The sequence below is a fragment of the Nonomuraea sp. NPDC049480 genome, assembly GCF_044465905.1.
In the GTDB taxonomy this organism is placed as follows: domain Bacteria; phylum Actinomycetota; class Actinomycetes; order Streptosporangiales; family Streptosporangiaceae; genus Nonomuraea.
In genome coordinates, this window is the sequence record NZ_JBITMD010000006.1 from 169184 (window position 1) to 226192 (window position 57009).

Below are 57009 nucleotides of genomic sequence, written 5' to 3' on the forward strand. Positions count from 1 at the left end.
GCCTCCAGCACCTGCTCCGCGTCCTGCCTGCGGCGCGTCACGCGGTAGTGGCGCAAGCACTCGCGCTGCGCGACCATCGCGATCCAGCCGGGGAGCGCCGCGGGCTCCCGGAGCTCGGCCAAGTGCTCCACCATGCGCAGCCACACGGTCTGGGCCACGTCGAGCGCGTCGGCGTTGCTCAGGCGGTAACGCAGGCAGATGGACCACAGCAGGGGGGAGTACCGTTCGACGATGTCGTCCCACGCGTCCTGCTCGCCCTTGCGTGCCTTGACGACCAGTGCCACGACCTGCGGATCGTCTCGCATGCCGCCTCCAGGGGCGCCGTCACCCATCGTGTTGTCCGCCTGACACGGCATCGTATCCGCGCGACCGTCAGCGGAGCGGCATCGTTCGTGGAACGCAGCCCGGTCCGGCCGTGTCGGGTCGCGCCCGCGGGGCCGGGTACGACATGGTGGCATCCGGGGAGGGAGACCATCGATGTCCACGGAACTCGACCTCGTGCCCGCCGGATTCGTCCGGGCCATCGAGGAACTGCCGCTGGTGGACCACCACGTCCACGGAGCCACGGCCCACGACCTGTCGCGCAAGGCGTTCGAGGAGATGATCACCGAGTCGGACCGTCCCACGCCGGAGTGGATGACCCCGTTCGACTCGCAACTCGGGTTCGCCATCCTGCGCCACTGCGCGCCCGTGCTTGGGCTCGAACCGCACTGCGCGCCCGAGGAGTACCTCGCGCGCCGCGCCAGGCTCGGCGCGGACGAGGTCAACCGGAGGCTGCTCACCGCCGCCGGCGCGGGCCACTTCCTCGTCGAGACGGGTTACCGGGGCGAGGACCTGCTCGGCCCCTCCGGCATGGCCGAGGTCAGCGGCGTGCCGGCCGACGAGGTGGTGCGCCTGGAGACGGTGGCCGAGCACGTGGCGGCGGGCGGGTACGCGGCGGGCGCGTTCGCCGGCCGGTTCGCCGAGGCGCTGTGGGAGCGCACCCGTACGGCCCGCGGGCTCAAGACCATCGCCGCCTACCGGCACGGCCTCGACTTCGACCCCGAGCCACCCGACAGGGCGGAGGTCGCGGAGGCCGCGGGGCGCTGGCTGGCCGCGGGCGGGCGGCTGACCGATCCCGTGCTGCTGCGGCACCTGATCTGGACGGGGATCGAACGCGGGCTGCCCCTGCAGTTCCACATCGGCTACGGCGACCCCGACGTGGACCTGCGCCGCTCCGACCCGCTGCTGCTGCGCGGGCTGATCGAGCGGGCCGAGCCCACCGGGACGCCGCTGGTGCTGCTGCACTGCTACCCCTACCAGCGGCACGCGGGGTTCCTCGCGCACGCGTACCCGACCGTGTTCTTCGACGTGGGGCTGGCCGTGAACCACACCGGGGCGCGCAGCGCGGCCGTGGTGGCCGAGAGCCTGGAGGTGGCGCCGTTCGCCAAGATCCTCTACTCCTCCGACGCGTGGGGGCCCGCCGAGCTGCACCACCTGGGGTCGGTGTTGTGGCGGCGGGCGATGGCGCGGGTGCTGGGCGGGTTCGTGGTGGAGGGGGAGTGGTCGCCCGAGCAGGCGATGAAGGTGGCGGCGATGATCGGCGCGGAGAACGCCCGCCGCCTCTACGGCCTGGGCGCCCGCCCGTGACCGCGCGGCGGGGCCGACCAGGTACGGACAGAAAACTCATCGGTGCACAAAATGCTCGCGAAGCTCTAGGCTCGGCGACGATGGATCTCGAAACTTTCACCCCCGGTTCGGGGCTACTCGAACCCAGGGCCGCACTCCGCTCCGACGCGCCGTCCCTCGACCTCAACGGGACGTGGCGCTTCCGACTCTCACCCACCGCGAACGTCCCCGACGACTTCGCCCAGCCCGGCTACGACGATTCGGGCTGGGACGAGCTGCCGGTGCCGTCCCACTGGCCGCTGCACGGCCACGGCGCGCCCGCGTACACGAACGTCGTCTACCCGTTCCCCGTCGACCCGCCGCACGTCCCTGACGAGAACCCGACCGGCGACTACCTCCGCGCGTTCGACCTGCCCGAGGGCTGGACCGGCGGCCGGCTGCGGTTCGAGGGCGCCGACTCCTTCGCCCGCGTCTGGCTCAACGGGCACGAGCTGGGCTTCTGGACGGGCAGCAGGCTGCCGGCCGAGTTCGACGCGGGGCCGTGGCTGCGTCCCGGGCGCAACGTGCTGGCCGTGCGCGTGCACCAGTGGTCGGCCGCCAGCTACCTCGAAGACCAGGACATGTGGTGGCTGCCCGGCATCTTCCGCGACGTCACGCTCACCCGCTCGGCGGCCGACGTCTTCGTGCACGCCTCCCACGACGGCAGGCTGAGCTTCGAGGCGGCGGGCGGCCGGCTCAGCATCCCGGAGCTCGGCGTCGCCGATCTCGAGCCGGGCGTCGAGGTCGCCCTCGACGCCGAGCCGTGGACGGCGGAGACCCCGCGCCTGTACGACGCCGTGGTGACGTTCGCCGAGGAGACCGTACGGCTGCGCGTCGGCTTCCGCACGGTCTCCATCGAGGACGGCGTGCTGCTCGCCAACGGCCGCCCCCTGCTGCTCAAGGGCGTGAACCGGCACGAGTTCCACCCCGAGCGCGGCCGCGCGGTCCCGTACGAGACCATGCGCGCCGACATCCTGCTGATGAAGCGGCACAACGTCAACGCCGTCAGGACCAGCCACTACCCGCCCCACCCCGACTTCCTCGACCTGTGCGACGAGCTCGGCCTGTGGGTGATCGACGAGTGCGACCTGGAGACGCACGGTTTCGGCGAGGTCGACTGGCGCGGCAACCCCACCGACGACCCCCGCTGGGCCGACGCGCTGCTCGACCGCATGCGCCGCATGGTCGAAAGGGACAAGAACCACCCGAGCATCATCATGTGGTCGCTCGGCAACGAGGCCGGCGTCGGCCGCAACCTGGCCGTCATGGCCGGCTGGGCCCGCGAGCGCGACCCGTCCCGACCCCTCCACTACGAGGGCGACCGGACGTGCGCGAACACCGACGTGTACTCCCGCATGTACGCCTCCCACGCCGAGGTCGAGGCCATCGGCCGCCGCGCCGAGGACCCCCTCGACGACCCGGAGCTGGACGCGCGGCGGCGGGCCATGCCGTTCCTGCAGTGCGAGTACGCCCACGCGATGGGCAACGGGCCCGGCGGGCTGGCCGAGTACCAGGAGCTGTTCGAGCGCCATCCGCGGCTGGCAGGCGGGTTCATCTGGGAGTGGATCGACCACGGGATCGTGCACCCGGAGTTCGAGTACGCCTACGGCGGCGACTACGGCGAGCCGGTGCACGACTCGAACTTCGTGATCGACGGGCTCGTGTTCCCGGACCGTACGCCGTCGCCCGGACTGATCGACCTGAAGAAGGTGTTCGAGCCGGTCAGGTTCGAGTTCGGCGACGGGGTCGTGCGGGTCGTCAACGGCTACGACTTCCGCGACCTGTCCCACCTGGAGTTCGCCGCCACCGTGGAGGTGGAGGGCGAGACGGTCGCCGAGCACCGGCTGGAGGTGCCCGCGGGCGGCGGCGAGGTCAAACTGCCCGACGTGGCGGTGGGGCCGCCGGGCGAGCGCTGGCTGAGCGTGCGCGCCCTGCTCTCCGGCGACCAGCCGTGGGCCGGGGACGGACACGAGGTGGCCTGGGGGCAGATCCTGCTGTCACCGCCCGCGCCCCGGACACCCGTGTCGCCGCCGGGCGCCTTCACACGGAACGGCGGAGAGATCGTCGCCGGCGGGTCGGCCTTCGACGCGGCGACCGGGCGGCTGGTGCGGCTGTTCGGCCTGGACGTGGAGGGGCCGCGGCTCGACCTGTGGCGGGCGCCGACCGACAACGACCGCGCCGCCGGCCTCGGTGACAGGTGGCGCGCGACCGGCCTGCACCGGCTCACCCACCGGGTGGACGCTCTGGACGCCGGCGAAGGGCTCACCGTCCGCACCCGGGTCGCGCCCGCCGCGACGGACCTCGGGATGCGGGCCACGTACCGGTGGTCGCTCGCCGGGGACGGCGGGCTGCTGCTCAGCGTGGACGTCGAGCCCGAGGGCGACTGGCGGGACCCGATCGCGCGGCTCGGCCTCACCATGACGCTGCCCGCGGCCGCCGCCGACCGGGTCACCTGGTTCGGGCGCGGGCCCGGCGAGGCGTACCCGGACACCGGCATGTCCGCTCGGGTCGGCCGCTGGACGGCTTCGATCGAGGAGCTGCAGACCCCGTACGTCTACCCGCAGGAGAACGGCCACCGCGCCGACGTGCGATGGGCGGACTTCGGAGCGTTCAGGGTGTCCGGGGACCCGGTGTTCGGGATGACCGCGCGCCGCTGGAGCACCGATGAGCTGGCCGCCGCCACCCACCGGCCCGACCTGGTGCCGGGGGACCGGGTGCACCTCCACCTGGACCTCGCCCACCAGGGCATCGGCACCGCCACCTGCGGTCCCGGCGCCTTGCCGCAGTACGAGCTGCGGGCCCGCCCGGCGACGTTCACCCTCAGGTTCGACCCGGCCTGAACGACGACGAGGCCGGGTCCCGTGACACGAGCCACGGGACCCGGCCTCCTCGCACCGCGGGATCGCGGGATCGCGGGCTCAGCCGGCCCGGCCGGGGACACGGCCCCCGCCGGGACCGGCCCCGGCCAGGCACAGGCCAGGCGCAGGTCAGCCGGGCACCGTGAGGATGGTGCCCGCGCCCACCGTCAGCCCGCCCTCGCGGATCGCGAAGCCGAGCCCCGGCTCGAGCGCGACCGGCTTGCCCAGCTCGACCGCCGCCTCCACGGTGTCGCCCGGCTGGGCGGGCCCGTCGAGCAGCAGCTCACCCGGCACGTCCGTCGTCCGCACGTAAAACTGCGGCCGGTACCCGGACACGATCGCCCGGCGCCGCCCGCCCTCCTCCGGCGTCAGGAGGTAGACGCGGGCGGTGAAGGACGTGAGGGCTCGCCGGCCGCCCGGCGCGGCCAGCACCATGCCCCGCCTCAGCTGCTCGCGGCGGATCCCGCGCAGCAGCACGGCGGCGTTGTCGCCGGCCTCGCCCCGCTCCATCGTCTTGCCGAACGTCTCGACCCCGGTCACGACGGCCGAGAACCCGTCGCCGAACCCGACGGCCTCCACCGTGTCGCCGACGCGGACCGCGCCGCGCTCGATGGCGCCGGTGACGACCGTGCCGCGGCCGGTGACCGTGAGCACGTTCTCGACCGGCATGAGGAACGGCGCGTCCACGTACCGCACCGGCACGGGGATGTGCTCGTCCACCGCCTGGAGCAGCGCCTCCACCGACGCCGTCCAGACCGGGTCGCCCTCCAGCGCCCGCAGCCCGGACACCCGGACCATCGGCACGTCACGGTAGCCGTGCTCGGTCAGCAGGTCCTGAAGCTCCAGCTCGACGAGGTCCGTCAGCTCCGGGTCGGCGCCGTCGGCCTTGTTGACGGCCACGACCAGGTGCTCGACGCCGACCCGCCGGGCCAGCAGCACGTGCTCCCTGGTCTGCGGCATGATCCCGTCGTGCGCGGACACGACGAGGATCGCGCCGTCGAGCTGCGCCGCCCCCGTGATCATGTTCTTCACGTAGTCGGCGTGGCCCGGCATGTCCACGTGGGCGTAGTGGCGGGTGGCGGTCTCGTACTCGACGTGCGAGATGTTGATCGTGATGCCCCGCTGCGCCTCCTCGGGCGTGCGGTCGATCCGCTCGAACGGCGTGTACGTCGCCTGCCCGCGCTCCGCCAGGACCTTCGTGATCGCGGCGGTCAGCGTGGTCTTGCCGTGGTCGACGTGCCCCATCGTGCCGATGTTGAGATGCGGCTTGTTCCGTACATAGGCCTGCTTGGCCATGGTTCCTTCCTTGCGACCTGGTTTCCGTGTGACCCGTGATCGGGGCCGTCAACCTCCCCCCGCCGGGTCACCTCAGGACTCACGGGAAGAGGTCAGCGCTCCAGGCCGTCGCAGGCACGCTCGAACACGCCCGGCACGGCGGGCGTGTGAAGGTGAGCGCGCAGGAACATGAGGAACATAGTGCGGTCGTCAGCATCGGACGGCAACCGGTTATTCCACCGGCCACCCATTCATCGGGGTGAAGTGATCCTTTTCACCGACGGCGGCGGGGAGCCCGGTCCCGCGTACGGAGGGGCAGGGGGACGTCGCCGTGCGGTCATTCTGATTCCGGAAGGTCGATCGGCGGGCCGATCGGGGGGTCGGTGGCCAGGTTGAGCGCGGCGGCGAGGATGGTGAGGATCGGGATCACGGCCGTGGGCGCGAGCTCGTACTCGCCGCGCCGCCGCTGCACGATCAGCCTGGCGCTCTGCAGCGCGCGCAGGTGGTGGTAGAGCTGGCCGCTGGTCGTCTCCTCGCCCTCTCCGCCGAGGGCCTCCTGGAGGCCGGCGCGGGTGCACCGGCCTTGTTGTACGAGAGCACCCAGCAGCGCCAGCCGCGGCAGGCTTCCGAGGGACTCCAGGACCCCGGCCGCGGGCGCCCAGTCGGCCGGCAGCAACTCGGCGAGGGAGTACTCCCTGACCCACATGTACTCGTTGCCGGCCAGGTGCGCGGCCCCGACGTAGCCCACCGCGCCGGGCCCGTTCTCCTCCTCGGCCTGGCGGCGCATCCCGTGGAGCACGCCCATCAAGGACGTCGACACCTCAGGACGCCGCGGGGGATCGGCGCCGTCGGCCCGGCTCTCCAGACGGGCCACCCTGAGCTCCAGGTCGGCGAGTCTGTCCTCGCTCATCACAGTCTCCTTCGCTATTCCGTAATTACGAAAGAGCGTAGAGGCTCCATGCGGGTTCGGCAACACCATTGAGTGATGGTGGTGGAGGACGCATCGTCTCCACCACCATCACGATGACCCGTCCGCGTGCAGCGCCGGGTCGGCCGGTCTCGCCAGGGGTAACCAAGGGCCCTGTACGTGCTCGGCGCCTTCCGGCCGACGACCCGGGCGCCACGCAGGCCGGTGGCCCGCCCGGCGCGGTCAGAGGTGGAGCAGGCCGCCGTCCTGGTCGACGTGGTCGGCCGACTCGTCGTCGAACCACACGCCGCCGGTCGCCAGGTAGCGGAAGCGGTGGATCCCCGGCGGGAGGATCACCGACACGGTCCGCATGCCGTTGCGGCGGAGCCGGAGCTCGTGGCGGCCCGGTGACCACTCGTTGAAGTCGCCGACGACGCTGACGATGCCGTCGGGCCGGTCCATGGGCAGGGTGAAGGTGATCCGGGTCTTCTTGCCGAACAGAGGTGAACGCCTGAGCATTGCGGGTCCTCCCAGGGGGGTCGGGAACGGCCCAAGCTTGGTGGGGCCAGAGAGTTGGGAGGAACAGGACACGCGGGTCGTAACGTACCTTTCACGAAATTCACTGATTCGCTCACGGCACCGTCACGGGCGCGCTGAACGGGAACACGAACAGCGGCCCCGTCACCACCGCCCGCTCGCTGCCCGGGCCGAAGGGCAGATCGGCGATCTGCCGGCAGGTGCCACGGTCCTCGATCCCATAGATCGCGTTCTGGCCGTCGCGCCCCGAGTTGAAGCGGCCGACGAGGGAGATGCGATCCCGCACGCGCCCGCGCTCATCGATGAACAGCCCGTGGATCGGCGCCGTGGCGGAGAAGCCGTCGCCGGTCAGGACCTCCTGCACCAGATCCGAGATCAGGAAGCGCAGCGTCCGGCCGTCGGCGTCCGTCACGGTCCCTTCCAGTGTGCCGACGAACGGCGTGAAGATGCCCGGCGCGCTGCCGGCGAACCCCTCGGGGTAGGGGAGCGGCCGCCTGGCGAACTGCGAGACCCGCCAGGTGCGCTGGAAGGTCCCCGTCTGGATCGTGTACGTGCCGTTCCGGCACTCGAAGGGCCGCAGCGTGCGCCCGGCGAGGTCGATCGTCTGCCGCTCGATCGGGTTGCCGGTGGCGGGGTCGCCGAACCTCTCCTCGTCGATGCGTACGTCGAGCCCGCGCTTCGACAGCCTCAGCACGAAGCCGGGACCGATCGCCGTGACATGGAACCGGTTCTCTTTGATCTTCAGGCCGGGGGCGCCCGGCCGCTCATGCGCGGCGGTCGCGGGTAACGCCGGTAAAAGCCCGGCGGCCAGCGCCGCGAGCAGGGTGATGGCGAATCGCTTGACTGGAACACCGGGACGCATGGGTCCTCCCTCGCAGCCGACCGGGTTGTCGTACAACCCATACCGCGGGGAGGCCGGTGGGACCAGAGGGCGATCCCACCGGCGCCGTTGAACTACTTGTACGTGATGTCGCTCGCGGTGTACCGGCAGTGGGTGCTGTCAGGCCCGGTGCCGGTCTGGGTGGGTTCGCCGCTCGTGACGCCCTTGAACCTGGCGCAGATCACGACCTTCCTGCCCGGATCGTTGACGATCGTGATCCCGGAGAACGTGGCGGTGTCGCCGTAGTTGGCGTTGACGCCGGCGATCACCTTGGCCGGTGTGGTGATCGTCACGTTGGAGATCACGACGTGGCGGGCGTACTGCTTGGAGCAGTTGCCGCACGAGCGGTAGAGCTTGCCGATGTTCTGCGCCCGGAAGTTCTTGATGACCATCTTGCCGGGGCCGTTGTGCTGGAACGTCTTGTCGGAGGCGGAGCGGGCGCCGCCGCCGTCGATGGTCATGGTCTGAGTGGCCGAGGTGCCCTTGAAGGTGGCGGCGTCCTCGCCGACGTCCTCCCACCAGACGTTCTTGAGCGTGCAGGTGCCCATGCAGTGGACGCCGTCGGCGGCCGGGGCGCCGATGACGACGTTCTGCAGGGTCGCGCCGTCGGCCAGCTTGAACATCGGGGGCTGGCCTTCGCTCTGGCTGCCGGTGCCGAGCGCGCCGGAGCCGTAGAAGCGCTTCATGCCGCCGTCGCGCACGCCGGTGACGGTGATGGTCGCGGTGACCGGTTCCTTGCCGGTCGGAGTCGGCCACGCACCAGAAGGAGAGGGAGCGGTGGTCGGGGTCGGCGTCGGGGTGGCGCTCGGGGAGGGGGTGGCGCCGCCGGTGGCGCGGAGGGTCCAGCGCTTGCTGGTCACCGTGTCACAGGAGTTCTGCTGGATCGGCGCGCCGGCCGCCTTCGACGAGCTCTTGACGTTCAGGCACTTGGCGCTGCCCGCGTCGATGAGCTGCTGCGTCCCGCCGGCGGCGGCCTTGAGCCGCCACGTCTGGAACGGCCCGGCGGCGCAGGACTGCTGCTGGACCGCCTTGCCCGCCGACGTGCTCTTGTCCTTGATCCCGGCGCACTTGCCGCTGTGCGCGACGCTCAGCCGGTAGCCGCCGCTCACGGAGGCGAGCGTCCAGGTCTGGTTCGCCGCCGCCGAGCACGCCTGCTGGGTCAGCTGCACTCCGTCGGCCGTCGCGCTCGCGGGGACGCTCAGGCACAGGCCGCTGCCGGCGTTGACCAGCTGGTACGTGACCGGAACCGACGCCGCGAGGGCCGATGTGGTCACGGCCGGCGCGGAGGCGGCCAGCAGCATGCCGCCGAGCAGGACGGACGCCCTCATGGTTTTGCTGTGCAAACGTACTCCTTCGGACGGGCCGGTGATGAGAGATCACCGGTTGGCCAAGGGGCGTAGCGCCCCGACCTGTGAACGGGGCGCCCCGCCATCAGGAGGCAGCGGGCTTGAACGTGCTGTCGGCCCGGAAGGCGGCGGTGTCCTGGGCCTTGTCCAGCCACAGCTGGCGGCGACGGTGGCGGAGGAAACGGCCGGGGTAGTTCAGCGACTCCAGCCGCACCCTCCCGGTCGCCCCGCCCGGCCGGGCGTGGAAGGTGGCGTCCCGTTTGAACAGCGCGGTGCCGTCGTCGGTGTCGAACCTCAGCCGGTAGTCCTCGTGCCGCAGGTAGCGCCCGTCCCCGTCGATGAACGAGTAGCCCTTCGGGTCGGCCAGGCCGGGCACGATCCGCAGCGGCGCCGCCTCGCCGAGAACGGCGAGAGCGCCCGAGGCGGCGATGCCTTCCGACGGGAAATTGATCGCCTGGAGCGTGCGCGTCGCCCCGGTGGGGAGCAGGCCGCCGGCGCCCCCGCTGCCGGCGGCCGCGCGGGTGAACAGCAGCGTGCCGAAGCCGAGCTGGTCGAATCCGCCGCTGTTGGGTCCGTAGTTTCCGCCGCCGCCCTCGGCCCGCACCCGCTCGGCGTACGCCTTCGTGTGCGGCACCGCCAGCCCCCGCCGGTTGGCGTAGTGGTTGTAGAGCAGCTCCCACACCGGCCGGTCCTGGCCGCGGGCGATATTCGACACGACCGTCTGCTCCCGGGGGGCGCATTTCGTGCCCGTACCCCACTTGTACGTGGTGAAGGGCACGTCCTGGCCCAGGTTGTACTTGGCGATGTACTCGGCTGCCTTCATGATCCGGTTGTCGGCGTAGCCGTACAGGTCGAGCCCCTGGTTCCAGGCCATCTCGGCGATCGTGCCGAGCAGGCCGACGCCCATCATGGTGTGCCCCTGGTCGCGCCCGCTCTCCTGGAACTGGCCCAGCCCGCCCGGATGGAGGAACGGGACGGCGTTCATGATGGACCCGTTGCCCTTGCCGTTCTTGAAGTAGTCGACGGCCCGGTCGAACTTGGCCTGGTCGTCGCAGAAGAGCCCGATCGCCATGATCGCCGCCATGTTGCACAGGTCCCAGTTGGCCCAGTAGTTGGTGATGCAGGCGCCGTTGTGCCGTACCAGGAAGTCGTCGCTGAGCGGGTAGAAGACGGTCAGCAGCATCTTCTGGAAGCGCTCCACGTTGAAGCCCGGGTAACCGCGCATGAGCTCGGCGGCGTTGGCGAACTGGTAGCCGTAGATGCCCGCCGCCAGGAATCGGTCGGCGTTGCCGTTGATCGCCTTGAGCGTGCCCGACCAGGCGTTCAGGATGTCGCGGGCGGCGTCGCCGTGGGCCTTCTCTCCGGAGATCTTCCAGCGCAGTGCGTTCTGGTAGGCGGCGTGCACGTCGCTGTAGAACTGCACGTAGTTCTGCCCCGTGCCGCCGCGCACCACCGTCTCCAGCGGGCGCGCCTTCCACGTGCTCCTCGAGCGCCCGTTGGCGACCAGCTTCTCCCACCCCGCCTTGTACGGCTGCGCCCCCGCCTGCACCCCCGCCGCGATCCGGTCGAAGTCGGCCTGCGTGTGCAGCAGCCCGGGGTGCTTGAACGACGCCGAGGCCTGCGCCGCGGACGGCAGCGCGGGCAGCACGGCCACGCCCGCCGCCGCCTTCAGCAGGCTTCGCCGGCTGGTCTGGAGAACCATGTGAGTCCTTTCGCGAGACGATCTCTCGCCCCTAGGAGACGGGCCGCGGGGGGGCGCATAACACTTTTCTCAATTTCGGTCCGGCACGTCTGTCCCATTGAGGGCGCACAATATCGTCACCTGCAAGATCGCAAGAAGGATCCGCCCAGCGACGTGACGAGGGTCACACCCGGCACGCGGTGGGACGGCGTGCTCGAGGAGCGGCCCGCCGGCGGCTACGCGCGGGCCGGACCCATCGGCGGCTACGAGCCGGCCGGACCCGCCGGCGGGTTCAGAGGGTGATCCACTCGCTGGCGGTGGTCACCTCGTCCAGCACGGCCGGGATCGGCTCGACGCCGAGCCCTGGCCCGGCCGGCACCTCCAGATGCCCGTCCACCAGCTCGAACGGCTCCGTCACGTCGGTCGCGTAGTAGCGGCGCGACCCCGACGTGTCGCCCGGCAGCGTGAACCCGGGCAGCGCGGCCAGCGCCACGTTCGCCGCCCGGCCGAGCCCGGTCTCCAGCATGCCGCCGCACCACACGGCGATCCCGTTCGCCCGGCACAGGTCGTGGATGCGCCGCGCCTCCAGGTAGCCGCCGATCCGGCCCGGCTTGATGTTGACGATCGAGCACGAGCCGAGCGCGATCGCGGCGGCGGCGTGCTCGGCCGACTCGATCGACTCGTCCAGGCAGATCGGCGTCCGCAGCCGCTGCGCCAGCCTGGCGTGCTGGACCAGGTCGTCATTGGCCAGCGGCTGCTCGATCAGCAGCAGGTCGAACGCGTCCAGCTTGGCCAGGCGCGGGGCGTCGGACAGGGTGTAGGCGGCGTTCGCGTCCACCTGGAGCAGCAGGTCGTCGCCGAACCGCTCGCGCACGGCCCGCACCGGCTCCACGTCCCAGCCGGGCTCGATCTTCAGCTTGATCCGGACGTACCCCTCGTCCAGGTAGCCCCCGACGGCGTCGAGCAGCTGCGGGATCGAGTCCATGATGCCGACCGAGACGCCGCACGGCACCCGGGTGCGCGCCGCGCCGAGGAAACGGCCGAACGACTCGCCCGCCGCCCGCAGCTGCGCGTCCAGCACGGCCGTCTCCAGCGCGGCCTTGGCCATGCGATGCCCCTTGATCGGCTCCAGGGCGCGGCCGACGTCGTGCACGTCGAGGTTCCGCGGCAGGGCCGGCAGCAGGAAGCGGCGGATCACCTCGGCGGCGCCGTCGGCGTACTCGGAGGAGTAGAGCGGCTCGGCCATGGCCACGCACTCGCCCCACCCCTCCGCGTCCGGCGTCACGACCCTGACCAGCAGGACGTCGCGGGCGGTCTCGGTGCCGAACGAGGTGCGGAACGGCGCCACCAGCGGCATCGCGATCCGCCGCAGCTCAACTCCAGAGATCTTCACGCTTTCTCCACAACGTAGTAGGACTTGCCCGAGAACCCCGTCACCGTGCGGCCCCCGCCGAACGCCCTGACCGCGATCACCCTGCCGCCCTTCCTCGTGACTTCTCACTGGCGACGGTATGTCATCGCGGCGGCCGGCAGATCGTGATCCGTGCGCATGATCGGCCTCGCCGCCCGCACCTCTCCTCACATGGAAGTGCGGAGGCGGTCTACCGGCTGCCCGCGCAGGCGGCGATGAGGACTCTGCTGGGCGCCTCCTGGCTGAGGCGCACCGACTCCAGCGGGACCGTGACCTCCGGAGTGTGGTAGCGGCCTCCGGAGAAGCGGTCGGCCAGGAGGGCGAGCACAGCCGCCGCGCTCATGTGCCCGTCCAGCGAACTGCGGCCGTCCCGGCAGATCTCGACCGCGCACGGGCCCGGCTGCGCGGCCAGCGCCAGCCCGGCGACCGTCGCCCCGGCCAGCGCGCCGAGGTCGCCGAGGGTCCAGCCGTAGTGCCACATGCCCGCCGCCACGACGGGCGCGGCCGGGCAGGAGCCCGGCTCGATCAGCACCACGTCCATGCCGCGGCGGAGCTGCCCGGCGATCTCCTCGGCGCCCCTGGCGACCCTGGTGCCGGTACGCAGCCCCGGGAAGTCGGGAATCCGGCCGCCGATCGCGAAGATGAGCTTGATGCCCGTCTCCACATGCCCGGAACCATGCCCGGAACCGCTGTCGCGCCACCCGCAGGCGACGAGGTCCACCGAGTCGGCAGACCTCCATGTGCCGATGCGCAGCATGTACATTGACTACCCTTTGCCATGGACCGTCACACACCGTCAACAGGTTTACGGTTCGCGGGGGGTAAACCGGGCTAGCGGTCGAGCACGTACAGGGCGGGCGGGCCGGCGCTCAGCACCTGCGGGCCCGCCTCCGTGCACGCCACCACGTCCGCCACCCGGGCCCCGAACAGGTCGGGCACGTAAATGGCCGGCTCCAGGCAGAACGTCATGCCGGGCGCCAGCGGTGTGTCCTCGCCCAGCCGCGGCGCCTCGTCCGGGCCCAGGCCGACGCCCCTGCCGGCATGACCGGCGGCGAACCGGCCGTACCCGCTGCCGTCGATCACGTCGCCGACCGCCCGGGCGACGTCCGACGCGGGAGCCGGGGGCCGGGCCGCCGACAGGGCCGCCCGGTGGGCGGCGAGCACCACCGAGTACATCGCCTCGAAGTCCTCGGGCGGCTCGGCCACCGCGAACACGCGCGCCACCTCCGCGCAGTACCCGTCCCACCGCCCGCACAGTGACACCAGCAGCGCGTCGCCCGGATTGATCACCCGCCGGCCCGGCAGATGCCCGGGCCCGGCCGTGTGCTCGCCCGCCGCCACCCGCAGCGACAGCACCTCCTCGCAGCCCGACTCCAGCGCCAGCACCCGCAGCGCGGCCGCCATCGCCCGCTCGGTCGCGCCGAACCAGGCCAGCTCGCGCGCCCGGCGCAGCACCCCCTCGGCGCACAGGGCCGCCCGCTCGACGGCGGCGATCTCGTACGGCTCCTTGCGCAGCCGCAGCGGCGCCAGCACGGCGGACGCGGGCACGAGCTCGGCCTCGATCGTGAGCCCGAACAGCTCACGCACCCGCATCTCCGGATCCACCCCGACCCGCCGCGCCTCTTCCGGCACGAGTCCCGCCGGGTCGCCGGTCTCGGCGATCAGGTCCCGCGTCACCACGAGGAAGCCGGCCCCGAGGCCGGCACAGTCCCGGCCGCCGAGGAAGCGGAAGTCCGGTGACGGCCGCAGCACCAGTGCGTCCACCTCCGCCTCCGCCATGGCCGCCCGCACGGCCTCGAGCCGCCGAACGTCCGCCGTCACGTCGGCTCGTGCAGCCAGCAGGCCACCGGCCCGAACTCGGGCTCCTTCACCCGGCACACGTCCATCACGAACGGGCACCGCGGGTGGAACCTGCATCCCTCGGGCGGATTCGACGGATCCGGCACGTCGCCCGGCAGCTCCGCGGGCAGCACCCCCATCCCGTCCGGGCGGGGGATGGCCTTCAGCAGGGCCTGCGTGTACGGATGCCGCGGCCGCGCCCACACCTCCTCCGTGCCGCCGACCTCGGCGATCCTGCCCAGGTACATGACGGCGATCCGGTCGGCGATGAGCCGCACCACGGACAGGTCGTGGCTGATGAACAGCAGCCCCGCCCCCGACTCCACGGCCAGATCCCGCATCAGCCTGGCCACCTGCGACTGCGCCGAGGCGTCCAGCGCCGAGATCGGCTCGTCCCCGATGAGCAGCCGCGGCCGGGCCGCCAGCGCCCGCGCGATCGCGACCCGCTGCCGCTGCCCGCCGGAGAACTCGTGCGGGTGCCGGCTCGCGAAGTCCCTCGGCAACCCGACACGTTCCAGCAGGTCGGCGGGCGAGGTGACGGTGTCGCGCGCGGTACGCAGCCCGTCGGCGATCTGGTCGCCCACGCGGCGGCGCGGGTTCAGCGACGTGTACGGATCCTGGAACACCATCTGGATGCCGGTCAGCCTCCTGCGCCGCAGGCCCAGGGGCACGACCGGCTGCCCGTCGAACATGATCGACCCCTCGGCGATCGGGTTCAGCCCGCAGACCGCGCGGGCCAGCGTCGACTTGCCGCACCCGGACTCGCCCACCAGGCCGACGACCTCGCCCGGGCCGACCTCCAAGCTGGCCCCCGCCACGGCCCGCACGGCGGGACGGCCGGGGGAGCGGTGCTCGACGACCAGGTCTTCGATGCGCAGCATCAGCTCTCCACGTCAGGCAGGGATTCCAGCAGCGAACGGGTGTAGGCGTGCGACGGCGTGCGCAGCACCTCGCCGCGCGGCCCCGACTCGACGACGAGGCCGTCCTTCATCACGCTCACCTCGTCCGCGACCGCCGACATCACGCCCAGGTCGTGGGTGACCAGCAGCACCGCCAGCCCCAGCTCGTCGCAGAGCCCGCGCAGCAGCCGCAGCACACCCGCCTGCACGGTCACGTCCAGCGCCGTCGTCGGCTCGTCGGCGATCAGCACCTTCGGCGAGCAGGCCAGCGCGATGGCGATCGCGACGCGCTGCCGCATCCCGCCGGAGAACTGGTGCGGGAAGCGCCCGTACGCCTCCTCCGCGCCCGGGATGCGGACCTTGCCCAGCAGCTCCACCGCCCGCGCCCGCGCCTCGGCCTTGCCGAGCCGGAGGTGGTGGCGCATGTGCTCGGTGAGCTGCTTCCCGATCGTCAGCATCGGGTGCAGGCTGGTGGCCGGGTCCTGGAACACCATGGCCACCTCGCCGCCCCGCACCCGGTTCAGCTCCTTGGGGGGCAGGGTGAGCAGGTCGCGTGCGCCGAGCCGGATGGCGCCCGAGGTCCGCGCGCCGTGCGGCAGCAGCCCCAGGACCGCCAGCCCGGTCATCGTCTTGCCCGACCCGCTCTCGCCGGCCAGCCCGTGCACCCGTCCGGCCTCCAGCCGCAGGTCGACGCCGCGCAGGATCTCCTTGCCGCGGATCGACACCTTCAGATCGGCGATGTCCAGCGTCACAGGTCCTCCTTCGCCGGACCTGCGACCAGGTCGCTGTGCTGTTTGGTTCCCTCGCTCCGCTCGGTCACAGGTCCTCCTTCGTCGGGCCTGCGACCAGGTCGCTGTGCTGTTTGGTTCCCTCGCTCCGCTCGGTCACAGGGCACGCTCCTTGATCGCGCGGGCCGTACGGGGATCGAGCGCGTCCCGCAGCGTGTCACCGAGGAAGTTGAACGCCAGCACCACCGTCAGGATCGCCAGGCCCGGGAACGTCGCCACCCACCAGCTGTCGAACACCTCCACGCCCGAGGCCACCATCGCCCCCCACTCGGGGGACGGCGGCTTGGCCCCCAGCCCCAGGAACGACAGCCCCGACAGCAGCAGCAGGGCCGTGCCGATGTCCAGCGTGGCCAGCACCAGCACCGGGCCGATCACGTTCGGCAGCACGTCCACCCGCAGCGACCGCCACACCGAGAAGCCCAGCAGCCGCCCGCTCAGCACGAACTCCTGCTCCCGCACCCCCAGCACCAGGCCGCGGGTGACCCGCGCGTACGCGGGCCAGGCCACGACCAGCACGGCCAGCACCGCGTTCGCCAGGCTCGCGCCGAGCGCCGCGGCCACCACCATGGCCAGGATCACGGTCGGGAACGCGAACACCAGGTCCGCCACCCGCATGATCGTCTCGTCCGCCCACCGTCCGAAGTACCCGGCGACCGCGCCCAGCAGGCCGCCGATCAGCACCGACAGCGCGACCAGCAGCAACGTCAGCGGGATCGACACCCGCGCCCCGTACACGACACGGCTCAGGATGTCCCGGCCGAGCTGGTCGGTGCCGAACCAGTGCCCCGGCCCGGGCGCCGCCAGCCGCGGCAGGTCCTGGGCGAGCGGGTCGTGCGGCGCCAGCACCGGCGCGGCCAGCGCGATCACCAGCCAGGCCACCGCCATGACGGCGCCGGCCACGGCCAGCGGCCGCCGCCACGCCTCGGGCACCCGTCTCATCGCAGCCTCACTCGGGGGTCGATCACGCCGTACAGGACGTCCACGATCAGGTTGATGACCAGGTAGACGACGCCCACGACCAGGCCCACGCCCATGATGGCGGGCAGGTCGAGTGCGGTGGCGCTCTTGTACGCGTACTGGCCGACGCCCGGCCAGGCGAAGATCGCCTCGACCAGCACCGTCCCCGACAGCAGGCTGCCGAACGCCAGGCCCGCCACCGTGATGATCGGGACCAGGGCCGAGCGCAGGATGTACCGGAAGAGGATCACCCTGCCCGGCAGGCCCTTCGCGCGGGCGGCGCGCACGTAATCCTGCCCGAGCACCTCCAGCACCGCCGACCGGGTGAAGCGGGTCAGCAGGCCGATCGTGTAGAGGGCGAGAACCAGGGCCGGCGTGATCAGGTGGCCGACGGCCGAGGCGAAGATGTCCCAGCGGCCCGCCAGCAGCGCGTCCACCGTCTGCAGTCCGGTCACCGGCGGGGCCGGGCCGAGCGCCGCGTCCACCCGGCCGCTGCCCGGGGTGAGCTGCAGCCGGTAGAAGAACACGTAGAACGCCACCAGCGCCAGCCAGAACGTCGGGACGGAGATGCCGACCAGGCTCAGCAGGCGCAGCACATGATCGGACAGCCGGTCCCTGCGCAGGGCGGCGACCACGCCGAACGCCACGCCCAGCAGCAGCGACACCACGATCGCCGCCCCGGCCAGCTCCAGCGTGGCCGGCACGAACTCGGCCAGGTCCTGGCTCACCGGGCGGTGGGACTGCTGGCTCGTGCCCAGGTCGCCGTGGAGCAACCCCTGCAGGTGCAGGGCGTACTGCTGCCAGAGCGGCTTGTCCAGCCCGTGCTCCGCCCGCCACTGCGCCACGATCGCCGGATCGCCCAGGGCCCGCTGGCCCAGGTTGGCGGCCACGGGGTCGCCGGGGACGAGGTTCGTCAGGACGAACGTGACGAGCGTGATGCCCCAGGCCATGAGCACGGCCAGCAGGATGCGGCGGATCAGGAACCGCGCCAGCGGATGCCCCCGCCCGCGCCGGGCCCCGCGCCGGGCCCCGCGCCCGCCGCGACTCGCCGCCTTGTCGGACACCTGAGGGTCCTCCTACTTCGCGCCGAGGTCGGCGACGTCGACCGTCCAGACCGGGTGGTACTCGAGCCCGGTCACCGACCCCGCCGTCACGATGTTCTGGCTCGGCTGGATCAACGGGATGAACGGCCCGGAGGCGTTGAGCTCGGTCTGCACGCCGGCGTACGCGGCCTTGCGCGCGTCGTCGCCGATCGCCGTCGCGGCCTTCTCGCCGGCGGCCTCGATCTCCTTGGCCGCCCCGGCCTTCCAGCCGGCCCGCAGCCCCACCAGCTTGCCGGGCAGGAACGCCAGGTAGTCGCTCGGGTCCGGGTAGTCGGGACCCCAGTACCAGAGCCCCATCTCCTCCTTGCCGTTGCGGTAGTTGTCCAGCGCCGTCGTGACCGGCGCCGGCTGCAGGTCCACCGTGATGCCGACCTCCTTGAGGTTGGCCTGGATCCGCTCGGCCAGCGGCTGGAACGACAGCCCGTTCACGGTCAGCTCGCTCGGGTACTCCAGCTTCACCGTCGGGTTGGACAGCCCGCTTGCGGCCAGCGCCGCCTTGGCGCCCTCGACGTCCCGCTTGGCCCCCTGCTCGGGCGGCAGCGCGCCGAGGATCTGCGACGGGATGACGCCCGGCGCCTGCGCCGAGCCCTCACCGGCCAGCTCCAGCAGCCCCGCGTAGTCCACGCCCTTGCGTACGGCCTCCACGAACTTCGCGTTGGGGGTCGTCTTGCTGATCGCGGAGTCCTGGTTGGCGAGCAGGAAGATGACGTTCGCCGAGGCGGTCTTCTTCACCTGCAGGGTGGCGGGCATGCCGGAGACCTGGTCGCCGGACAGGTTGAGCGCCACCTGGCTGTCGCCGCGGCTGACGTTCAGCTTCTGCGTGGCGGCCTCGACGTTGCGCAGCACGACCTTGTCGTAGGCGGGCTTGGTGCCGTAGTACTTCGGGTTCGCCTTGAGCGTGACCTGGCTGCTCACGTTGAACGACTCGATCGTGTACGGCCCCGACCCGGCCGACGCGGAGTTCAGCCACTGCTCGGCCTTGTCCTGCGGGTCGGTGGTGGCGCCGTGCTGCTTGGCGAGCTTGCTGTTGATGATGCCGAGCGCCGGGTTCGGCAGGATGTACGGCAACGCCGGGTTCGCCGCCTTCGACGTCAGCGTGATCGTCGAGTCGTCGGTCTTGGCCACCTCGACGCCGTCCAGCAGGAACGACGGCGTGCCCTTCATGTCACGCACGCGCGTCAGCGAGAACACCACGTCGTCCGCGGTCACCGGGGAGCCGTCGGCGAACGTCGCGCCCTTCTTCAGCTTGAGGGTCAGCGTCTTGCCGTCCTCGCCCAGCTCGTACGACTCGGCCAGCGCCGGCACCGGCTTGGTCACGTCGGCCCCGTCGAAGGTGAGCAGCGTCTCGTAGACCGCCTTGCCGACGATCAGCCCCGTCGGCTCGTACGTGCGGCCCGGGTCGGCCGTCTTGAGGTCGAAGGACGTGTCGATGACGAGCGTCTTGCCGGCGCCTCCGGAGGCCGCGGGGGACTGGGACGTGCCGCCGCTTCCGCAGGCGGCCAAGGTGAGTGCACCGGCGAGCAGCACAGCCGCCGTCTGCGAGCGGGTCGCCATGGTCAGTCCTCCACGAGTTGGACGTTCGGCAGAAAGATGTCGAGGATTGTGCGGCAGAACGTCCAGGCACCGTACGGTCAGCTAGACGTATATAAAGGTCAAAGAGGTAATGATGAGTGAAATTTCCAGAAATGGTGTCAGCGGTGGCGGTCAACCTGGACGGATCGGTATCGGTCTCGAGCTGGACGACATCCACATGAAGATCCTCGAGGTCCTGCGCGAGAACGGCAGGATCTCGGTCGCCGCGCTGGCCGAACGGGTGGGCATCTCCCGGGCGAGCGCCTACACCCGCTTCGAGGCGCTGCGCGCGGACGGCGCGATCAAGGGGTTCACCGCCGAGATCGACCACGTGCGCGCCGGGCTCGGCATCACCGCGTTGATCTTCGTGACCGTCCGCCAGCAGATGTGGAAGCAGTTCAGGGCGGAGCTGGCCAGGATGCCGGAGGTGGAGTACTGCGCGATCACCACCGGCCAGCACGACGCGATGATCCAGGTGCGGGTGGCGGACGTGGCCGCGGTGCACACCATGGTCACCGACCGGCTGGCCAACATCCCGGCGGTCAAGGCGACCGAGACCGTGTTCATCCTGGACGAGGTGCTCAAGCGGCCGTACGTGCTGCCCGGCGACGGCCGCCAGGCGCGGCGCCCGGCCCAGGAGGCGCAGGGTGACGTGCCGCTCGGCAAGATGCGCTTCGTCGGCGCCGCCGAGGGCCGGGCCGCACTCAAGAAAGACGACTAGCCGAGCCGTCTAATCCGGGACCTCGGCGCACACGCTCACGTGCGGCGCGTCGTCCCCGTCGAACGTGAACTCCTCCACCAGGCGCAGCAGGCCGTCGTCCCCGGTCTCGACGCGGCTGCTGCTCCGCCCGCCCGCCGTCCCGCCGGCCTTGAGCGCGTGCGCGTACGAGATCGCGACCCGGTCGCCGTCACGGGTGCCGACGAAACGCCCGTGGGCTACGGTGTCGCCCGTGTAGCTGCCCCACACGACCCCGTCGGCCTCCCAGTACAGGAACTCCGTGGGGCTGTCCCGGTTCACCTCGCTCGCCGTCGAGCTCACCATCACGAATTTGCGGCCGTTCAGATTCACGGACCCATGGTCCACATATTTCTGGAGCATCACCGTACGGCTGGACAAAAGGTCAGAACAGCCGGTCGTGTCCGCCAATCCGTCCAGCCGCCTCCCCGTGCGGTGGCCGGCCTCAGAGGCGCCCCGGGACGCGCCGTGGCCGGGTCGCACCCCTTGCCGGAGCTTTACCTTTCCGGGCCTGACGCCATCATTGCGCAGTGTGATAGTAATGTTACGCTACGTATCCGACGTGTTTCGGGAGATATCCATGGTGGCGTACACGCTCGCGATCCTGGCGGCGGTAGGCGTGGTGATGCTCACGGCGCTGGTGTTCAGGCTGGTGAAGCGGGCCGACGAGGACCGCGATCCCGCCGGGCCGTCCGCATCCCACACCGGGTCGATGCTGTCGGCGTTGTTCCTGCTGGTGTTCGCCATCGCGATCATCGTTCCGTGGACCAAGGCCGACGCCGCCCGCCAGAACACCCACACCGAGAGCCAGGCCGCCGTCGACGCCTACTGGGCGGCCGAGGCCCTGCCGGGCGACGCGGCCCGGCAGGTGCGCGCCGCGCTGCGCGACTACGTCACCTTCGTCGTCAGGGACGAGTGGCCGCTCATGGCGCAGGGCCGCATGGACCCGGTCGGCGCCGCCCGCATGGACCAGCTCCGCGGCCGGGTCAGCGACCTGGAGGTGAGCGGCGACGGCGCGGAGGAGGCCCAGGCCGAAGTGCTGGAGCACCTCGCCGCCATCTCCACCGCACGCGCCCAGCGCAGCGCCGACGCCGCCGCCACGCCGCCCGAAGGGCTGCTCTTCCTGACCATCCTCACGGGCGTGGTGGTCATCGTCTTCCCGTTCCTGGCGGGGGCGCGGCCGCGCGGGCTGACGATCCTGCCGATGGTGGCGATGGCGGGGCTGCTGGGCTTCGGCATCTACCTGACGTGGGACATCTCCCGCGCCTTCGACGGGCCGCTGGCCGTCGGACCCGAGGCGTTCCAAGGGGCGCTGCAGGAGTTCGCGCGCGTCGGCGGGGGAATGTGAGCATGGGCATCCGGCGCGCGCCGCTGCTGCTCACGGCCGCCCTGGTCGCGATCGGGGCGGCCGGTCCCGCGGCCGCCGACCCGGAGCCATGGCCTCGGGGCGTGCCCTCCACGTGGTCCGCGGTCCCGAAGACGCCGGTCCCCGAGGTGTCCGTACGCCCCCCGGCGGCTCCCCGGAAGGTGTCCGTGGACGGATCCGTGCCGGGGGTGTCGGTGTGGCGCTCGCCGGTCCCCGGAGTGTCGATCGCGGGGCGGCCGGGGAAGCGGCGGCTGGTCCCCAAGGTGACGGTGCCCGGGATGACCATCTTCCAGGAGTCGGTGTGCGGGGACCGGGTGCGGGTGGGGGAGTGCCCGCGCGGGAGACCGCGCCCGGCGCTCCGGCCCGAGCTCCTGCGGGCGGCACCGGCACACGTGCCCGCCCCTTCCCCGACGCCCGCCCCGGCGCCGCGAGCGACTCCTCCGGTGCGGGCCAAGGAGGCGGTGCGGCCGCCGCGCCGCCCCAACCCGCTCGGCACCGTCCTGGTCATGGTGGTGCTGGTGACGACGATCGCCTCCACGACGGCCATCGCCTTCGGCTCCCGCCGCTGACCACGCGGTGGCTGCCGGACTGGAACACGCCGAGCCCCTGTGGGTGCCGCGGGACGCCGGCAAGGCGGGCGGCCGTTGATCCGGGAGTGGTGAGATCATGTCCCACGGCACACCGCCGGCGGGCGACGACCGCCCGGAGGCCGGGCGACCAGGAGGAGCCGTAGCGTGGAGGCGACACCGTCCGGGGGACCGGAGGAGGACGTGGAAGTGCTGGCCGGCGGGGGCGTCAACCACGTCATACGGGCGGGGACCACGGTGCGGCGGCTCACGGGTTCATGGACGCCGGCCGTCCACGCCCTGCTCGGCCACCTGGCGGCACGCGGCTTCACCGGCGCGCCCAGAGCCCACGGGGTCGACCGCGACGGGCGGGAGGTCCTGGACTTGGTGCCCGGCCAGGTGCCGGACCACCCGCTGCCGGGTTGGGCGCTGTCGGACGACGCGCTGGCCGGTGTCGGCAGGCTGTTGCGTGACTTCCATGACGCCACCGTCGATTTCCTGAAGTTCGCGAAAAATCAGGACATGACCTGGTATTTCCCGTCGGAGAGTCCGGCCGAGGTCATCTGCCATGGCGACGTGGCGCCGTACAACTGCGTGTTCCGCGACGGGCGGCCGGTCGCGTTCATCGACTTCGACACGGCCCACCCCGGACCGCGCGTCTGGGACGTGGCCTACGCCGCCTACCGGTTCGTGCCCCTGACCGATCCCCGCCAGATGGAGACGTTCCCGGTGGTGGAGCAGGCACGCAGGCTGGGGCTGTTCGCCGGCGCGTACGACCTCGACGCCCGCGGCCGCGAGGTGCTGACGGAGACCGCGCGGGACCGGCTGGAGCACCTGGTGCGGCACATGCACGAGCAGGCAGCGGCCGGGCACGAGGGCTTCGCGAGCCACGTGGCCAGGGGCGACGACCGCTTCTACCGCGTCGACATCGAGCACATCGCGCGGCACCGGGCAATCTTCCAGTCCGCGCTGACGGCCTGACGCGACCCGTCTCCGGGCGAAAAGCCCCTCGGGACAGTGCACAAGAGCCGCCGCGACGCCCCTGCGAAGGCCTACTCGGGGGTCAACCGCCTCCGGCGACGGTCGGGAGGCAGGTCGCGCAGTCGCCGGTCACCTTCTCGCCCCAGGCCGTGAGATGGCGCAACGCCTCCTGCTCCCTGACGGCGGCCTCGCGCGAGGCCGCCTCGTCGCCGGTCTCCCAGGCGGTGGCCAGCAGCTCGAACGCGCCGGTCTCCGCCTGCACGAGCGCGACCCAGTCCCGGTGCGCCGCCCGGGTCTCCACGCCGACCGGCCGGTACGCCTGCGCATCCGCCAGCAACGCCCGCAGCGGGACCAGGACCTCCGTACGCATCCTCGCGGCCTTGGTCCTCCCGTCGGCGTCCGGATCGGCGTCGATGCCGGCCCGCGCGGTCCGCGCATCCTGGAACCGGCTCACGAGTTCGGGGGCGAGATCGTGAATGTAGTACGACGCCTCGGCGCGAGTGGCCGTCCCGCCCGGCGGGGAGGGAACCGGCCCGCCCGAGCCGGTCAGCGGAACGCGGGCGGCGATCACCGTACCGGCTGCCACCAGGCCGAGGACCGCGGCGGCCGGCCACCATCCCAGCCGCCCGCGGCGTCGCGGCCCCGGCCCGCGGCGACGGACGAGCAGACCGGCCGGAGCGGCGAACAGGACGAGCACGAACCCGATGAGCAGCGGACGCGGGACCACCTCGGCCACGAGGATGAGAGTCGGCCTGCCGCCGAACAGGCCGTCGACCCCGATGTATCCGGCACCCGCCACGAGCCCCGCCAGCGGGCCCGCGATCAGAGCGGCGCCCAGCCCGCGCCGCGGGGAGGCCAGCGCGATCACGAGCGCCGCCGCCACGACGACCGCCGCGCACACCCACATGGAGAGGAAGAAACGCTGGAGCCGGACCGCGTCTGAGCCCGCCGGTCCCATGACGAGCCGGAACACCAGCATGGCGACGATCCCGGCCAGTGCCGCGAACACCGCGATCGGCACGATCCCGCGCGGCCCCGCCTGTCCGGGCGCCTGCCACGGCCGCGGCTCTCCGGACTCCAGCAGCCAGGCAGGCGTGACGCCGCCGCGCCGGGCGGCGAACAGCGCCCACGTGGCCGCCGCGGCCGGTGCGGCGACGGCTGCCGTGGCCGGCCACGTCAACGGCATGTTGGCCATCCACCACCGGGTGATCTCCCACCCTCCCACGTCGAGGAGGACGTTGAGCTGGCTGCCGAACCACAGGGCGACGGCGAACAGCGCCCAGTTGACGGCGAGCGCGATCATCCAGGAGGCGCGCCGGGCCATCGCGGGCGCGGCATCCGCCCACAGCTCCCCGAGCCCGGCGGCCAGCGCCGTGGCACCCAGTCCGGCCCACGCGACCAGCACGATCGTCCAGGAGGGGTTGCCATCCGTCTGCGCGAGCGAGGCGAGCTGCCCAGCCACCAGCCCGGCCGCCACACCGCCGGCGGCCGGCCACGACCGGCCCGCCCCTCCACCCGGCGCCGGCCGTGGCCGGCCCGTCTCCCCTGCCGGAACCTGCCCGTGCGCGGCGCCCTGGGCATGCGGCGGACCCGGCCCGCCTGCCCCGGCACGCTGCACGGAGGCCGTGCGGTGCAGGAGGGCCGATCGCCACAGCCCGAGGCCGACCGATCCGCCCAGCAGCAGGCCCATGAGCACCGCGGCCGCCGCCACGGCGAGGTCGGTGCGGCCCGAGGCGAAGAGAAGGCCGGTCAGTCCGCTGGTCAGCAGGGGGATGGTGAGGGCGGCCAGGAAGGCCCCGGCGAACGCGTCGAGGAAGGTGACGCCGGTCGCGAGTTCGGGCCGGGCGAGCACGGCCCGGCGGCGGGCCGGGGAGGGGTGGAAGGCCAGAAGGCGCCGATGCCAGGACAGGGCGTCGCAGGCCCGAGCGCGGCCGAGGATCGCGGTGAAGCCCTCGGGCCCGCCCCCCGCCCTGGCGGCCCGGAGGTCGGCGTCGTGCTCGCGGGAACGCAGCAGCGCGCGCGACACCAGCGCGGTCGTCGCGCCCAGCAGGACGACCCGCCACAGGAAGCCGGGCAGAAGACCGCGGTCGCCGGACAAAGCGATGACGACCAGGGGCAGGACGAGCATGGGAGCGACGACGTAGCCCAGCGATCGCGCCAGCCACGCCAGCGTGACGTCCCCGTGGACGATGTGGGCGAGCTCGTGGCGGACCAGCGGGTCGAACAGGTCGCGGCTGCGCCATCGCACGGCCACGGCCTGCGGCAGCACGATCCGGTAGCGTCCGGGCCGGCCGTAACCGTAGCCGTCGCGCAGCGTGGCCGCCCCGAGGAACACCACCGGGACACGGGTCATCCCCGACTCCGCCGCCAGCTCGGCGACCCGGGCGGCGGCCTGGGGCAGGACCGGTCCCAGCCGGCGCAGCCGCCGCCTCCGCTCGATCACCGCGGGAGCCAGCAGGAGCACGGCCAGCCCCGCCGTGCCGGCCCCGGCGGCCCCGGCGAACGCGTACCCCGCCTCCCGCCGCCTGTGGGGTTCGAGACAACGGCCCGCGAGCGCATGCTCGGCCATGGCCGCCTCGTAGCGGCCTGCCTGCCCCTCCGTCCCCGAGACCGTGACCGGTCCTGGGCCGGCCAGCTCGCGGCGTCCGGCGGGGGTCAGGGCGGCGGCTCGCTCCCGGGCCTCGCTCTCACAGCGGGGGACGACGGTGAGCCAGTCTCCGTGGAGCCGGTCATGGGCCTGGCTGCCGGCGAAGGCCCCGGCGCTGAGCAGGGCCGCAAGGAGCAGGACGAAGCGGGAAGGAGTCGGCGACGGGTACGCCAGCGCGTACGGCCGCCCGGAGGTGTCCACAGCTCACCGTTTCACCAGCCCGCCCACCACGGCGTCGGCGAGGAGGTTGGCCTGGCCGTCGTCCAGCCGGACGCCCTGCGCCGCCCGGAGTGCGACCTCGCGCACCTGGCGGAGCTGCTCCTCACTCAGCGGCTCCACGCCGCCGGCGGGCTCGTCGTCCGCGGGACGGCCGCGCAGGAAGCGGCGGCGCACCAGGTCGACCACGTGCGTCGCGGACTCCTCGGCGACCGCCTCCACCATCGTCGTCACCAGGAACTGGACCACGGGCGCGACCACGGCCAGCACGTACGGCGTCATCATCACCATGTCGAGCCCGAAGCCGACGGGCTCGTCACGGTCCCCGGACTTCAGCGCGGCACGCGGATCGCGGAAATACTCCGCCGCGTTCTCCTGGAACAGGACGAGTTCCTCGGGCGCGGTCCGCTCGATCACGATCTCGGCAAGCTCGGCCACCAGCCCGTTGCGGGCGTCGGGCGGAAGCTGCGCGGCGGTCACCTCATCAGTCACGACGTCCCCCTCGGCATTCCTGGCCCCCGGACTCTCGGCGCGGCCGGTGTGAGCCGCATCACACGTGAATGCCGTATAGAAAACCACGCGGGCACGGCGCTGTCACCATTTCTCAGGGCAGCGCCTTCTCAGGACAGCGCCTTCTCAGGACAGCCGCCGGCGATGAGATCGCCGGTCGCCGAGGGAAGATCTCGGGGGCGGCGGCGGTTGCAGCTGATCGTGGAGCGGAGCGACGTCGTGGTGATCGGGGCCGGGCAGGCGGGGCTGTCCAGCGCGTACTTCTTGCAGCGGTTCGGGTTCGAGCCGGTCGTGCTCGACGCGGCACCCGGGCCCGGAGGGGCGTGGCGGCACCGGTCGCCGTCGCTGACCATGGACAAAGTCCACGGCGTCTTCGACCTGCCGGGCGTACGCCGCTCGCCGGACGCGGACGGCGGGCGGCCCGCGGCCGAGGTCGTCCCCGCCTACTACGGCGACTACGAGCACACCGTCGGCCTGGACGTGGTGCGGCCGCTCGCGGTGCGAGCCGTCCGGCACGGGGACGGCGGGCGGCTGATGATCGAGACGGACGCGGGGGAGTGGGCGGCCCGCGCCGTGGTCAACGCGACCGGCACCTGGACCCGCCCGTACTGGCCGTACTATCCGGGCGCGGCCTCGTTCGAGGGGCGGCAACTGCACTACGCCGGATACCGGGGCCCGGAGGAATTCGCGGGGCGGCGCGTGGTGGTGGTCGGCGGCGGGGCGTCGGCGATGCACGTGTTGTCCGAGATCGCCGGCGTCGCGGCCGCGACGGCGTGGGTGACCCGGCGTCCGCCGGTCTTCCGCGACGACGACTTCGGGGAGGACGCCAGGCGGGAGGCCGTCGGCAGGGTCGAGGAACGCGTACGCGCCGGGTTCCCGCCGGAGAGCGTCGTCGGCGTCACCGGGCTCGGCTACACGCCCGTCGTCAGGGAGGCCCTGGAGAAGGGGGCGCTGGAACGGCTCCCGATGTTCGAGCGCATCACCGCGCGCGGCGTCGCCTGGGCCGGCGGGCGCGATCTGGACGCGGACACGATCATCTGGGCCACCGGCTTCCGCTCCGCCCTCGACCACCTCGCCCCGCTGCGGCTGAGGGAGCCGGGCGGCGGCATCAAGGTGGACGGCACACGGGTGCTGAAGGAGCCGGCGCTCCAGCTCGTCGGCTATGGGCCGTCCGCCAGCACGATCGGCGCCAACCGCGCCGGCCGCGAGGCCGCCCGCAACGTCCGCGCCCACCTGGCCGCTCACCTCGCCCGCCCGGCCGCCTGAGAGAGCGTCCTACTATGGTAAGTAGTAAAAATATCGATTACTGATGAACGGCGGTCACTCGGGCGGAAGCGCTCGACACGGCGTGTGACATCAGGTTAGCTTCCTGGCAGAAGGATCTTTTCTGGTCAGGAGGTCCCACCATGGATGTTCCCGGCTACACCGAGATCCGGGAACTCGGCCACGGCGGGACAGGCAGGGTGATGCTCGCCGTCCGCGACTCCGACGGCCTCGCGGTCGCGATCAAGCACTTATCCGAGCCGCTGCGCCGGGACGAGGAGTTCCTCGAGAGGTTCAGGGCCGAGGCCGCCCTCATCCGGGAGATCGACAGCCCGCACACCGCCCGCCTGCTCGACTACGTCGAAACCACCGGCGACGCCGTCATCGTGATGGAGCTCGTCGACGGCATCACGCTCCGGCGGCTGCTGGAGCACGAGGGCAGGACGGGCGCCGAGGCCGCGCTCACGCTGCTGAAGGGCGCGCTGCTCGGACTGGCCGAGGCGCACCGGCGCGGGGTGGTCCACCGCGACGTCAAGCCCGAGAACGTGCTCATCGGCGAGGACGGCGACAGCAAGCTCGTCGACTTCGGCGTGGCGGCCCGCTTCGGCGAGAAGGCCGCGCTCATCGGGACGCCCCCGTACATGGCTCCGGAGCAGTGGGACGACGCGCCGGCCGGTCCGGCCGCCGACGTGTACGCCGCGACGCTGGTGTTCTTCGAGTGCCTGGCCGGCCACCGGGCCTTCCACGGCGAGAACGTCGCCGCCCTCGCCTACCAGCACCAGCACTCCGCGCCCCCGCTGGAGGACGTCGAGGAGCCGCTGCGGCCGCTCGTCGCGCACGGCCTGGCCAAGGACCCCGCCGCACGGCCCGAGTCGGCCGAGGTGTTCCTGGCCGAGCTGGAGGACGTGGCACGGGCCGCGTACGGGGACGAATGGGAGACGCGGGGGCGGGCCGCGCTCAGCATCCTGATCATGCCGCTGGCCGCGCTGCTGCCGAAGGCGCAGCGGGTCGCGGAGGGTGACACCACCACGAGTATGGCCCAGAGCACGCTGACGCCGGTGGGGAAGTTCGCGGTGACCGGCGGGCTGGTGCTGGCGACCGCCGCGGCGGTGGTGTCGGCGTTCGTGATCTGGAGCGAGCCGCCCGGATCGGAGAGCGGCACCGCGCTCCCGCCCGCCACGTCAGGCCCGCCGCGGACGGCCGCGCCCGCCTCACCCACATCCGTCCCGCCGACGGCGCCCGACACCGTCACCGGCACACCGCCGATCACCCTGTCCGGCGACCCGACCGCGTACCCGACCGCGTACCCGAGCGAGTTCCCGGCCGCCCCGCCCACGAGCGGCCCGGCGCCGACCACGGGCGCTCCCCGCCCCGAGCCGCCCCCGGGGACGCGCACGCCGACCGGCGGCCCGGACCCGGACGAGCCGACCCGCTCCGAGGAGCCGAGGCCGAGCACGCGGCCGCCCACCCGCACGCCCCCCGACGACGACCCTCCGTCCAACCCACCCCCCGCCGGCAACCCCCCGCCCACCACCCAGGCGCCCGGCCCCGGCGATCCGCCGCCCGCCCAGAACCCGAAGCCGCTGATCTCCGTGTCGGTCAGCGTGTCGCTCGACGTGCCGCTGCTGGGCGGCGACGGGGGCGACGGGCTGCTGGACGCCGACGTCGGCGTGGGCCTGGGCTCCGGCCTGCTGGGGATGGTGGCGGTGCCTGGATCGGTGCTGCTCGGACGGCAGATCGTCGCCCGCAGGGCACGGCGCCCGCGCGATGGCGGAAAGTGCTGAATTACATGCCGCGGCCCGTGATCCTCTACTATCTAGCGTCGGATAGAGGGCGGCCCCCGGCCTGAACGAACTCCTGACCGGAATGTGCCCTGCGGCTCTGGAGAAGGATGAAGTGTGGCGGGTGCTTGTCTCGCCTTGCGGCCACGTACCTGGTGGCGCGGGGTCGTCGCCGCCGTCCTCACCGCAGGGCTCCTGGTGACGGATGCCCGGGCGGCGCCGAAGCCCACGGTGAAGCAGCTCAAGAAGGAGCTGGCAGCGCTGCGGAAGGAGTCGGACAGACTCATCACCGACTACTACAACAGCCGCATCGCCCACCAGAAGGCGGACAAGACCGAGAAGGCGGCGCGTGCCAGGCTGGCCGCCGCCCAGGAACTCTTCGACCAGCACTCCACCGAGCTCAGGGCGATGGCCGTCGCCCAGTACACCGGCAGCGAGCCGAACCAGGTCGCCATGATGACCGGCCGCCAGGACCCGGCCACGCTCCTCGGCCGGATGGCGCTCGTCGACCACCTCGTCACGCTTCAGGACGCCACGCTCCGCGACTTCGCCAAAATCAGGGACGACCGGCAGCGGGCGCAGGACGAGGCCGCCGCCCGCGCCGGAGAGCTCGAACGTACGGTCGGGGAGCTGGAGGAGCGCAAGAAGAAGGCCGAGGGGCAGATCGAACGGATCAGAGACAAGATCGATCAGCTGTACAAGGCGCCGGGCCTGCGTCCCGACGGCACGTTCGTGCCGCAGCTGCCGCAGGGACCCGACCACATCACGCCGCGGATGGCGCTGGTCAAGCAGCTCATCCAGGAGCGGTTCGACGTGCCGTACGGGATCGGCTGCTACCGGGCGATCCAGGACGGCGGCGAGCATCCGCTGGGCCGGGCGTGCGACTTCATGCTCAGCCGGGGCGGCGCGATGCCGTCGGCGGCCGAGCTCAGGCGCGGAGAGGAGATCGCCGGCTGGGCGGTCGAGAACGCCAAGCGTCTTGGGATCATGTACATCATCTACCGGCAGCGCATCTGGCACGTCCGCACGGGAGCCTGGCGCACCATGTCCGACCGCGGCGGCACCACCGCCAACCACTACGACCACCCGCACCTCTCGGTGTACTGAAGTCCTGATCCTCCTGGCATCCCTCAGGATGGGGAGGGCCGCCTCGCGGGAAAGATCTGCCCATGGCTCGAGGCGTGCCGGGGGCCACCGTGATGACGCGGATACCAGGTCGATGAACGCTGCTCGTCGGTGTGCTGTACCTGGCGAACGGGGTTGCCGGGGTCGGCGATGATTTCCAGGCCGTGTCCGGTCAGCCGTTCGAGCAGGCCGTCGAGGCCCTGATCGACGGTGTCGGGCAGGGCGTAGAACTCCTCCAGGAGGGTGCGGGCCATGTCGTTGTCGGAGACGGCGGCGTCCCAGATCACCTCATCGCCCTCGGCGGTGATGTCGTAGGCGAAGAACGCGCAGCACGCCTTCTCGCGTGCGGCCAGGTCGCGGACCCATGCCTCGACGCCCTGGCCGGCGCGGAAGCGGAAGCGGATTCCCTCCGGGGTTCTTTCCCGGCCGGTCAGCGCTTGACGGAAGAGCCGCTGGTACTCGGCGAGGCGTTCGGCGTCGGTGTCTGCGGCGTCGGTCATGTCGCAGACGATGGGGGTGGAGGCGCCTGGAAGCCGTGGTGGACCGGATCGACACCAAGATCTCCGAACTGGAGCGGGCCCGGCGCGACGCCGTGCAGAGCCTTGACGACTGCCGAGCCGGTCGATGCCGGCTCGCGGCCCTGGACCAGCGGCCATGACGATCGCCCGTTCTCTGCTGTTGTTCGCCCTGGCCGCACGTGGAAATACGCGTTTTCTGAAACAGGTGGTCGCCGCGACCCGAGCGGAGGCAGGGAGGGCATCATTGATCATCTTTATCAATTCGGCACACACGCGGCGCATGGCTGGGTTGCGACCAGGGTAAGTCGGGCGCTATGTCCGCTTCGCGTTATGAGGGTCGGTTACTGGCCGGCCGCTACCGCCTGCAAACCGCACTCGGCCAGGGTGGCATGGGCAGAGTGTGGCAGGGATACGACGAGCTGCTCGACCGTCCGGTGGCCGTCAAAGAGGTCACTCTGGAGCACCGGCCGCAGTCCGATCGCCAGGCGCTGCTGAGCCGGACCATGAGCGAGGCCCGGTTGGCCGCCAGGCTGAGCCACCCGCACATCGCCACCGTCTACGACGTGGTGGAGGCCGACGGGCGGCCGTGGATCGTCCTGCAGCTGATCCCCGCCCCCACCTTGGCAGACGTCCTCGCCCGGCGTGGCCCGTTGCCGCCCGCCGCCGTGGCCCGGATCGGTCTGCAGGTCCTGGATGCACTGCAGACCGCGCACGCCGCCGGCATCGTGCACTGCGACGTCAAGCCGGCCAACATTCTGCTGGACTCCGGCCACCGCCACGCGGTGCTGACCGACTTCGGCCTGGCCACGAGGCTGGAGCAGCCGGTGGGCCTCACAGAGGACGGCAGGGTGGTCGGCACCCCCGCCTACGTCGCCCCCGAACGCGCCCGAGGCGACCGGCCGACCTCGCAGACCGACCTGTGGTCGCTGGGTGTCACGCTGTACACGGCGGTGGAGGGCCGCTCCCCGTTCGAACAGGACACCGCCGTGGCCACCATCAGCGCCGTCCTCACCGCCGACCCGCCGCCCTTCGAGCGGGCGGGGGCTCTGGCACCGCTGATCGCGGCCCTGCTGGACAAGGACCCGGCCCGCCGTCCCACCATCCGCGACGCCCGCCGGCAACTGCGGCGCGTCGGAACTTCCTCCCTCGACTCCGTTGCGCAAACCGGCGCCGTCGTCGCCCTTCCTCCAGCCACGCTTCCCCTCATACCTGAGCGTCGTCCTCCCGCTGAGCCGCCGGCCGCGAGCCGTCGGGGGTTCGGCCGCGAAGGCCACCCTCCCGCGGGCCGCGTGAAGCCGGCCGTCGCAGGCCGGGTCTCGCGCGGGCAGGTCCGGCACGTCGCCCTCGTGGCCGCGATGGTCGCCGGCGCGCTGGCCGCCGCGTTCTGGCCCGGCGAGGTGTCCGGGCCGCCCCCGGCCGGCCGCGGACCGGCCACCGGCACTCCTACCACTCCTGCCACGCCGGCCACACCTCCCACCTCTGAGGGTTCTCCGCCTGACGGTGCGCTGCGGGCTCAACCGGTAGCGGTCCGGCAGCCCAAGGCCGACCGGCGCCGGGCCGATTCGCCTCCCGCGCCCACCCCGGTCGCGTCCCTGCCGCCGGGCCAGGCCAAGAAAGCGACCGGCGTGCACGTCCCGCCCGGGCTCGCCGGCTCGCGACCGGGAAAGGGCAAGGCCAAGGGCCGTAAGTGACGGACGACCGCCGGAGGCGTGCATGAGCCACGGCAGGTGGTTCGCGGGGCCTGTTCCCCTATTGGTCGGGCCAGCCGAGCGGGTAGTGCGGAAACGCCGGAGGCTCGCCGCCCGCCTGGTTGAAGGCGTTCATGGCGGCGACGAGAGCCCGGCACTGGTCGGGGGACATGCGGGAGACGATGGCGGCGATCTCCTCACGGCGGCGGCTGGTCACGTCGTCGACGAGGCGTCGCCCTTCGGAGGTGAGGCGCATCAGGCTCTCGCGGCGGTTGAGCGGGTTGACCTCCCGGACGATCAGCCCTGCGCCGGCCAGCCGGTCGGCCATGCGCATGGCGGTGGAGCTGTTGACGCCGAGCAGATCGGCCATGGTGACGAGTTTGGTCTCGCCCTGTGCCGACAGCACGACGAGCATGCGGAACTGGGGGAGCGTCACCCGGTCCTGGACGGCGCCCAGGGAGCGGGCGGTGATGGCGACCAGCAGCCGCGACGCGGTGAGGACTGCCGTGATGACCGCGCCGAGATCCTCGGCGTTCACTTCGCCCGGAGTGCGCTCTTCCATGGTGACTGTTGTACACGCTCGCCGTGGTGGCGGAGGACCTCCTGCCTGATCATCGCCGAAACCGGCACAGCCGTCAGCCGGACGGGGTGGGGAAGCTCTCGGGCGTGGTCAGGCCGGTGCTCTCCAGCAGGCGCTGGTGGTTGAGCACGAAGGTGTTGCACTGTTCGGCGAAGCGCCGGACCTCGGTGTTCTGCGTGCTGCCGCGTACGGTGCCGATCAGGGCGAAGACCTTGCCGTGGGCCAGGCGCAGCCATTTGACGTACGTGGTGTCGTAGGCCTTCCCGGATCTGCTGGAGATGTCGCTCATCCAGTCCTGCTGCTCGTCGGTGGGCTTCACCGGGAGCTTGACCTTCAGCTTGGCGGCGGTGTCGCGGACCAGCTTGTCGAGGGTGTGGTGCTGTGAGGCGATCTCCCTGCTGATCTGGCGGACACGCGGGGTGCTGGCCCGCTGCACCGCGTCCTGGGCGAGGGGCATCTCCCACAGGCCGGCGAGCCGCACCCCGGTGATGAGTTTGCGGTCGGTCTCCGTCAGCGGTCCCCACTTGGTCTGCACTGTGCCGGTGTCGGCGCCGGCGCCGCCGCTGGGGTCGGGTTCGGGCTCGGCGGTCCCGGAACCGGCGGGCTCGGGGTCAGTGCCGGGCTCGGCGGTGGGGGAGCCGGCCGGCTCCGGTTCGCTGTCGGCGGTGGCCGAGCCGGCGGGCTCGGGCTCGGGCTCGGGGTCGGCCGCCGCGGCACCCGCGTCGGAGGGTTCGGGCTCGGCCTCGGCGGCGGCGGCCTCATTCGATTCCACCTCGACGCCGGCCGGCTCGGTGACCGACGTGTCGGCGACGGGCGTCGGCGTGTAGCTGGCACAGGCGGTGAGCGAGAGTACGGCGACGCCGACGATGGCGAGAACGTGGCGGTTCTGGGGGAATCGCATAGGCAGTCCTCCCCTTCCGGGTCCATGGGCGCGGCCCCGAGTGGGTGGCGCCGGTCAGTAAGGGATACGCGGGAGAGGAGCCGGGTGTTCATGGCAGTGTGCAAGATTTGCAGGAGCAAGAACGCTGGGGCGTCAGCGCGTGCACCTCGCCGGGGGCGTACGGACATGGTGACGTGGTCGAGACCCCGCGCGCCGTGCCCGGGACCGGTCCCCCGGGGGTGTGGCGATCATGAGTTCGTGAAACCCATTTGCACGATATTGCGCGCATAATCCGGATATGCCGTCGATTTCTGAGCTCAGACCAGGGGATCCCTACAGTCTCGGAGGCTACGAGATCCGGGGCAGGCTGGGAGAGGGTGGGCAGGGCGTCGTCTATCTGGGCGAAAGCGGGCAGGGGAGACAGGCGGCCATCAAGTGGCTGCGCCCGCACCTGGCGGGCGACGCGGTGGCGGCGGAGCGCTTCGCCCGCGAGGCGGCGGTCTCCCAGCGGGTGGCGCCGTTCTGCACCGCGAAGGTGCTGGCCACCGGCGTGCACGAGGACCGCCCTTTCATCGTCAGCGAGTACGTGGACGGACCCTCGCTCCAGCAGGTCGTGTCCCAGGAGGGGCCCCGGGCCGAGGCGGCGCTGCACCGGCTGGCGATCGGCACCGCCACCGCGCTCGCCGCGATCCACCAGGCCGGCATCGTGCACCGCGACTTCAGCCCGAACAACGTGCTGCTCGGCGCCGAGGGCCCGCGCGTGATCGACTTCGGCATCGCCAGGGCGCTCGACGCCACCTCGACGATCACGTCCATGCCGGTGGGCACGCCGGCGTTCATGGCGCCCGAGCAGATCCTCGCCCACCCGGCCGGGCCGGCGGCCGACATGTTCGCCTGGGCGAGCACGATGGTGTTCGCGGCCGGCGGGGCGGGGCCGTTCGAGGCCGAGAACGTGCCGGCGATCATCCAGCGGGTGCTGCACACCGAGCCCGGCCTGGCGGGGCTGACCGGGCCGCTGCGCGACCTCGTCGCCGCCTGCCTGTCGAAGGACCCGGCTCGGCGGCCGACCGCCGAGCAGGTGATCCTCCGCCTCCTCGAGCATCCGGCCACCTCGAACCCCGACGAACTCCAGCAGGCGGCGGCCGTCGTGGGCGGCGGCGCACCGGCCCCGTGGCAGACTCCCGGCTCCCCGCCGCCTCCCGGACCCGGACCCGGATCCGGGCCGGTGGCCTGGGCGCCTCCGGGCTCCGCGGCCGCTGCTTCGCCGGCTCCCGGCGCCGGACCCGCGGGTTCGCCGTCCCCGGGTTATCCGCCTGCCGGTTCGCCCTTACCGGGCTCCGGGCCCGTGGGCCCTCCGCCCTCCGGTTATCCGCCTGCGGGTTCGCCCTTCCCGGGGTCCGGGCCGGTGGGCCCTCCGCCCTCCGGTTATCCGCCTGCCGGTTCGCCCTCCCCGGGACCCGGGCCGGTGGGCCCCTCGCCTTCCGGGTATCCGGGTGCGGGACCGGTGTCTCCCGGGTTCCAGACGCCGGGGTCCGGGCCGCAGGCGTTCGGGTCGCCGTCGCCTCCGTACTCCGGCGGGCAGCCGGTCTTCCACCCGCCCACGTTCCAGCCGGCCGGTGGGCCGTACGCGTACGCCCCACCGCCGCCCCGCAAGAAGCGGGGCTGGGTGATCGGCGCCGCCGTGGCGGCCGTCGCCCTGGCGGTGGCCGCCACGGTCGTCGTGGTCACGGTCGTCAACCTGCCCATCACGAACCAGGCGCAGGCCACGCCCACGCCGACCACCCCGGCCACCACACCGTCGCCCACGTCGTCCCCGGTCCCGACCGCGAACCTGACCACGGTGAAGCTCCCCGACACCGGCATCACCATCTACGAGAGCCCGTCCGACCCGATCAAGGCCACCACGTACATGGTCAGGGACCCCAAGACCAAGAACTGGGTGTACTACTCGCGCGACTCCCTCACCGGACCGTTCAAGAAGTATTCGGACATGTGGGAGAGCGTGCTCTCGCCCGACGGTCGCTACCTGGCCCAGCGCGGCAAGAACTTCACCGACGGCTACGACACCGTGGAGATCACCGACAAGAGGACGGGCGACCGCTTCTCGGTGAGAACCTCGAAGGAGCCGCTCAGCGCGTCCCTGGAGGCCTGGTCGCGCGACAGCACCCGCGTGCTCGTCAACATCGGCAACCTGGTCAAGGGCGACTGGCAGTCCACCGGCTTCGCCATCGTGGACGTGACCACGCGCAAGGCCACGATCGCCTCGCTCAGGGAGAGCTCGCTCAAGGGCATCACGTTCGGCTTCGACCACAACGACAGCGGCGTGGTCGCCCTGTCGGACGAGGCCACCCAGCAGGCCCTGCGCTTCTTCGACGCCCACGGCACGCGCGTACGCCGCATCCCCAACGTGGGCACGGGCTTCGCCAACTTCATGTTCTCGCCGACCGGCAAGCAGTTCGTCACCGACTGCCCGGGGCTGGACAGCGGCAACAACTGCGTCTACGACTCCCAGACCGGCACCGAGCTGCGGCGGATCTCGTCGCCCTGCGCCGGACCGGCGACCTGGTACGACGACGACCACCTGGTCTGCTGGGTGCAGAGCGGCACCAGCCCCGACAAGTACCAGGTCCAGGTGATCGACTTCTACGGCGCGAAGGTGCGCGTGCTGGCGGATATCCCCACCAACGCCGACAACCTGGACATCGACTACGTGAACACACGCGGCAACTAGCGTGACCCGACCCAGCACCATTCGACGTCACCCGCGCAAGACCGCACCTTCCCGCGGCCAAGAGACTGCAAAGGTCGCGCCAGGGCATAAGAGACCTTCATGGCAGAGCCATCGGACAGCCGCAGGGGCGACCTGATCGCGGCGGCTCAGGCGAACTGGATATCGGCGCTCACCGATCTCGGCGGGCGCAACACGCTGCTCTACTACAAGGACCGCCGGGCAGGCACGCTCGACCTGGCGGCGGCCGACCCCGAGAGACTCGAACGCTTCCTGCGTACCGGCTCGATCCGCCTCACCCGCCTGTTCACCGACGTCGACGCCAGGGCCGACGCGATCAGGCGGGTACAGGCCATCCACCGCAAAGCCCGCGAACTGCTCGAGGAGCGCGGCATCCGGGCCGCGTACCTGGCCACGGGCATGGCCAGGTGGGACGAGCTGTTCCTCGAGCCCGCCGCGCCCGTGCTGCTGCGCGGCCTCACCATCACCCCCACCCGGGCCCGGCACGACGACTTCGATCTCGCGCTCGATGACGAGGACGAGGTCAACCCCGTGCTGCTGCACAAGCTCGCCACCGTGTACGGCGCCGCCGCCGAACGCGTCACCGGCGACCACGACGAGCTGCGCGCCATCGCGGCCGCGGCCGAGGTGCCCGGGTTCGACATCCAGGACCGGCGCGTCATCGGCACCTTCACCTACTCCAAGCTGCCCATGGTCAGGGACATGCAGGCGGCCGGCGAACTGCTGGCCGACAGCGACGTGGTGGCCGCCATCGCCGGCGACCCCGACGCGCAGGAGCTGCTGTCGCGCGACCGGGGACGGCCGATGGAGCTGGACTCGCCGGAGGACGACTACTCGGTGCTCGACGCCGACTCCTCCCAGCGCAGCGCCATCGCCGCCGTCATGTCCGGCCGCAGCCTCGTCATCCACGGGCCGCCGGGCACCGGCAAGAGCCAGACCATCGCGAACCTCATCGCCGCGCTCGTCGCCAAGGGGCGCAAGGTGCTGTTCGTGGCAGAGAAGCGGGCCGCGATCGACGCCGTGCTGTCCCGGCTCAAGGGGGCGGACCTGGGTGATCTGGTGCTCGACATCCACGAGGGCACCCGGGACCGGCTGCGCATCGCCCGCGACCTCGGCGACACGCTCGACCTCGCCCAGAGCGTGACCGACCGGCCCGAGCAGGAGCTCGACCGGCGGCTGATCGACCGGCAGCGGCGGTTGTCCCAGCACGTCGCCGGGCTGCACGAACCGCACCCGCCGTGGGGAGTGTCGGCGTTCCAGATCCAGTCGGAGCTGCTCGGCATCCCGGCCGAGGCGCGTACCCCGGTGCGGCTCGTCCCGCCCGAGCGGATCGACCGCGAAGCGGCCGACCTGATCAGGGATGAGCTGCGCGACTTCGCCCATTTGGGTGGGTTCACGCTGCGGCCCGGGAGCACGCCCTGGTACGGGGCGGCGCTGCGGACCGCCGAGCAGGCCCGGCAGGCCGCAGACCTGGCCTCCCGGCTGCACTCGCACCTGCTGCCGCTGCTGGCGTACCGGGTGGACCAGGCGTGCGCCGAGGTGGGGCTGCGGGCGCCCTCGGGACATCGGGAGCGAGTGTCGGCGCTGCAGCTGTTCGCGGGGGTCGCCCAGACGATGCGGCGGCTCTCGCCGCGTGTCTTCGAAGCCGGCCCGGCGCGCCTGGCCGCCGCGGTCGGCGACGGCGGCCCGGCCCGGCTCACCGGCGGCTCCTCCATCGGGCTGCGGGAACGCCATACGCTGCGCAAGCAGGCCCGGGCGCTGTGGCTCGGCTCCGGCAAGCCGGAACGCGCGGAGTTGCACGCGGCACTGGCGGAGGCGGCCGGCCAGCTCGCCGACTGGGACTCCCTCCGCCTCCCGCCGCCGTCGCACGCCACGTGGCGCGCCGGCCCGGACGGCACCCGCCCGCCCCGAACCGAAGGCGCCTCCCGCTTGGGTGCCGACGACCCGCCCCGCCCGCACGCCGGTCAGAGGGCAGGCGGCGGTCCCGGCGAGCGGGGAAGCGCACCGTGGCCGCCGTCCGATCTCGGCGGGCTCCTGAGGCTGCAGGCCGAGTGCGAGGCGCAGCTGGCCTCCCTGCGGGCGTACATCAACGTCCCCGACGACCCCGACGAGGTCCTCGCCGCACTGTGCGCCGACCGCGACACCGCCTGGAAGCTCCCCAGACTGTACGACCTGGGCATGCGGTTCGACGCCCTCGGCCTCGGGCAACTCCTCGACGACCTGGCGCGCAAGCAGGCCACGGCCGACCTGGCGGCCGCCGCGTTCGACCACGCCTGGTACTCCTCCATCCTCGATCACATCAGGGTGAGCGACCCGCGTTACGGCGCCACCAGGGGAGAAGCCCTCGACGAGATCGCCGGCGACTTCCGCGAACGCGACATCCGGCACCTGGCCGCCAACCGGGCCCGCGTCCGCCGCGCGTGGGCCGTCCGGCTGCGCGACGCCGAGGACCGGCACCCGCTGCAGGCCAGGGTGATCCGCAAGCAGGCCGCCCTGCGCCGGGGCCACCTGCCGCTGCGCCGCCTGCTCGACCAGACCGGCGACGTGCTGTTCGCGCTCAAGCCGTGCTGGGCCATGTCCCCGCTGATCGTCAGCCAGGTGCTCCCCGCGACCAGGCTGTTCGACGTGGTGATCTTCGATGAGGCGAGCCAGATCGTGCCCGCCGACGCGGTGCCGTCGATCATGCGGGCGCATCAGATCGCCGTGGCCGGCGACGACCGGCAGCTGCCGCCGACGAACTTCTTCCGGCAGGTCGGTGACGGGCTCGACGACGCGGAGGACGAGGAGAGCCTGGTGTCGTTCGGGGCGGGGTTCGAGTCGGTGCTCGACGCGCTCCGGCCGCTGCTGCCGACATGGCCGCTGAGCTGGCACTACCGCAGCAGGGACGAGCGGCTGGTGGCGTTCTCCAACTCCCGCATCTACGGCGGCGCGCTCACCACGTTCCCCGGCGTGTCGCGGGGCGACTGCCTGCGGCACGTGGTCGTCGCCCAGTCCGACCGGCCCGGCCAGGAAGCCTCGGTGGCGGCCGAGGTCGGCAAGGTGGTGGAGCTGGTGCTCGACCACGCCCGCGCCCGTCCCGGCGAGTCGCTCGGCGTGATCGCGCTCGGCATGCGCCACGCCGAGCGCATCGACCAGGCGCTCAGGGAGGCGCTGGCCGAGCATCCCGAGCTGGAGGAGTTCTTCGCCGAGGACGCGCCGGAGCCGTTCTTCGTCAAGAACCTCGAGCGCGTCCAGGGCGACGAACGCGACGCGATCATCCTCACCATCGGGTACGGCAAGCACCGCGACGGCCGCATGCGCTACCAGTGGGGCCCGCTGCTGCGCGACGGCGGCGAGCGCCGGCTGAACGTGGCCGCCACCCGCGCCAAGCACCGGCTCACCCTGGTCAGCTCGTTCTCCAGCCACGATGTGGACCCCGCCCGCGTCACCAAGGCGGGCGCCCGGCTGCTGGCCGACTACCTCGAGTACGCCGGCTCGGGCGGAACCCCGGCCGACGCCTCGGGCGGGACGGCGCTCAACCCGTTCGAGGCCGACGTACGCGACCGCCTGGCCAGGTGCGGCATCACCGTCGTGCCCCAGTACGGCGTCGGCGGCTTCCGCGTCGACTTCGCCGCCACCCACCCGAAGGACCCCGACCGCATGGTCCTGGCGATCGAGGCCGACGGCACGTCCTACCGCGACTCGCGCAGCGTGCGCGACCGCGACCGGCTCCGCAAGGAGCACCTGGAGCGGCTCGGCTGGAACTTCCACCGCCTGTGGTCCACGAACTGGTTCCACAACCCGCAGGCCGAGGCGGACAAGCTGCGCCGGGCGTACGAGGAGGCGGTCGCGGAGTACGAACCGGAGCCCCGCGCGGAGCCGGAACCGGATCTGGATCCGGAGACCCGGTCCCGCGCCGCGTCGCCGGCCGCGGCGCCCCGGCCACCGCGCGACCTGCCGTCCGTGGCGGCGCAACCAGGCGCCGGCGAGCTGGAACGGCGGTCACAAGAGTCCGGCGCCGAGCTGGACCGCCGCCCGTCACCCGCGCCCGGCCACGACCTGGACCGCCGCCCTGCGCCCGCGCCCGGCGCCGAGCTGGACCGGCCCGGCTGAGCGTCGCCGCAACCGCCGGCCGGGCGGGAGGCACGGCGGGCCTCCCGACCGGCCGGCGGGAGGGGTGCGGTCAGCCCAGCGTCTCCCACCAGCCGTCCACCGCCGGCGCCTCGGTGGTGTCCACGGCCTCGCCCGGACGCGGCACGACGATCTCGACGTCTCGGGCCTTGGCCTCGCGCCACAGCCGCTCCACCGGCTCCCCCCACGGGTGCAGGGCCAGCGTGAACGTCGCCCAGTGCACCGGCAGCAGCAGCTCGCCCCCGAGTTCGAGGTGCGCGTTGACCGCCTCCTCCGGGTTCATGTGGATGTCCGGCCAGGCGGGGCTGTAGGCGCCGATCGGCATCAGCGTCAGGTCGAACGGCCCGTGCGCCGACCCGATGCCCCGGTAGCCCTCGAAGTAGCCGGAGTCGCCCGCGTAGAACACCCGCCTGCCCGTCCCGGCCACCACCCAGGACCCCCACAGCGTGTCGTTGCGGGTGAACGCCCGCCCTGAGAAGTGCCGGGCCGCCGTGGCGACGAAGCGCAGCCCCGCGACCTCGGCCTCCTCCTCCCAGTCGAGCTCGATGATCCGGTACGCGGGCACGCCCCACCGCTCCAGGTGCGCCCCGATGCCCAGCGGCACCAGGAACGGCGCCTTCTGCGTCCCGGTCAGCGTGCGCACGGTCGCCATGTCCAGGTGGTCGTAGTGGTCGTGCGAGATCGCGATCGCGTCGACCTGCGGCAGCTCGCCGATCGTCACGGGCGCCGGGTGGTGCCGCTTCGGGCCGACGAGCTGCGAGGGGGAGACGCGCCTGCTCCACACCGGGTCGAACAGCACCCGCTTGCCCTCGATCTCCACCAGCGTGGAGGCGTGCCCGTACCAGACGGCGCGCAGGCCGCCGGCGGGCGGCGGACCGGACGGAGGCACGCGCAGCGGCACGGGGCCGGCGGGGCGGCGCTCCTCCTTGTTCTTGGCCAGCTCGCCGAGCAGGCCCACGGGCGGCGTGGTCATCAACGTGGTCGGCTCGGGCATGGGATTGAAGAAGGTGCCGTCCCTGAACTGCGGCGATTGCCGCATCCGCGCCGCCCGGTCCGGGCCCGAGCCCAGAGGCCGCACGCCCAGCTGGGCCGGTATGTCGCGCAGTGCCCAGCCGGCCGCGGCGAGAGCCGCGCCGCCCGCGAGGATCCGCCGTGCCGTCCGCTTTCCCGCCATCGTCCACACTCCCCTGAAGGTCGCATCCATTCCGCTCAACCGGGCGAACCACCCCCGGTGTTCCCGCCACTACGATATATCGCGATAGGTCGCACTGCTTTGACCGTTCCGCCGTCGATGAGGTAGTCGGCGCCCGTGACGCTTCCGGCGTGCGGCGATGCCAGCCACGTCACCAGTGAGGCGACCTCTTCCGGCTCGATGAACCTACCCGTCGTCATCCCGGCGGCGCCCGGCAGCCCCTCCAGGAACCGCTCGAGGTCCATGCCCTGCGCGGCGGCCAGCGCGGAGCCGTAGCCGCCGGGGTCCACCCACAGCGCGGTGCGGGTGGTGCCCGGCGAGATCGTGTTGACCCGCACCCCCTGGGGGCCGAACTCCTCCGACAGGGCCTTGCCGAACGCGGTCAGCGCCGCCTTGGCCGTCGTGTACGGGATCGGGCCGCCGTGCGGCATCCGGGCGCCGATGGACGAGATGTTGATCACGGTGCCCCGTCGCCGGATGAGACTGGGCAGGGCGGCCCTGGTGGCGCGTACGGCGCTGAGGAGGTTCAGGTCGTAGGTCTGGCGCCACTGGTCGTCGTCGAAGCCGAGGAACCCACCGACCTGCCCCGCGCCTCCGTCGCCGCCGCCCACGTTGTTGACCAGCAGGTCGATCTCGCCCAGCTCGGCCAGCGCCTGGTCGATCGCCTCGCCGGGGCCGTGCGCGGTGGCCAGGTCGGCCGCCACCGTGATCGCCCCGGTCTCCTTCAGCGCGGGCGGGACGGTGCGGGCGGCGGCGGCCACCCGCATTCCCTCGCCGGCCAGCGCCTGGACGATGGCCAGCCCGATGCCCCTGCTCGCGCCGGTGACCACGGCCGTCTTGCCGGTGAGTCGCATGTCCATGGGGTTCTCCCTCCGATGAGTTGCGTCAGTCCCGATGCCTTGACGATAGAACCTGCAACAGTGATGACGCAAGTTCTGGATAAACGGCAACGTTGCCGTACCCTGTGGGGGTGAATGAGACGACGCGGGCCATACGATCCGATGCCGCACGCACGGTCCGGACGATCCTGGAGGCGGCCGAGCGCGTGCTCAGCAGGAACCCGGCGGCCAGCATGGAGCAGATCGCCGAGGCCGCGGGGGTGGCGCGCACGACCGTCCACCGGCGCTTCGCCTCACGGGAGGCGCTGGTGGACGCGATGGCGGCGTGGGCCACCCGCCGCTTCGCCGAGGCCGTCGACTCCGCCCATCCGGACACCACGCCGCCCCTGGTCGCGCTCTACCAGGTCACGGCCAGCGTGCTGCGGGTCAAGCTCGACTGGGGGTTCGCGATGAGCCGGGCCCTGTCGGCCGATCCCGAGGTGGCCAGGGTGCACGCGGACGTGGCCGAGAGCTGCGACCGGCTCTTCAGACGGGCGCAGGCGGCCGGGGTGCTGCGCGCCGACGTGGACCCCGACTGGGCCAGGCGGGTCTACTACGCGCTGATGCACGAGGCCGCCCAGAGCCCCGACGGCGACCCCGACGACCTCGCCGCCCGCGTGGTGGACACGCTGCTGCGCGGCGTCGGCACCGGTCAGCTCCTCTGACGGTCGCCGGCGCGATGGGGGAAGGGCCAGGGGTTCGGGCGGCAGCCGTCAAGCGACTTGGACTGCTGCGTCATGACCGGGGCCAGGTGTCCCGGGCCCGGACAGGCGCGATGGCCGTGTCCCAGGGCGTGGCCGACCTCGTGGCTGATCAGGTAGCTCCGGTACGCGGCCAGGTCGCCGCCGTACTGCGGCACGCCGTCGGCCCAGCGGAGGGCGTTGATGACGGAGCGGGTGCCGTTCCAGCACGACAACTGCCCGCCGGTGCGGAGCGGGAGGCACTGGCGGACGGTCAGGCGCGGGCTCGACAGGGCGACGCGCACCCGTGCCGGGCCGCGGTCCACACGCTGGAAGCGCGCCCACCCGCGCACGTCGTTGAGTATGCGGTGCACCTCCGCCGCGAACGCGCGCGGGTCGAACGGCAGCCCGCGCTCCACCTCCACCAGGTACCGGACCACCGGGCCCCGGCCCGGCCTGGCGGGGGCGGTGCCACGCACGACCGCGTACCTGCCCGAGGCCCCGTAAGGGACTCGCACCGGCTCGGGCAGGTCGGGAGGCCGGGGCGCGGCCAACGGGACGAGGGCGATCGGCGGGACGAGGGCGAACGACGGGCCGGCCGGCGGCGCGGGCGGCTCGGCGGCGCATCCTGCCGCGATCAGGACCTGGATCAGCATCAGTGCGAGCAGCGGCAACGCGTCCTCCCCACGCGATCACGGTGGGGAGGAATCCGACTATACGTTCCCGCTCGTCACGCGCTTTCGCCGGGGTGGGCGATCTCCCGCGCCGGGGATGGAGCCCTTCTCGCTCAGGCGACGGGGGGCGCGTAGGGCGTGATGTCCAGGGGCGGCTGCTCGCCGAGTGCCAGCGCGGCGGCGATCCTGCCGGTGAACGGGCCCGCCGTCAGGCCGTACGAGCCCAGGCCCGTCGCCACGACCACGCGGCCGGTCAGCGGGCCGATGAGCGCCGAGCCGGGGGCGTAGACGGGGCGCAGGCCCACCCGGGTCTCCGTCACCGTCGCGCCGTGCAGACCCGGCGCGATCCGCAGCCCCGCCGCGATCACCTCCTCAAGGCCGCCCATCGTGACGCGCGGCGCGAACCCCACGTCCTCCACGGTCGCGCCGATCACCACGCGCGAGTCGGGGAAGCCCAGCAGGTACGGGCCGACGCTGGGGAGCACGATCGGCCACCACGCCGTGTCGACGCCCTCCAGGGTGGCGTGCAGGATCTGGCCCCGCCTCGGGAACACGGGCAGCTCGACGCCCAGCGGCCGGCACACCTCGCCCGTCCACGCCCCTGCTGCGACGATCACCATGTCGGCCTCGATCCGAACCGCCTGGCCTGCGAACCGGCGCGCCGAACCCGTGGCGGGCGGTGGGACGGTGGTGGCCTGCCGTGAGCTCGCTTCTCCGGCCGGCGGCCCGGTGCCTGCGGACGGCGGGGTGATGTCCGCGGCCGGCGGGGTGGCGCCCTCGGCCGGCAGGGCGTACAGGTACACCTCGCCGTCCGGGGTGAGCGCGGCGGCGCCCGTACGGACCTCGGCGCCCCGGGCGATGGCGGCGTGCAGCAGCGCGTCGCGCACGGAGCGGCCGTCCACGCGGGCCGCCCCCGGCACCAGGATCGCGCTCAGCGTGTCGGACAGCGGCGGGAACAGCTCGGCCGGAGCCGCCACGTCGGTGATGTCGCCCATCTCCGGCGCGTCGAGACGGCGGCGGAGCAGCAGGGCGCGCACCGGCTCCAGGTCGGCCGGGTCCTCGGCCACGAGCAGGGCGCCGACCTTGGCGTACCCGATGTCCTCGCCCAGCTCCTCCACCAGCCCGGGGTAGTGGCGGGCGCCCTCGCGGGTGAGCTGGTACCAGGCGTCGTCCTCGGGATGGTCCACCCACGGGCACACGATGCCCGCCCCCGCCTGCGTCGCCTCGCCCTGGTATCCGCCGTCCACCACCGTCACCGTCGCGCCCCGGCCGCTCAGGTAGTAGGCCGCGCTCGCTCCGACGATGCCGCTTCCGATCACCACAACACGCATGAGGCCAATGATCGCAGCCTCGGTGACCTGGGCCGATGACCGGGACCCGCCCATGGAGCCGTTGCGCGCAGCGGTGGGGACGTTCTGCCGCCGTCGCCCCCTGCGGAGGACGCGCAGGGGCCTGTGGCGCGACGGCGTGTCGTGTCGACCATGCGCTCACGGGAGGCCCAGGCGGCCGGCCGTGCGCGCCAGCAGGGCGCGCAGCAGCGCGATCTCCTCGCCGCCGGTGGCCGCGACGATCTCGTTGTACTGCCGCTCGACCGTGGCGGTCCACTGCTCGAGCGCCTGGCGGCCGCGGTCCGTCGCGAAGACCAGCACGCGCCGCCGGTCCGCCTCGTCCACCCGGCGGTGGACGAGGGTCAGCGACACCATGCGGTCGATGACCTTGGTGAGGCTCGGCGGCGGCAGCAGCGCGAACTCGGCGATCTCCGTCATGGGGTGACCGTTGCCGTCGCCCAGGAGTGACAGCACGCGCCATTCCTCCAGCGTGGCGCCGTCCGCTTTCAGCGCCGTACCGAGTCTTTGCACGACGCTCCGCTCGACGAGCGTGAGGAGCCGTGCGAAGTCGAGGTCGCGATGTACGGTCGCCGCGGTCGTCAATGTCCCTGCCAAGAGATCGTCGTGGTGGTCATCGCTCCAACGGTACCAGTCCTTATCGCCGTGAAATATTTCGGTAATAAGTAAACGGTAACGTCACCTTTATGATCGAGAAGGCGCGCCTGTGGCCCGGCTCGCTCGGGAGGCCCGGGAGCCGTGACACGCTGGACGTCGCCCTCGTGATCCCCCTCCAGGGGCCGGCCGGGATCTTCGGGCCGTCCTGCGAGTGCTGCGCGCAACTGGCGGCCGAAGAGGTCAACGCCGAGGCCGGGGTGCTGGGCAGGGAGCTGCGGCTGGTGCTCGTCGACGGCGGGGCGCCGCCTGCGCGGGTGGCGAACGAGATCGACGCGCTGATCAGCGGCGGCGTGATCGACGCCGTGGCCGGGTGGCACATCTCCGCGGTGCGCGAGGTCGTCGCCCCGCGCATCGGCGGCCGGGTGCCGTACGTCTACACGGCGCTCTACGAGGGCGGCGAGCGGTCGCCCGGCGTGTTCCTCACCGGGGAGACGCCGAACCGTCAGCTGCGGCCGACGCTCGAATGGTTCGCGAGCCAGCTGGGAATCCGGCGATGGACCATCGTGGGCGACGACTACGTCTGGCCCCGGTCCTCGGCCCGCGCGGCCCGCCGCTATCTGGCCGAGCTGGGCGGCGTCGTCTGCGACGAGATGTATGTGCCGCTGGGCACCGAGGACTTCGAGGAGACGCTGCGCCGGGTCGCGGCCAGCGGGTGCGAAGCCGTGCTCATGCTGCTGATCGGCAATGACGCCGTCGCCTTCAACCGCGCCTTCTGCCGCGCGGGGCTGGATCGCGACCACATCCGGTTCAGCTCGCTGATCGAGGAGAACGTGCTCCTGGCCACGGGGCCGGAGAACACGCGCGGCCTGATGACCTCGGCCGGTTTCTTCGAGGACCTGCCGACCGCGTCCGGGCTGGACTTCGCCGCCGCCTACGGGCGCAGGTTCGGACCGCAGGCGCCGGTGCTCAACAGCCTGGGCGAGTCCTGCTACGAAGGCGTGCGCATGCTCACCGAGCTGCTGCGCCGGGCGGGCGCGGTCGACGTGGAGCGGATTCAGGCGATGGCCGAAGGGCTGGAGTACGAGAGCCCGCGCGGCACCGTCCAGGTGCGCAACCGCCACCTGGACCAGCGTGTGTTCCTCGCGGCCGCCGACGGCCTGCAGTGGGACGTCCTCCAGCAGCTTCCGTAGGACGGCGACGCGTCGCCTCCGGACCGCCCGCATCGCGGCGCGGCCCTTCCCGCATGCCCCGGCGTGGCGTGCCTCGAAGGCGTCCCAGGGTTTACCTGCTCGCAACATGCGGGGTAGCCGGATTTTACTTCCTCAAAAAATACTTCCAAATCCAAGCTTTTGGAGGTTGCCCATGGCGACATACCAGTACCGGTGCGCGGGATGCGGGCCCTTCGACGTGACACGCCCGATGGGCGAGGCCCGGACGGAGGAGCCGTGCGCGGCGTGCGGCCACCGGTCCCGGCGGGTCTTCACCTCCCCGATGCTGACCCGCGCCCCGTCCCCGCTGGCCCGGGCGCTGCACGCCCAGGAGGCGAGCGCGTACGAGCCCCGCGTCGTCAGCGAGCCGCCCGCCTCCCGCCGAGGTCCCGCACGGCCCGCCGACCCGCGGCACGCCCTTCTCCCGAAGCCCTGATCGGCCGAACCCCCCTTTGGAGGCAGCACATGCCGGACGTCATCTTCAGCGTCGACCAGAACCTCTCCATGCGCGATCAGAAGACTCCCGGACACAACCGCTGGCATCCGGACATCCCCCCGGCCGCCACGGTCAGGCCGGGAGCGGAGTTCCGTCTCGAGTGCCGGGACTGGACCGACAACCAGATCGGGAACAACGACTCCGCCGACGACGTCCGCGACGTCGACCTCACGTACGCGCACATGCTGAGCGGCCCGATCGCGGTGGAAGGAGCGGAGCCGGGCGACCTGCTCATCGTGGACATCCTCGACCTGGGGCCGATCCCGCAGCCGACGGGCGACGGGTCGGGCTCGGGCTGGGGGTACACCGGCGTCTTCGCCCGCGACAACGGCGGCGGGTTCCTCACCGACCACTTCCCGGACTCGTACAAGGCCGTCTGGGATTTCCGCGGGCAGATGGCCACCTCGCGGCACATCCCCGGGGTCCGGTACACCGGGATCACCCATCCCGGCCTCATGGGCACCGCTCCGTCCGCCGGGCTGCTGGCCCGGTGGAACGCCCGGGAACAGGCCCTCATCGACACCGACCCCTACCGGGTGCCGGCGCTCGCGCTGCCGCCGCTCGCGGACAACGCGCTGGCCGGCCGGCTCACCGGTGAGGACGCGGACCGGGTCGCCCAGGAGGGCGCCCGCACGGTCCCGGCCAGGGAGAACGGCGGCAACCACGACATCAAGAACCTCACCCGCGGCTCCCGGGTGTTCTACCCGGTGCACGTCCCCGGCGGCCTGCTGTCCGCCGGAGACCTGCACTTCAGCCAGGGCGACGGGGAGATCACCTTCTGTGGCGCCATCGAGATGGGCGGCTTCCTGGACCTCCACGTCGACCTCATCAAGGGCGGCATGGAGAAGTACGGCGTGACCACGAATCCGATCTTCATGCCCGGCAACGTCGAGCCCCGCTACAGCGAGTTCCTCTCGTTCGTCGGCATCTCCGTGGACCACTCCACCGACACCAACCACTACCTCGACGCCACCCTCGCCTACCGCAACGCCTGCCTGAACGCCGTCGAGTACCTCAAGACCTTCGGCTACAGCGGCGAGCAGGCCTACCTCCTGCTCGGCTCGGCGCCCATCGAGGGCCGGCTCAGCGGCGTGGTCGACATCCCCAACGCCTGCAGCACGCTCTACCTGCCGACCGCGATCTTCGACTTCGACATCCGCCCCACGGCCGACGGCCCGCACAAGGCCGACCGCGGCCGGTGCGCCGTCACCTCCTGACATCTCCGGAACGGAAGCGAGACCCCCCATGAACGACCATCAGACCTTCGACCTGGGCGACTTCACCACCCAGCACGGCGCCACCCTCCGCGGCGCCTTCCTGGCCTACAAGACGTACGGCGAGCTGAACGCGGACAAGAGCAACGTCATCGTCTACCCCACCTGGTACTCCGGGCGGCACTGGGACAACGAGTGGCTCATCGGCCGCGGCATGGCGCTCGACCCGGACCAGTACTTCATCATCGTCCCGAACATGCTCGGCAACGGCCTGTCCAGCTCGCCGAGCAACACCCCCGCCCCCTACGACCGGGCCCGCTTCCCGCGCATCACGGTCTACGACCAGATCGCCGCCCAGCACAAGCTGGTGACCGAGGAGTTCGGCATCGAGCGCGTCGCCCTGGTGACCGGCTGGTCCATGGGCGCGGGACAGACCTACCAGTGGGCGGTGAGCCACCCGGAGATGGTCGAGCGGATCGCCCCGTTCTGCGGCTCGCCGCGGACCAGCATCCACAACTTCGTCTTCCTGGAAGGCGTCAAAGCCGCCCTCACGGCCGACTCCGTCTTCGCCGGCGGCTGGTACGGCGGCCAGTGGCCGGCCATCGGGCTGCGCGCCCTGGCCCGCGTGTACGCCGGGTGGGGCTTCTCCCAGGCCTTCTACTGGGAGAAGGCGTACGAGAAGCTGGGCTACACCTCGCTGGAGGACTTCCTCGTCGGCTTCTGGGAGGGGTTCTTCCTGGACGGCCGGGACCCCAACAACCTGCTGACCATGCTCTGGACCTGGCAGAACGGAGACGTCGGCCGAACCCCCGGCTTCGACGGCGACACCGAGGCCGCCCTCGCCTCCATCAAGGCGACCTCCATCGTGATGCCCGCGGAGAAGGACCTCTACTTCCCGCCGGAGGACGAGGCCTGGGCGGTCGGCCACATGACCAACGCCGAACTCCGCGTGATACCGGGCATCTGGGGCCACTTCGCCGGCCACGGCAGCAATCCGGAGGACACCGCGTTCATCGACACGGCGCTGCGCGAGCTCCTGGCCAAACCCGGCGGCCTGGCCTGAAGGGAACCTTCGTCATGCGCATCCGCCTGCCCCATGAGGTCAGTGCCTCGATCGTCGCCTTCGCCACGGTCTTCCCCGCCATGAGCCCGCTCAACCTGCCCACCTGGGCGATCTTCATCACCTGGGCCGGCACCTTCCTCCTCGGCGGCCCGACCAGGGCCAACGCGGTGAAGCTGATCACCGCCACCACCGCCGGGGCGGGGTTCGGCGTGGCCGCCGTCCTGCTCAACCGCGCGACGGGCACCATGTTCGGCACCGGCGCGTTCGCCCAGACCGTGGCCCTGGGGCTGGTCATCTTCGTGGTCAACGGCACGCTGCTGGCGGCCGGCCGGCTCCGGGCACTGTCCCTCATCCCCGGGATGTTCTTCGGCTTCGCGTCGCTGTTCGCCACCTACTTCGGTGGCTTCGGCTTCGCGTCCGGCGACCTGGCCGCCGCCTTCGTCAGTTCCGCCGCGATGAGCGCCCTGGGCCCGCTCTGCGCCTTCCTGGGCCTGCGGCTGACCTTCGCCACCGCCGAGCAGCCCGAACCCCGGAGCGCGCCTCCGGCGGCCTCGGAAGCCCCCGCCGGGGGCTGACCACCCCGCTCACCGAGAGCCGCTCCGCACCCCGTGGAGCGGCTCTCGGTGAGCGGGCCGGGCGGTGCCTACGTCTGGGGGAAGTGGCAGGCGGCCTGCCGCCCGGGGGCGATCTCCCGCAGGCGGGGCCGCTCCAGCCCGCACAGGTCGCGGGCATGGGGGCAGCGCGGATGGAAGGCGCAGCCGGAGGGTTTGGCGACGGGGCTGGGCACGTCGCCCGGCAGGACGATGCGCTCGCGGCGCCCCGCCGGTGACGGGTCCGCGCCGTCGTCGATCCGCGGCACGGCCGACAGCAGCGCCTGCGTGTACGGGTGGGCGGGCCCGGCGTACAGCGCCTCGGCGTCCGCCGTCTCGACGATCTCGCCCAGGTACATGACGGCGATGCGGGTGCTGACCTGCCGGACCACGCCCAGGTCGTGGGCGATGAAGACGTACGTCAGTCCGTACCGCTCCTGCAGGTCGGCGAAGAGGTTGAGCACCTGGGCCTGGATCGAGACGTCGAGCGCCGAGACCGGCTCGTCGGCGACGATGAGACGCGGCTCGGTGGCGAGCGCCCGGGCGATGCCGATCCGCTGGCGCTGGCCGCCGGAGAACTCGTGCGGATAGCGGTCGGCGTACGCCGGCGGCAGGCCGACGACGTCGAACAGCTCCGCGGTGCGGCGGCCGATCTCGGCGGCGGAGCCGAAGCCGTGGACGTGCAGCGGGTCGGCCACGATGTCGCCGACGCGGCGGCGCGGGTTCAGTGAGGCGTACGGGTCCTGGAAGACGAGCTGCAGCTCGCGGCGGACGGGGCGGAGCCGGCGGCGGGACAGCCGGGTGATGTCGCGGCCGGCGAACTCGACGGTCCCGCCCGTGAGGTCCGTCAGGCGGACCAGGCAGCGGCCGAGGGTGGACTTGCCGCAGCCCGACTCGCCGACCAGGCCGAGCGTCTCCCCGGCGCGGACCTCGAGGGAGACGCCGTCCACGGCGCGGACGGCGGCCCGGCCGCGGCCCGGCAGCGAGCGGCCCAGCGGGAAGTGCTTGACGACGCCGGCCGCACGCAGCAGCACCGGTTCACTCATGGCGCCTCCATCCTCAGCTCCGAGCGGCCCTCCTGGGGGAGCCAGCACGCGTCCTCATGGCCCGCCGCGCCCGCCAGCAGCGGCCTTTCGTCGCAGACCGCCAGCCGGTACGCGCACCGCGGCGCGAACGCGCACCCTTCCGGCAGGTCGTACGGCGACACGGAGGCCCCCGGGATGGCGGCCAGGCGGCGCGGCCGGGGACCGTCCACCCGGGGCACCGAGCCGAGCAGCCCCCAGGTGTAGGGATGGCGGGGCCGGCGCAGCACCTCGGCGGTGGGCCCGTGCTCGACGGCGCGCCCGCCGTACATGACGAGGACCCGGTCGGCCAGCTCCGAGACCACGCCGATGTCGTGGGTGATGATGACGATGGCCGAGCCGTGCCGCTCGCGCAGCCGGCGCATGAGGTCGAGGATCTGCGCCTGCGTGGTGACGTCCAGGGCGGTGGTCGGCTCGTCGGCGATGAGCAGGCGCGGGTCGCAGGCGAGGGCGAGCGCGATGACGGCGCGCTGCCGCATGCCGCCGGAGAACTGGTGCGGATACTCGTCCACGCGCCGTCCGGCGTCGGCGATGCCCACCTCCTCCAGCAGCTCGACGGCCCGTTCGCGGGCCTGCCGCCGGGTGAGCCGCCGGTGCGCGCGCAGTTGCTCGGCGATGTGCCAGCCGATGGTGTAGACGGGAGTGAGCGCCGTCATCGGATCCTGGAAGATCATCGCGATCTCGCGCCCGCGGACGGCGCGCAGCTCCCGGTCGGTGCGGGCCAGCAGGTCGCGGCCGTCGAAGAGAGCCGTGCCGGTGACCCGGGCGTTCGGGTCGCGGATCAGCTTGAGCAGGCTCAGCATGGACACGCTCTTGCCGGAGCCGGACTCGCCCACGATGCCGAGCACCTGCCCGGGCTCGACGGTCGCCGACAGCCCGTCGACGGCCGTGACGGCGCCGGTGCGGGTGCGGAAGGTGACCCGCAGGTCGCGGATCTCCAGGAGCGGCTCACCCACGGCGCACCCGCGGATCGAGCCGGGCGTAGAGGAGGTCGACGGCCGCGTTGGCGAGGACGACGAAGAACGCCGCGTACAGGACCGTACCCATGATCATCGGCAGGTCGACTTTCTGCAGGGCCTCGTACGTCAGCCTGCCGACGCCCGGCAGCCCGAAGACCACCTCGGTGAGCAGCGCGGCGCCGCCCACCAGCGCGCCGAAGTCCAGGCCGAAGAGCGAGACGATGGGGATGAGCGAGCAGCGCAGCGCGTGCCGGATGAGGATCCGCCACTCCGAGACGCCCTTGGCCCGGGCGGTGCGCACGTAATCCTCCTCCAGCGCGGTGACGAGCTCCGAGCGCAGCAGCCGGGCGTAGATGCCGGCGTACAGGACGGCCAGCGTCAGCCAGGGGAACAGCAGGTGCAGCGCCCACTGCAGCGGGTCCTGGCCGAAGGGGACGTAGCCGAGCGGCGGCACCCAGGAGAACAGGCTGTCGCGCAGCCGGCTCTGCGTGAGCAGGTTGACCACCTCGCCCACCCAGTAGACCGGCAGGGAGACGCCGATGACGCCGAGCAGCATGATGACCGGGTCGAGGATCGTGCCGCGCAGCCGGGCGGCGGTGGTGCCCATGACCACCGCGAGCACCATCCAGATGACGGCCGCGCCGAGCACGAGGGACAGCGTGACCGGCGCCGCCCGCAGCACCTGCGGGATCACCTGCGCGCCCCGGTTGACATAGGACTCCAGGTCCCGGGTGACGAACAGGTGGCCCATCATCATCGCGTACCGGACGGGCAGCGGCTGGTCGAGGCCGAAGGAGGCGCGCACCTGGGCGAGCGTCTCCGGGTCGGCGTTGCGCCCGGCGATGCGGGCGGCCGGGTCGACGCCGGGCGTGGCGAAGAAGATGAGGAACACCAGGACGCTGATCGCGAACAGCACCAGGACGGCGGAGAACAGGCGGCGCAGCAGGAAGGCGGCCATCTACACCCCGCCCCGCAGCCGGGCGCCCGGGTCGAGCGCGTCCCGGACGCCGTCGCCGAAGACGTTCAGCCCGACGGCGGTGACGGCGATGAGCAGCCCGGGCGCGAGTGCCACGGCCGGCCGGGTGTAGAGCAGGCCGAGCCCGTCGTTGATGATCGTGCCCCAGCTGGCGTCCGGCGGCTGGACGCCGATGGACAGGAACGACAGCGCCGACTCGATCAGCATGTTCAGCGCCGTCATCATCGGCAGCAGGACGATCAGCGTGGGCAGCACGTTCGGCAGCAGGTCCTTGCGCATGATGCGCAGATCGGACGCACCGACGCCGATCGCCGCCTGGACGAACTCGCGGTTGCGCAGGGCGATCACCTGGCCGCGGATGGGGCGGGCCGCGTACGGCACGTAGACGGCGGCGATGATGCCGATCGGCACCCAGAGGCTGCCGGCCTCCAGACTGATCGGCCCCACCCGCAGCCCGCCGGTGAGCAGCACCACCGACAGGCAGATCGCCAGCAGGTAGACGGGGATCGACCACAGGACGTCCAGGATCCGCGACAGCACCGCGTCGACCGCTCCGCCGGCGTACCCGGCCACCACGCCGACGGCGGTGGCGGCCAGGCAGCACAGCAGCGCCGAGGCCACGCCGATGAGCAGGCTGTTGCGGCCGCCGTACAGCAGCCGGGCCATGACGTCGCGGCCCTGGTTGTCGGCACCGAGGAAGTAGTGCCCGGGGTCCCAGGTGGGGCCGATGGGGGTGACGCCGAGGCCCAGGCCGGTGCTGCTGGGCGCCAGCACCGGCACGGTCCGGCCGTCCACCACCGTCGTGCCGGAGATGTTCGACCGGAACGGGTTCGTCCGCGCCACCTGGCCGGCGTACGCGGGGGCCAGCAGGCAGGCCACCACGACCAGCAGGAACACCACCAGCCCCGCCATCGCGGCCTTGTCGCGCGCCAGCCGGCCCAGCCCGGCCCGCCACGGCCCGGCACTCGTCGAGATCGGCTCGCCGCTCACTGGACCCAGAGCTGGCCGACCAGCATGTAGAACTGCTTGCTGAACTGGTAGTTGCCGACCCGCTTGGAGATGAAGTTCACCTGCTTGGGGTTGAAGATCGGCACCACCGGCGACTTCTTCATGATCTCCTGGTCGATCCGCCCCCACAGCTGGTCGGCCTGGGCCTGGTCGGTGCGCTGCGTCTTCAGGGCGGTCTGCATCTGGGCGTCGATCCCCTTGTCGCAGAAGCCGGCGATGTTGATGCTGGAGTCGCTGCCGGGGTGGAAGGAGGCGCACGACAGCAGCACGTTGAGGAAGTTCGAGGCGGCGGGGTAGTCCTGGTACCACTGGGTCAGCGCCAGCTGGACCTTGTTCTCGGTGTTCTGTATGTAGGTGAACTGGATGTCGCCGGACAGCGGCTTGAGCACGGCCTTGTAGCCGATCTCGGTGAGCACGCTCTGCAGGTATTCGCCGATGCTCTTGTTGACGGCGTCGTCCTGGACGACGATGCCGATCTCCTGCCCGGCGGTGCCGGACTGCTGGACGAGCTGCTTGGCCTTGTCCAGGTCGGGAGCGGCCCACGTGGCGCCGCCGCCCTTGGTGTAGTCGCAGAAGTCGACGTGGCCGGGGAAGGCGGGCGGCAGGATCGTGCAGGCCGGCTGGGCCAGGTTCGGGCCGCCGTACAGCTGGACCAGGGCGTTGCGGTCGACCGCCCAGTTGACCGCCTGCCGGGCGAGCTCGTTGTCGAACGGGGCGAGGTTGGTGTTGAGCGTCAGATACCAGAACGCGGTGAGCTGGCTGACGTGCACCTGGTCGGCGTACGTGGTGCCGAGCTCGTTCAGCCGGTCGGCGGGCGGCGGGTCGAAGACCCAGTCTGCCTGGCCGTTCTGCACGGCGGTGACGGCCGCCTCGACGGTGAGGCCGAAGGAGTAGTCGATCTCGTCCGGGTAGGTCTGCGGCTGGGCGTCGCGCGACCATTCGGTGAAGTGCGGGTTGCGCACGAGCTTCAGCGCGCGGCTCGGGTCGTAGGAGTCGACCATGTACGGGCCGGTGCCGGGCAGCGGCTTGGTGCCGGCGTCCTTGGCGGGCGAGCCCTTCGGCAGCACGCTGGCGTGCGGGACGGCCAGCTTGTAGAGGAACTCCGGGTCGGGCTCGGCCAGCTTGATCGTCACGGTGCCGGCCGCCGCGTCGCCGGTCACGCCCTCGTCCAGCGAGCACGACGCGGGCTTCTTGACGCAGGCGGCGGCGCCGGCGATGCCGTTGTAGAAGGTGCCGGCGGTGGGGCTGGACACCTTGAACAGCCGCTCGAACGAGGCCACCACGTCGTCCGCGGTGACCTCGTCGCCGGTGGCGAACTTGACGCCCTTGCGCAGCTTGAACACATACGTCTTGCCGTCGTCGCTCACCTCGGGCATCGCCTCGGCCAGGTCGGGGACGACCTTGAACGACTCGTCGCCGCCGACCTTCTTGAACGCCATGAGGCCGTCGTACAGGGACTGGTAGAGCTGCCAGTACTGGAGGGTGTAGTTCACCTGCGGGTCCAGCGTGCCCGCGGCGCTCTTGGCGAGCAGCTTGAGCGTGCCGCCCTTGTGCGCCTCCTGGAAGGCGCCCGGGGCCGCCGCGGCCGCGGCGGTCGCGGCGGTCGCCGCCGGCGCGGCCGGAGGGGTGG

The 57009-nt window shown here is 72.3% G+C and carries 50 protein-coding genes (2 of these 50 only partly in view); 19 read left to right on the plus strand and 31 right to left on the minus strand.

Annotation, left to right across the window (positions count from 1 at the left end; translation table 11 throughout):
* On the minus strand, positions 1-305 hold the 5' portion of the coding sequence (locus tag ACIBX3_RS19340; protein ID WP_397118703.1) for an RNA polymerase sigma factor. 268 nt of this gene lie to the left of the window's left edge; only the first 305 of its 573 coding nucleotides appear in the window; its start codon is at positions 303-305; its stop codon lies off the left edge, out of view.
* A gap of 172 nt (positions 306-477) precedes the next feature.
* Here ACIBX3_RS19340 and ACIBX3_RS19345 point away from each other — a divergent pair, with 172 nt between their 5' ends.
* Complete coding sequence (locus ACIBX3_RS19345; protein ID WP_397118705.1) at positions 478-1629, plus strand: amidohydrolase family protein; 1152 nt, start codon at positions 478-480, stop codon at positions 1627-1629.
* A gap of 80 nt (positions 1630-1709) precedes the next feature.
* Positions 1710-4487 carry a glycoside hydrolase family 2 TIM barrel-domain containing protein gene (locus tag ACIBX3_RS19350; RefSeq protein WP_397118707.1) on the plus strand — a complete coding sequence of 926 codons (2778 nt, stop codon included), beginning with the start codon at positions 1710-1712 and terminating at the stop codon, positions 4485-4487.
* Between the two features lie 147 nt (positions 4488-4634).
* Here ACIBX3_RS19350 and tuf read toward each other — a convergent pair whose 3' ends face one another.
* The 6 genes from tuf to ACIBX3_RS19380 form a co-directional block, all read right to left on the minus strand.
* Entirely contained in the window at positions 4635-5801 is a 1167-nt protein-coding gene (gene tuf / locus ACIBX3_RS19355; RefSeq protein WP_397118709.1) for an elongation factor Tu, read from the minus strand.
* Positions 5802-6117: 316 nt separating this feature from the next.
* Positions 6118-6690 carry an ArsR/SmtB family transcription factor gene (locus ACIBX3_RS19360; protein ID WP_397118711.1) on the minus strand — a complete coding sequence of 191 codons (573 nt, stop codon included), beginning with the start codon at positions 6688-6690 and terminating at the stop codon, positions 6118-6120.
* Between the two features lie 240 nt (positions 6691-6930).
* On the minus strand, positions 6931-7206 hold the full coding sequence (locus tag ACIBX3_RS19365; protein WP_397118713.1) for an isoamylase early set domain-containing protein: 276 nt from the start codon (positions 7204-7206) through the stop codon (positions 6931-6933).
* A 112-nt stretch (positions 7207-7318) separates the two neighbouring features.
* Positions 7319-8086 (minus strand): hypothetical protein, encoded by a 768-nt coding sequence (locus ACIBX3_RS19370; protein ID WP_397118715.1) that lies wholly within the window; start codon positions 8084-8086, stop codon positions 7319-7321.
* Between the two features lie 92 nt (positions 8087-8178).
* Positions 8179-9447, minus strand: a complete 1269-nt coding sequence (locus ACIBX3_RS19375; RefSeq protein WP_397118717.1) for a pectate lyase — start codon at positions 9445-9447, stop codon at positions 8179-8181.
* A gap of 88 nt (positions 9448-9535) precedes the next feature.
* Entirely contained in the window at positions 9536-11152 is a 1617-nt protein-coding gene (locus ACIBX3_RS19380) for an AbfB domain-containing protein (RefSeq protein WP_397118719.1), read from the minus strand.
* 153 nt (positions 11153-11305) lie between these two features.
* On the opposite strand from ACIBX3_RS19380, the gene ACIBX3_RS19385 reads away from it, so the two are divergent.
* On the plus strand, positions 11306-11434 hold the full coding sequence (locus ACIBX3_RS19385) for a hypothetical protein (RefSeq protein WP_397118721.1): 129 nt from the start codon (positions 11306-11308) through the stop codon (positions 11432-11434).
* Here the strand turns inward: ACIBX3_RS19385 and menC are convergent.
* The 8 genes from menC to ACIBX3_RS19425 all read right to left on the minus strand — a co-directional run bounded on the left by menC (position 11424) and on the right by ACIBX3_RS19425 (position 19682).
* Positions 11424-12524 (minus strand): o-succinylbenzoate synthase, encoded by a 1101-nt coding sequence (gene menC, locus ACIBX3_RS19390; protein WP_397118723.1) that lies wholly within the window; start codon positions 12522-12524, stop codon positions 11424-11426. The genes ACIBX3_RS19385 and menC overlap by 11 nt on opposite strands.
* A gap of 208 nt (positions 12525-12732) precedes the next feature.
* Positions 12733-13305, minus strand: coding sequence for an acyclic terpene utilization AtuA family protein (locus ACIBX3_RS19395; RefSeq protein WP_397118725.1), 573 nt, complete (start codon positions 13303-13305; stop codon positions 12733-12735).
* 68 nt (positions 13306-13373) lie between these two features.
* Positions 13374-14363, minus strand: a complete 990-nt coding sequence (locus ACIBX3_RS19400; RefSeq protein WP_397118727.1) for a M24 family metallopeptidase — start codon at positions 14361-14363, stop codon at positions 13374-13376.
* Positions 14360-15262 carry an ABC transporter ATP-binding protein gene (locus ACIBX3_RS19405; RefSeq protein ID WP_397118729.1) on the minus strand — a complete coding sequence of 301 codons (903 nt, stop codon included), beginning with the start codon at positions 15260-15262 and terminating at the stop codon, positions 14360-14362. Before ACIBX3_RS19405 ends, ACIBX3_RS19400 begins: the two co-directional genes overlap by 4 nt.
* Positions 15262-16032, minus strand: coding sequence for an ABC transporter ATP-binding protein (locus ACIBX3_RS19410; RefSeq protein ID WP_397118731.1), 771 nt, complete (start codon positions 16030-16032; stop codon positions 15262-15264). Before ACIBX3_RS19410 ends, ACIBX3_RS19405 begins: the two co-directional genes overlap by 1 nt.
* A 132-nt stretch (positions 16033-16164) precedes the next feature.
* Positions 16165-17007 (minus strand): ABC transporter permease, encoded by an 843-nt coding sequence (locus ACIBX3_RS19415; protein ID WP_397118733.1) that lies wholly within the window; start codon positions 17005-17007, stop codon positions 16165-16167.
* Positions 17004-18089 (minus strand): ABC transporter permease, encoded by a 1086-nt coding sequence (locus tag ACIBX3_RS19420; protein ID WP_397118735.1) that lies wholly within the window; start codon positions 18087-18089, stop codon positions 17004-17006. Before ACIBX3_RS19420 ends, ACIBX3_RS19415 begins: the two co-directional genes overlap by 4 nt.
* A gap of 12 nt (positions 18090-18101) precedes the next feature.
* Complete coding sequence (locus ACIBX3_RS19425) at positions 18102-19682, minus strand: ABC transporter substrate-binding protein (protein WP_397118737.1); 1581 nt, start codon at positions 19680-19682, stop codon at positions 18102-18104.
* Positions 19683-19794: 112 nt separating this feature from the next.
* Here ACIBX3_RS19425 and ACIBX3_RS19430 point away from each other — a divergent pair, with 112 nt between their 5' ends.
* On the plus strand, positions 19795-20421 hold the full coding sequence (locus tag ACIBX3_RS19430; RefSeq protein ID WP_397118739.1) for an Lrp/AsnC family transcriptional regulator: 627 nt from the start codon (positions 19795-19797) through the stop codon (positions 20419-20421).
* A gap of 9 nt (positions 20422-20430) precedes the next feature.
* Here ACIBX3_RS19430 and ACIBX3_RS19435 read toward each other — a convergent pair whose 3' ends face one another.
* Positions 20431-20769 (minus strand): hypothetical protein, encoded by a 339-nt coding sequence (locus ACIBX3_RS19435; protein WP_397118741.1) that lies wholly within the window; start codon positions 20767-20769, stop codon positions 20431-20433.
* A gap of 247 nt (positions 20770-21016) precedes the next feature.
* On the opposite strand from ACIBX3_RS19435, the gene ACIBX3_RS19440 reads away from it, so the two are divergent.
* From ACIBX3_RS19440 to ACIBX3_RS19450, 3 genes are all read left to right on the plus strand, one after another.
* Positions 21017-21784, plus strand: coding sequence for a hypothetical protein (locus ACIBX3_RS19440; RefSeq protein WP_397118743.1), 768 nt, complete (start codon positions 21017-21019; stop codon positions 21782-21784).
* A gap of 2 nt (positions 21785-21786) precedes the next feature.
* Positions 21787-22371 carry a hypothetical protein gene (locus ACIBX3_RS19445; protein WP_397118745.1) on the plus strand — a complete coding sequence of 195 codons (585 nt, stop codon included), beginning with the start codon at positions 21787-21789 and terminating at the stop codon, positions 22369-22371.
* A 165-nt stretch (positions 22372-22536) separates the two neighbouring features.
* Positions 22537-23349, plus strand: coding sequence for a phosphotransferase (locus ACIBX3_RS19450; protein ID WP_397118747.1), 813 nt, complete (start codon positions 22537-22539; stop codon positions 23347-23349).
* 82 nt (positions 23350-23431) lie between these two features.
* On the opposite strand, the gene ACIBX3_RS19455 is transcribed toward ACIBX3_RS19450, so the two are convergent.
* Positions 23432-26197: a M48 family metalloprotease gene (locus tag ACIBX3_RS19455; RefSeq protein ID WP_397118749.1), complete on the minus strand. Its 2766-nt coding sequence runs from the start codon at positions 26195-26197 to the stop codon at positions 23432-23434.
* A 3-nt stretch (positions 26198-26200) separates the two neighbouring features.
* The gene (locus tag ACIBX3_RS19460; RefSeq protein ID WP_397118751.1) at positions 26201-26704 is read right to left on the minus strand and encodes a hypothetical protein; all 504 of its coding nucleotides are present in this window, start codon (positions 26702-26704) and stop codon (positions 26201-26203) included.
* A 162-nt stretch (positions 26705-26866) separates the two neighbouring features.
* Here ACIBX3_RS19460 and ACIBX3_RS19465 point away from each other — a divergent pair, with 162 nt between their 5' ends.
* From ACIBX3_RS19465 to ACIBX3_RS19475, 3 genes are all read left to right on the plus strand, one after another.
* Positions 26867-27988, plus strand: coding sequence for an FAD-dependent oxidoreductase (locus ACIBX3_RS19465; RefSeq protein ID WP_397118753.1), 1122 nt, complete (start codon positions 26867-26869; stop codon positions 27986-27988).
* Between the two features lie 140 nt (positions 27989-28128).
* A complete protein-coding gene (locus ACIBX3_RS19470; protein ID WP_397118755.1) occupies positions 28129-29769 on the plus strand; it encodes a protein kinase in 1641 nt (546 codons plus the stop codon).
* 135 nt (positions 29770-29904) lie between these two features.
* On the plus strand, positions 29905-30873 hold the full coding sequence (locus ACIBX3_RS19475) for a coiled-coil domain-containing protein (protein WP_397118757.1): 969 nt from the start codon (positions 29905-29907) through the stop codon (positions 30871-30873).
* Between the two features lie 23 nt (positions 30874-30896).
* On the opposite strand, the gene ACIBX3_RS19480 is transcribed toward ACIBX3_RS19475, so the two are convergent.
* Positions 30897-31391: a hypothetical protein gene (locus ACIBX3_RS19480; RefSeq protein WP_397118759.1), complete on the minus strand. Its 495-nt coding sequence runs from the start codon at positions 31389-31391 to the stop codon at positions 30897-30899.
* Between the two features lie 332 nt (positions 31392-31723).
* Here ACIBX3_RS19480 and ACIBX3_RS19485 point away from each other — a divergent pair, with 332 nt between their 5' ends.
* Complete coding sequence (locus tag ACIBX3_RS19485; RefSeq protein ID WP_397118761.1) at positions 31724-33100, plus strand: serine/threonine-protein kinase; 1377 nt, start codon at positions 31724-31726, stop codon at positions 33098-33100.
* A gap of 58 nt (positions 33101-33158) precedes the next feature.
* On the opposite strand, the gene ACIBX3_RS19490 is transcribed toward ACIBX3_RS19485, so the two are convergent.
* Both ACIBX3_RS19490 and ACIBX3_RS19495 read right to left on the minus strand, forming a co-directional pair.
* A complete protein-coding gene (locus tag ACIBX3_RS19490; protein ID WP_397118763.1) occupies positions 33159-33659 on the minus strand; it encodes a MarR family winged helix-turn-helix transcriptional regulator in 501 nt (166 codons plus the stop codon).
* 73 nt (positions 33660-33732) lie between these two features.
* Positions 33733-34578 (minus strand): DUF4142 domain-containing protein, encoded by an 846-nt coding sequence (locus ACIBX3_RS19495; protein WP_397118765.1) that lies wholly within the window; start codon positions 34576-34578, stop codon positions 33733-33735.
* Between the two features lie 277 nt (positions 34579-34855).
* Between ACIBX3_RS19495 and ACIBX3_RS19500 the strand changes: the two genes are divergently transcribed.
* Positions 34856-37288, plus strand: coding sequence for a serine/threonine protein kinase (locus tag ACIBX3_RS19500; protein ID WP_397118767.1), 2433 nt, complete (start codon positions 34856-34858; stop codon positions 37286-37288).
* A gap of 99 nt (positions 37289-37387) precedes the next feature.
* Complete coding sequence (locus ACIBX3_RS19505) at positions 37388-41398, plus strand: AAA domain-containing protein (protein ID WP_397118769.1); 4011 nt, start codon at positions 37388-37390, stop codon at positions 41396-41398.
* A 70-nt stretch (positions 41399-41468) separates the two neighbouring features.
* Here the strand turns inward: ACIBX3_RS19505 and ACIBX3_RS19510 are convergent, their stop codons facing one another.
* The gene (locus ACIBX3_RS19510; protein WP_397118771.1) at positions 41469-42590 is read right to left on the minus strand and encodes an MBL fold metallo-hydrolase; all 1122 of its coding nucleotides are present in this window, start codon (positions 42588-42590) and stop codon (positions 41469-41471) included.
* A gap of 35 nt (positions 42591-42625) precedes the next feature.
* Positions 42626-43468 (minus strand): oxidoreductase, encoded by an 843-nt coding sequence (locus tag ACIBX3_RS19515; protein WP_397118773.1) that lies wholly within the window; start codon positions 43466-43468, stop codon positions 42626-42628.
* Positions 43469-43578: 110 nt separating this feature from the next.
* Here ACIBX3_RS19515 and ACIBX3_RS19520 point away from each other — a divergent pair, with 110 nt between their 5' ends.
* On the plus strand, positions 43579-44151 hold the full coding sequence (locus ACIBX3_RS19520) for a TetR/AcrR family transcriptional regulator (RefSeq protein ID WP_397118775.1): 573 nt from the start codon (positions 43579-43581) through the stop codon (positions 44149-44151).
* Here the strand turns inward: ACIBX3_RS19520 and ACIBX3_RS19525 are convergent.
* From ACIBX3_RS19525 to ACIBX3_RS19535, 3 genes are all read right to left on the minus strand, one after another.
* A complete protein-coding gene (locus ACIBX3_RS19525) occupies positions 44139-44840 on the minus strand; it encodes a DUF3152 domain-containing protein (protein WP_397118777.1) in 702 nt (233 codons plus the stop codon). The genes ACIBX3_RS19520 and ACIBX3_RS19525 overlap by 13 nt on opposite strands.
* 113 nt (positions 44841-44953) lie before the next feature.
* Complete coding sequence (locus tag ACIBX3_RS19530) at positions 44954-46171, minus strand: NAD(P)/FAD-dependent oxidoreductase (RefSeq protein WP_397118779.1); 1218 nt, start codon at positions 46169-46171, stop codon at positions 44954-44956.
* Positions 46172-46327: 156 nt separating this feature from the next.
* The gene (locus tag ACIBX3_RS19535) at positions 46328-46783 is read right to left on the minus strand and encodes a MarR family winged helix-turn-helix transcriptional regulator (RefSeq protein WP_397118781.1); all 456 of its coding nucleotides are present in this window, start codon (positions 46781-46783) and stop codon (positions 46328-46330) included.
* A gap of 89 nt (positions 46784-46872) precedes the next feature.
* Here ACIBX3_RS19535 and ACIBX3_RS19540 point away from each other — a divergent pair, with 89 nt between their 5' ends.
* From ACIBX3_RS19540 to ACIBX3_RS19560, 5 genes are all read left to right on the plus strand, one after another.
* Positions 46873-47973: a substrate-binding domain-containing protein gene (locus ACIBX3_RS19540; protein ID WP_397118783.1), complete on the plus strand. Its 1101-nt coding sequence runs from the start codon at positions 46873-46875 to the stop codon at positions 47971-47973.
* Positions 47974-48145: 172 nt separating this feature from the next.
* Entirely contained in the window at positions 48146-48427 is a 282-nt protein-coding gene (locus tag ACIBX3_RS19545) for an FmdB family zinc ribbon protein (RefSeq protein WP_397118785.1), read from the plus strand.
* A gap of 29 nt (positions 48428-48456) precedes the next feature.
* Positions 48457-49704 carry a formamidase gene (fmdA, locus tag ACIBX3_RS19550; RefSeq protein ID WP_397118787.1) on the plus strand — a complete coding sequence of 416 codons (1248 nt, stop codon included), beginning with the start codon at positions 48457-48459 and terminating at the stop codon, positions 49702-49704.
* 28 nt (positions 49705-49732) lie between these two features.
* Entirely contained in the window at positions 49733-50764 is a 1032-nt protein-coding gene (locus ACIBX3_RS19555) for an alpha/beta fold hydrolase (RefSeq protein ID WP_397118789.1), read from the plus strand.
* Positions 50765-50778: 14 nt separating this feature from the next.
* Entirely contained in the window at positions 50779-51339 is a 561-nt protein-coding gene (locus ACIBX3_RS19560; protein WP_397118791.1) for a DUF1097 domain-containing protein, read from the plus strand.
* A gap of 68 nt (positions 51340-51407) precedes the next feature.
* Here the strand turns inward: ACIBX3_RS19560 and ACIBX3_RS19565 are convergent, their stop codons facing one another.
* The 5 genes in view from ACIBX3_RS19565 to ACIBX3_RS19585 are tightly spaced (each overlapping or abutting the next) and all read right to left on the minus strand, a layout consistent with a single transcriptional unit that may run on beyond the window.
* Positions 51408-52400 carry an ABC transporter ATP-binding protein gene (locus ACIBX3_RS19565; RefSeq protein ID WP_397118793.1) on the minus strand — a complete coding sequence of 331 codons (993 nt, stop codon included), beginning with the start codon at positions 52398-52400 and terminating at the stop codon, positions 51408-51410.
* Positions 52397-53392: an ABC transporter ATP-binding protein gene (locus tag ACIBX3_RS19570; RefSeq protein ID WP_397118795.1), complete on the minus strand. Its 996-nt coding sequence runs from the start codon at positions 53390-53392 to the stop codon at positions 52397-52399. Before ACIBX3_RS19570 ends, ACIBX3_RS19565 begins: the two co-directional genes overlap by 4 nt.
* The gene (locus tag ACIBX3_RS19575) at positions 53385-54353 is read right to left on the minus strand and encodes an ABC transporter permease (protein WP_397118797.1); all 969 of its coding nucleotides are present in this window, start codon (positions 54351-54353) and stop codon (positions 53385-53387) included. The genes ACIBX3_RS19570 and ACIBX3_RS19575 overlap by 8 nt, the downstream gene beginning before the upstream one ends.
* Positions 54354-55361 carry an ABC transporter permease gene (locus ACIBX3_RS19580; protein ID WP_397118799.1) on the minus strand — a complete coding sequence of 336 codons (1008 nt, stop codon included), beginning with the start codon at positions 55359-55361 and terminating at the stop codon, positions 54354-54356.
* On the minus strand, positions 55358-57009 hold the 3' portion of the coding sequence (locus tag ACIBX3_RS19585; protein WP_397118801.1) for an ABC transporter substrate-binding protein. The gene runs 94 nt beyond the window's last position; 1652 of the gene's 1746 nt are visible here — the last part of the coding sequence; the start codon falls outside the window, past its right edge — the gene reads right to left on this strand; it ends in the stop codon at positions 55358-55360. The genes ACIBX3_RS19580 and ACIBX3_RS19585 overlap by 4 nt, the downstream gene beginning before the upstream one ends.

Bases quoted from the DNA above. Each gene is read 5' to 3' on its own strand.
- ACIBX3_RS19345 (WP_397118705.1), top strand. From the start codon at position 478: ATGTCCACGGAACTCGACCTCGTGCCCGCCGGATTCGTCCGGGCCATC.
- ACIBX3_RS19350 (WP_397118707.1), top strand. From the start codon at position 1,710: ATGGATCTCGAAACTTTCACCCCCGGTTCGGGGCTACTCGAACCCAGG.
- tuf (WP_397118709.1), bottom strand. From the start codon at position 5,801: ATGGCCAAGCAGGCCTATGTACGGAACAAGCCGCATCTCAACATCGGC.
- ACIBX3_RS19360 (WP_397118711.1), bottom strand. From the start codon at position 6,690: ATGAGCGAGGACAGACTCGCCGACCTGGAGCTCAGGGTGGCCCGTCTG.
- ACIBX3_RS19365 (WP_397118713.1), bottom strand. From the start codon at position 7,206: ATGCTCAGGCGTTCACCTCTGTTCGGCAAGAAGACCCGGATCACCTTC.
- ACIBX3_RS19370 (WP_397118715.1), bottom strand. From the start codon at position 8,086: ATGCGTCCCGGTGTTCCAGTCAAGCGATTCGCCATCACCCTGCTCGCG.
- ACIBX3_RS19380 (WP_397118719.1), bottom strand. From the start codon at position 11,152: ATGGTTCTCCAGACCAGCCGGCGAAGCCTGCTGAAGGCGGCGGCGGGC.
- ACIBX3_RS19395 (WP_397118725.1), bottom strand. From the start codon at position 13,305: ATGTACATGCTGCGCATCGGCACATGGAGGTCTGCCGACTCGGTGGAC.
- ACIBX3_RS19405 (WP_397118729.1), bottom strand. From the start codon at position 15,262: ATGCTGCGCATCGAAGACCTGGTCGTCGAGCACCGCTCCCCCGGCCGT.
- ACIBX3_RS19415 (WP_397118733.1), bottom strand. From the start codon at position 17,007: ATGAGACGGGTGCCCGAGGCGTGGCGGCGGCCGCTGGCCGTGGCCGGC.
- ACIBX3_RS19425 (WP_397118737.1), bottom strand. From the start codon at position 19,682: ATGGCGACCCGCTCGCAGACGGCGGCTGTGCTGCTCGCCGGTGCACTC.
- ACIBX3_RS19430 (WP_397118739.1), top strand. From the start codon at position 19,795: ATGAGTGAAATTTCCAGAAATGGTGTCAGCGGTGGCGGTCAACCTGGA.
- ACIBX3_RS19440 (WP_397118743.1), top strand. From the start codon at position 21,017: ATGGTGGCGTACACGCTCGCGATCCTGGCGGCGGTAGGCGTGGTGATG.
- ACIBX3_RS19445 (WP_397118745.1), top strand. From the start codon at position 21,787: ATGGGCATCCGGCGCGCGCCGCTGCTGCTCACGGCCGCCCTGGTCGCG.
- ACIBX3_RS19465 (WP_397118753.1), top strand. From the start codon at position 26,867: ATGAGATCGCCGGTCGCCGAGGGAAGATCTCGGGGGCGGCGGCGGTTG.
- ACIBX3_RS19470 (WP_397118755.1), top strand. From the start codon at position 28,129: ATGGATGTTCCCGGCTACACCGAGATCCGGGAACTCGGCCACGGCGGG.
- ACIBX3_RS19480 (WP_397118759.1), bottom strand. From the start codon at position 31,391: ATGACCGACGCCGCAGACACCGACGCCGAACGCCTCGCCGAGTACCAG.
- ACIBX3_RS19485 (WP_397118761.1), top strand. From the start codon at position 31,724: ATGTCCGCTTCGCGTTATGAGGGTCGGTTACTGGCCGGCCGCTACCGC.
- ACIBX3_RS19490 (WP_397118763.1), bottom strand. From the start codon at position 33,659: ATGGAAGAGCGCACTCCGGGCGAAGTGAACGCCGAGGATCTCGGCGCG.
- ACIBX3_RS19495 (WP_397118765.1), bottom strand. From the start codon at position 34,578: ATGCGATTCCCCCAGAACCGCCACGTTCTCGCCATCGTCGGCGTCGCC.
- ACIBX3_RS19500 (WP_397118767.1), top strand. From the start codon at position 34,856: ATGCCGTCGATTTCTGAGCTCAGACCAGGGGATCCCTACAGTCTCGGA.
- ACIBX3_RS19505 (WP_397118769.1), top strand. From the start codon at position 37,388: ATGGCAGAGCCATCGGACAGCCGCAGGGGCGACCTGATCGCGGCGGCT.
- ACIBX3_RS19510 (WP_397118771.1), bottom strand. From the start codon at position 42,590: ATGGCGGGAAAGCGGACGGCACGGCGGATCCTCGCGGGCGGCGCGGCT.
- ACIBX3_RS19515 (WP_397118773.1), bottom strand. From the start codon at position 43,468: ATGGACATGCGACTCACCGGCAAGACGGCCGTGGTCACCGGCGCGAGC.
- ACIBX3_RS19530 (WP_397118779.1), bottom strand. From the start codon at position 46,171: ATGCGTGTTGTGGTGATCGGAAGCGGCATCGTCGGAGCGAGCGCGGCC.
- ACIBX3_RS19540 (WP_397118783.1), top strand. From the start codon at position 46,873: ATGATCGAGAAGGCGCGCCTGTGGCCCGGCTCGCTCGGGAGGCCCGGG.
- ACIBX3_RS19545 (WP_397118785.1), top strand. From the start codon at position 48,146: ATGGCGACATACCAGTACCGGTGCGCGGGATGCGGGCCCTTCGACGTG.
- fmdA (WP_397118787.1), top strand. From the start codon at position 48,457: ATGCCGGACGTCATCTTCAGCGTCGACCAGAACCTCTCCATGCGCGAT.
- ACIBX3_RS19555 (WP_397118789.1), top strand. From the start codon at position 49,733: ATGAACGACCATCAGACCTTCGACCTGGGCGACTTCACCACCCAGCAC.
- ACIBX3_RS19560 (WP_397118791.1), top strand. From the start codon at position 50,779: ATGCGCATCCGCCTGCCCCATGAGGTCAGTGCCTCGATCGTCGCCTTC.
- ACIBX3_RS19565 (WP_397118793.1), bottom strand. From the start codon at position 52,400: ATGAGTGAACCGGTGCTGCTGCGTGCGGCCGGCGTCGTCAAGCACTTC.
- ACIBX3_RS19575 (WP_397118797.1), bottom strand. From the start codon at position 54,353: ATGGCCGCCTTCCTGCTGCGCCGCCTGTTCTCCGCCGTCCTGGTGCTG.